We start from the raw sequence: 55,275 nt of genomic DNA on the forward strand, positions 1-55,275 counted from the left end.
AGATCGTCGCGCCGCAACTGTACGTCGCGGTCGGCATCTCGGGTGCGATCCAGCACCTCGCCGGCATGAAGGACTCGAAAGTCATCGTCGCGATCAACAAGGACGAAGAGGCGCCGATCTTCGGCGTCGCAGATTACGGCCTCGTTGGCGATCTGTTCACCATCGTGCCGGAACTCGAGCAGGCGCTCGGCTAACCGTATCCAGCGGTTAGCGTCCGGCACAACGCGCAGTACGCGTCAGAAGAGGGCAAATGCGCGCCCAGCAAACGGAATAATCATGAATGAGCTTAACGGATACGATTTCGAAGACCTGCGACCGGGCATGAGCGCCCGGTTCGCCAAGACCATCACGGAGGCGGACATTCTGCTCTTCGCGGGCGCGTCGGGAGACATCAACGCGGTTCACATCAACGAGCAGTTTGCGCAAACCACACCCTTCAAGGGGCGCATCGCTCACGGCATGTTGACCGCCAGCATCATCTCCGCGGCGATCGCGGGGCGGCTGCCCGGCCCGGGCACGATCTACCTCGGCCAGAACCTGCGCTTCAAGGCGCCGGTTCGACCCGGCGACACCGTGCAGGCCGAAGTGACCGTCAAGGAACTGATTCACGACAAGCGCCGCGTGGTGCTGTCCACCGTTTGCACGGTCGGCGGCAGGGTGGTGATCGAAGGCGACGCCGTGGTCATGCCGACAACCTGCCGCGACCGTGTCGTCGCGGACGCGGCTTGCGCCGTCAGCAAAGCATGATAGCGAGCCCCGCCATGAGAATGCCATTCAGCATGCCACACGAGTTTTCCACGGGCTGGATCAATGCCGGCTTCGATTTATGGTGTTTTTCGCCGCTCAAGGATGAATACGCTACGACGGTGCCTGACACCGACGGCTCGGACTTCGATTTCAACTGGCCGGTCGCGCGAGGCTGCGTGACCCACACGAGCGCCCACTATGTACAACAGCAGGCGCAACTGTGGAGCGACGCCGTCGCCGGATTGATCGGCGGGCGCACGGAGTTGAAGGCGGTCGCCGAGCCCGAGCAGGGAGACCGGCGCTTTCACGCCGACGACTGGTCCAGCAACGGCTGGTACAGCCTTCTTAAACAGAGCTATCTGATCAATGCCCGGGCGCTCGCGGAGTTCGTCGATGCGAGCGCGCTCGACGAAAAGGGCAAGCACAAGCTGCGCTTTTTCATGCGCCAGTTCATCGACTTCGCCAGCCCCGCGAATTTCGTCGTGACGAATCCCGAAGTTATCCGGGAGGCGGTGGAATCGGGCGGATCGAGCCTGCTCGCGGGCGTCACGCATCTGCTCGACGATCTGGGCAGCGGCTCGATTTCGATTACGGATCAAAGCGCGTTCGAAGTGGGCCGCAGCGTCGCCACGTCCAGTGGCGCGGTGGTCTATGAAAACGATCTGTTTCAGCTGATCCAGTACGAGCCGCTGACACCGAAGGTCGCCGCGCGGCCGCTCGTGATCGTTCCTCCGTGCATCAACAAGTTCTACATCCTGGATCTGCAGCCGGAGAATTCCTTCGTGCGCTTCGCCTGCGAGCAGGGCCTGACGGTGTTCGTCGTGTCCTGGCGCAACCCGCAGCAGGACATGGCGCAGACCACGTGGGACGCCTACCTCGAGGACGGCGTGATGCAGGCAATCAGCGTCGCGCGTGCGATTAGCCGGGCCGACCAGGTCAATGCATTGGGCTGGTGCGTGGGCGGCACGATGCTGTCGTCGGCGCTGGCGGTCATGCGTGCGAACGGCGACGACTCCGTGGCCAGCCTGACGCTGCTGACGGCGTTGCTCGACTTCACCGACCCGGGCGATCTCGGCGTGTTCATCGACGAGCAGGGCGTGGCGATGCGCGAGCATACGATCGGTGGCGGGGGGCTCTATCCCGGACGCGAACTCGGCTTCGTATTCCAGTCGCTGCGTGCCAACGATCTGATCTGGCCGTATGTCGTGAACAATTACCTGAAAGGCAAAACCCCGGCCGCGTTCGATCTGCTGTACTGGAACGCGGACACGACCAATCTGCCCGGCCCGATGTACAGCTTCTATCTGCGCAACATGTACCTCGAAAACAGTCTGCGCGTGCCGAACAAACTGAAGTTCTGCGACACGCCGGTGGATCTCGGCAACATCGATATCCCAAGCTATCTGATGGCGGCCGAGGAAGATCACATCGTGCCGTGGCGATCCGCCTATCAGTCGACGCAACTACTGGGCGGTCAAACCGAGTTCGTGCTGGGGGCAAGCGGCCATATCGCGGGTGTGATCAATCCGGCCTCGAAGAACAAGCGCAGCTACCGAACCAACGATACCTGCGACGAGAACGCCGACGAGTGGCTCGCAACGTCGGTTCAGCAGCGCGGCAGTTGGTGGAATCACTGGATCGACTGGGTCAAGCAGCATTCCGGCGAGCAGGTCGAGGCGCGCACGAAGCTCGGCAACAGGAAGTACAAGGCAATCGAGAGCGCACCGGGCCGCTATGTGAAGCTTCGCGCCGAGTGACCGGATGGCGATAGCGGGTGCGGCAACAACGGAGGGTGATGTTCAGTGCATCACCCTCCGTTTTTTTTGTCTTCACTGCCACCAGCCGTCACTTCGCATGACTCGCGCGCCAGTCGCGCGGCGTCATGTGGAAGCGCGACACGAACCAGTTCGTGAACGATCCCTGTTGCGCGTAGCCGAGAAGCGCCGAGACCCGTCCGATCGGATAGGTGGGATTGCTCATGTAGCGCACGGCGAGTTCGCCGCGGACTTCCTCGACCTGATCCGAAAAGCTGGTGCCGGCCGAATTCAACTGCCGTTGCATGGTGCGCACGCTCAGATGCAAATAACGTGCAACCAGCTCGGCGTTCGCCCGCTCGAGCGGCAGCAGCAGGTAGATCGCCTTGCGCACTTCCAGCGCAGCCGATTCCGCGGCGCTCGCGTTCAGCGGAGAGGCGAGGCTCTCCGCGTAGCGCACGAGTTCGGGGTCGGCCAGTGGATTCGGGTAATCGAGATCGGCGCTTGCGCAGACGAACCCGTTGAAGTCGCTGCCGAACACCAGCGGACAGCCGAAGAAGCGTCGATGAAACGTCAGGTCTTTGGGCGCCGGATGCGTGAAGTGGACCTCGCGCGGTTTCCAGAACTTGCCGAGCAGAGCACCGGAGTGGCGCGCGAGCACACCGAGCGCGAGTTCGATCGCCTGCCTTGTCGGGGTACCCCGTTCGACGACGAGTTCCTCCCGAATGGTGACCGTATTGTCCGCGTCCTCGACGTACACCGCCAGCGCTTCGTTGAGCAGATGGCGGTATTCGGCCGCGGCCAGCAACACTTCGCGCAGCGTGCGTTTGTGCGCGAGCAGGACATTGATTACGCCGCTGCCGAAAGTCTGCCGCGTTTCCGCCATTTGCAGCGCGAGGGTCGGGCACGACGCCTTTTCGGCCGTCATTTCCAGTAGCCGGCAACAGGCGGTGGCCGATACGCGATCGTCCGGATTCGCGAGCGCGCCGGCGTCGATGCCGGCCTGTTTCGCGAGCTCGACCGGATTGAGTCCAAGCCGTCGCGTCACTTCGAAATAACCGCTCATGGCTACCGACGCCACCATCGTTTCCATCGTAGTTTCTCCGGACGATTCATACGCTGAGTATTTTTCTTGTCATTAAACACTTGCTTCGCGCAACTATTGGTGTTAACGCGCAGTGGCACGAATCGCTAAAAGGATGGCGTCCAATCACAAAAGTGTAGCGCGTGATTGCCGTATCGTAGGCACATGTCGTTCGAAGTGTTCCAGCAAATTTTCATGCGACCTCGCGATAGCGGAACACCGTCACTTCAAAACTGGATGGAGGCAAACAAATGCAATTTCTCGACGATTCGTTGCACCCTGAGAATCAGGACAAGGTAGTCATCACCACCGCCCCTTACGGCCCGGAATGGATGCCGGCGGACTTCCCGGAAGACATCCCCGTGACGATGGACCAGCAGATCCAGAAGGCTGTCGATTGCTACAACGCCGGCGCCACGGTACTGCACCTGCACGTGCGCGAACTGGACGGCAAGGGATCGAAGCGCCTGTCGAAGTTCAATGAACTGATCGCGGGTGTGCGCGCGGCAGTGCCCGACATGATCATTCAGGTCGGTGGCTCGATTTCGTTTGCGCCGGAAGACGACGGACAAGCCGCGAAGTGGCTGTCCGACGACACGCGCCATATGCTGGCCGATCTCGATCCGAAGCCCGATCAGGTGACGGTCGCGATCAACACCACGCAGATGAACATCATGGAGCTGCTCTATCCGGAGTATCTGGAAGGCACCTCGCTTTCCAACCCCGCGTTCATGTCCGCCTATAGTGAAATGACGGTGCCGGCTGGCCCCGCATGGGTCGAGGAACACCTGCGCCGCCTGCAGGCTTCGGGCATCCAGCCGCACTTCCAGCTCACCGGCATTCACGCGCTCGAAACGCTCGAGCGCCTCGTGCGCAAGGGCGTCTACAAGGGCCCGATGAACCTGACGTGGATCGGTATCGGTGGCGGCTTCGACGGCCCCAATCCATTCAACTTCTTCAACTTCGTGCATCGCGCGCCGGATGGCTGCACGCTGACCGCCGAGTCGCTGCTGAAGAACGTGCTGCCGTTCAACATGATGGCGATGTCGATGGGCCTGCATCCGCGCTGCGGCATCGAGGACACGATCATCGATCAGCACGGCAAGCGCTTCACGTCGGTGCAGCAGATCGAGCAGTGCGTGCGCGTCGCGCGCGAACTGGGACGCGAAATTGCCACTGGTAAAGAAGCGCGCGAGATCTATCGTATTGGTGTGCAGTACGAGACGGTCGAAGAGACGCTGGTCGCCAACGGTATGGCGCCGAACCGCCAGGCCGGTGTCAGGAACCTGCCGCTTCGCGCGGCGTGATCGCCAGGAGCCCGGGCCGGCGCATTGGCCGAGGCCGGGCTTCATGGCCAACGCTCCCGGTGCATAGCGGGGAGCAGATAGCTGAATCCATAACAGGTCGTCGGCCCACGCGGGCAAGGCGGTCGCCAGGGAGTCAGCGTGGAAGGAGACTAAATATGCTCGTTCAGCAGGCAGGGCCCACGACGGGCGAAGTTTCGGCAGCTCAGACGGACGTGCGCGCTTATGCGTGGGTGGTGTTTGCGTTGACGGTCGGATTGCTGCTTTCCGACTATATGTCGCGGCAAGTGTTGAATGCCGTGTTTCCGCCGCTCAAGGCGGCATGGCATCTGTCCGATGCGCAGCTGGGTTCGCTCAGCAGCGTGGTCGCGCTGATGGTCGGTGTGCTCACGTTCCCGCTGTCGGTTCTGGCCGACCGCTGGGGCCGCGTGAAGAGCATCGTGCTGATGGCGGCGATGTGGAGTCTCGCGACGTTGGGCTGCGCGATCTCGGCGAACTATGGGCAGTTGCTGCTGGCGCGTGCTTTTGTCGGAATCGGCGAAGCGGCCTATGGCAGTGTCGGTATCGCAGTAGTTCTGAGCATCTTTCCAGTCCGGCTGCGCTCCACGCTGACCGGCACCTTCATGGCGGGCGGTGCGTTCGGCTCGGTGCTAGGCATGGCGCTCGGCGGCGCGGTGGCGGCTCACCTCGGCTGGCGTTCGGCATTCGGCGCCATGGCGGCGATGGGGGTCGTGCTGGTCGTGATCTACCGCCTCGTCGTCACCGAAAAGCGTCTTGTGCCGCTGCAGCCGGCGAGCGTGACGAGGCAGGCGCAATCGCGCGGCATGCGCATGAGCCTGCGCGCGCTGATGAAGGGGTTGTTTTCAACGAAGTCCGTGGTGTGCGCCTATGTGGGCAGCGGCCTCCATCTGCTGGTTCCCGCCGCTGTGTGGGCATGGATGCCGAGCTTCCTGAATCGCTACTACGGCATGGCCACCGGCAAGGCTGCGATGTGCGCGGCGGTGTTCGTGCTGGTGACAGGGATGGGCATGGTGGTGTGCGGAAACCTCGCCGACCGGCTCAGCAAGAACAAGCGGGAACGCAAGTGGAGCGCCGCGATCGCCTTCTGCCTCGCCTGTTTCGTTCTGCTCGCGATTGGCTTGCGGATGCCCGCGGGGCCGTGGCAGTTGGTCGTGATCGGCGCCGGCATGTTCTTCTGCGCCGGTGCGAGCGGCCCGTCGGGTGCGATGGTGGCGAACCTCACGCCGCCGACGATTCACGCCTCGGCGTTTGCGACCCTGACGCTCGCGAACAATCTGCTGGGCCTCGCGCCGGCGGCTGTTCTCACGGGGATCATCGCCGATCGGATCGGACTGCTGGGCGCGTTGCAACTGGTGCCGTTCGCACCGCTCGTCGCGGCCGCCGCATTCATGATCGGCAAACGGAACTACTCGGGCGATCTGGATCGGCTGGACACGCTGCGCGAGCAGGCCGCACGCTGACATCGCATGGTGCCGCGCGGACGGCGCGGAGCACGGAACCTGTAACTGCGCCGCTGGCGCAACGAATTCTGCAAAGTGCAGAGCAAGTAAAGAATTGGAGAGTCAACATGGCAAAGGCAGTTCGCTTTCATGAAACCGGTGGTCCCGACGTGCTGCGCTACGAGGACGTCGAAGTGGGCAACCCCGGTCCCGGTCAGGTTCGCCTGCGCCATCAGGCAGTGGGCCTCAATTTCGCCGACACCTACTTTCGCAGCGGCCTGTATCCGGTCCCGCTGCCCGCGGGGATGGGCGTGGAGGCCGCGGGCGTGGTCGAGGCCGTTGGCCCGGACGTCACGAACGTCGCGGTGGGTGATCGTGTGACCTACACGGGCTTCATCAACACGCTCGGCGCGTACAGCACCGAACGCCTGATTCCGGCCGCGCCGCTGATCCGGCTGCCCGATGCGATCGACTGCGAAACGGCTGCCGGCATGACCATGCGCGGGTTGACCTCCGCGTATCTGATGCGCCGCATTCACGACTTCAAGGCGGGCGACACGATCCTTCTGCATGCCGCCGCCGGCGGTGTCGGCCTGATCGTTTCGCAATGGGCGAAGCTGTTGGGTCTGACCGTGATCGGCACGGTTTCGAACGAGGCCAAGGGCGAAGTGGCCCGTGCACACGGCTGCGACCACATCATCAACTACAGCCACGAAGACGTCGCCAGGCGGGTGCGCGAACTGACCGATGGCGTCGGCGTGAACGTCGTGTTCGACAGCGTCGGCAAAGACACCTTCGAGGCCTCGCTCGATTCGCTGAAGCGCCGCGGTCTGCTGGTTTGCGTCGGCACGGCCTCCGGCCCGATCCCGCCGTTCAATCCGCAACTGCTGGCTATGAAAGGCTCGCTCTATCTGACCCGCCCGGCTCTGGCTGACTACATCGCCGACCCGGCCGAGAAGGACGCGCTTGCCGGCGAAATCTTCGGGCTCATCGCCTCGGGAAGCATCAAGATCGAGTTGAATCAGCGCTATGCGCTTGAAGATGCGGCGCAAGCCCATCGTGATCTGGAATCGCGCAAGACGACGGGTTCGTCGGTCTTCGTGATCTAAGGAGCCAGCCATGCGAGTCGAACAACTGACGTACTCGATCGGCGCCGAACTGATCGGGGTTAATCTCGCCCACGCCATCTACGACGACGGCCTGTTTGCCCAAATCCGCTCGGCGCTGCTGAAGCACCGGGTGCTGTTCCTGCGCGACCAGGACATCACGCGTGCCGAACACGTGGCGTTCGCGCGCCGCTTCGGCGAACTGGAAGACCATCCGGTCGCGGGCAGCGATCCGGAAAATCCGGGCCTCGTGCGTATCTACAAGACCCCGGATCAGCCCAACGACCGCTACGAAAACGCGTGGCATGCCGACGCCACCTGGCGCGAAGCGCCGCAGTTCGGTGCCGTGCTGCGCTGCGTCGAGTGTCCGCCTGTCGGCGGCGACACGATGTGGGCGAACATGGTCCTCGCCTACGAGAATCTGCCGGCGCACGTGAAGGCTCAGATCGCGGACCTGCGCGCGCGCCACAGCATCGAGGCGAGCTTCGGTGCCGCGATGCCGATCGAAAAGCGTCTCGCGCTGAAGGCGCAATTTCCGGACGCGGAGCACCCGGTCGTGCGCACGCATCCGGAAACAAAGGAGAAGTTGCTGTTCGTGAACGCTTTCACGAGCCATTTCACCAACTTTCACACGCCGGAGCGAGTGCGCTTCGGGCAGGACGCGAATCCGGGCGCGGGCGATCTGCTGCGCTATCTGATCAGCCAGGCGTACATCCCGGAGTACCAGGTGCGCTGGCGCTGGCAGAAGAACAGCATCGCGATCTGGGACAACCGCAGCACGCAGCACTATGCGGTGATGGACTACCCGCCGTGCCACCGCAAGATGGAGCGCGCCGGCATCGTCGGCGACAAGCCGTACTGAACTAGCAGGTAGCTTCCCATGAATTACGAATTGAAACCGACCATTCTGATGGTTCCGGGTCTGCGCGACCACGTCGCGGAGCATTGGCAAACCCTGCTGCAGCAACGGCTGCCGAAAGCGCTGTCGGTGCCGCCGCTCGAGCACGACAAGCTCAGTTGCGCGGCACGCGTCGCGGCGCTCGATGCCACGCTCGCGCGGATCGACGGCCCGGTCATTCTGGTCGCGCATAGCGCTGGCGTGATGATCACCGTGCATTGGGCGGCGCAGCACAAGCGCGAGATACACGCTGCGCTGCTCGCGGCGCCCGCGGACCTCGAGACGCCGATGCCGGCGGGCTATCCGGAGCTGGATACGCTCGAGCAGAACGGCTGGCTGCCGATTCCGCGCAAGCGGCTGCCGTTTCCGAGCATCGTCGGCGCGAGCCGCAACGATCCGCTCGCGCGGTTCGAGCGGGTGCAGGACATGGCGCAGGACTGGGGCAGCCGCCTCGTCGATCTCGGCGAAGTGGGGCACCTCAACCCTGCTTCGGGCTTTGGCGAATGGCCGATGGCGGAGACGTTGATTCGCCGCCTGGTACTGATGTGACGCGGCCCGCGTCGGATCAGAAGGAGTCTGGGATGTCGCGTCGGATCGTGGTGGGTGCTGCCGGCGAGCTCGCGCCGGGCCAGCGCAAGCTGGCCTTCATCGATGGCCGCAGCATCGTGCTGTTCAACATCGCAGGCTCGCTTCACGCCATCGACAACACATGTCCGCACAACGGGGCCGCGCTGTCGAGCGGCCAGCTGGAAGGCTGCATGTTGCGCTGTCCGGCGCACGGTCTGCGCTTCGACGTGCGCACGGGCTGCATGGCGGGAACAGGCGGATTGAGCGTGACGACCTTCCCGGTCGAAATAGTGGATTCAAAGGTGGTGGTCAGTCTCGACGCCGCGAACGCGACGCCCTCGCAAGCGCGAGCCGGCAGCGCGGCAACCTAAGGCCGGTAGGCCAGGCGCGAGACGCCACAACCAATCAGGAGACGGAAAGATGCAAGGCTTGATGATGCAGCAGTCGCTGCTGGTTTCCGCGCTGCTCACGCACGCGGAGCGCCATCACGGCGAACAGGAAATCGTGTCGCGACGCGTGGAAGGAGACATCCATCGTTATTCGTATCGGCACCTCGCGCAGCGCGCGCGCCGTATGGCCAACGCGCTGTCGACGCTCGGCGTCGGCCGGGGCGAGCGCGTCGCGACGCTCGCGTGGAACGGCTATCGCCACATGGAGCTCTATTTCGCGGTGTCGGGCTCCGGGTCCGTGCTGCATACGCTGAACCCACGACTGCACGTCGACCAGCTCGCGTACATCATCGAGCATGCGGAAGATCGTGTCGTCTTCTTCGACCTGACCTTTCTGCCGTTGATCGAGAGCGTCGCGCCCCGGGTGAAGAGCCCGAAAGTATTCGTGGCGATGACCGATCGCGCGCACATGCCGCAAGCGAACGACCTGACCGGCATGCTGATGTGCTACGAGGATCTGCTCGAGCTGCAGGACGACGTTTTCGAATGGCCGCTGCTCGATGAAAACAGCGCGTCGTCGCTGTGCTACACGTCGGGCACCACCGGCAATCCGAAGGGCGTGCTGTATAGCCATCGTTCGACCGTGCTGCACACCTACGCGGCGGCGCTGCCCGATTCGCTGAACTGTTCCGCGCGCGACGTGATCCTGCCGGTCGTGCCGATGTTCCATGTGAACGCGTGGGGACTGCCCTACATCGCCTGCATGGTCGGCGCGAAGCTGGTGTTTCCGGGGCCGGCGCTCGACGGCAAGTCGCTCTATGAACTGATCGAAACGGAACACGTGACGCTGTCGGCCGGCGTGCCGACCGTGTGGCAGGGACTGCTCACGCACGTCGATGCGATGAGCGGGACCTTCTCGTCGATGCGACGCACGGTGATCGGCGGTGCGCAGTGTCCGACCGCGATGACCGAGGCGTTCCAGAAGCGCCACCGGGTGGAGGTACTGCACGCGTGGGGCATGACCGAATTGAGCCCGATCGGCACGGTCTGCAGCTTCAAGGCGCATCAACAGTCGCTGCCGATGGAGGATCAGTACAAGCTTCAGGCGAAGCAGGGGCGCGCGCTGTTCGGCATCGACATGCGGATCGTCGACTCCCACGGTAATGAATTGCCGTGGGACGGCGAGAGCGCTGGCGATCTGCAGGTGCGCGGTCATTGGGTCACGCAGCAGTACTTCGGCGCCGACGTCGAGTCGCCATTGTGCGACGGCTGGTTTCCGACCGGCGACATCGCGACGATCGACCAGCACGGCTTCATGCAGATCACCGATCGCAGCAAGGACGTGATCAAGTCGGGCGGCGAATGGATCAGTTCGGCGGCGATCGAAAACGTCGCTTATCTGCATCCGGAAGTCTCGACGGCAGTGTGTATCGCCGCACGGCATCCGAAGTGGGACGAACGGCCGCTGCTGCTGGTCGTGAGAAAGCCGGGCAGCGAGCTGGCCAGCGACGAACTGCTGTCCTTCTTCAACGGCCGGGTCGCGCGCTGGTGGACCCCCGATGCAGTGGTGTTCGTCGACTCGGTGCCTATCGGCGCAACAGGCAAGGTCCTGAAGAACCAGTTACGCGAACAGTTCGGCAACTACTACCTGCCCTGACGCGCGGCTCCCGCAGCAACGCAGTTCGATTCACGCAACAACGCGACCGGGTACGCCCGGCGCATACAAAACCACTAATCATTTGAAGCGACCGCAGCATCGGCTTTTGCGCCACCGCCGGTACGCGAAGGAGACACAATGAAGTTGAAATCAAGCAGCGCTGTCGTGTTGGCCATTTTCGCCACCGCGGCTCATGCGCAGTCGTCAGTGACGCTTTATGGCGTAGTCGATACGGGGCTGCTGTATCAGAGCACATCGGCGGCTACCTTTCTGCCGCACGCGCCGAACACGGGCAAAATTTATCAGCTGAAGGACGGCGGTATCTATGCGAGCTTCTGGGGTGTGAAGGGAAGCGAAGACATCGGCGGCGGCTACAAGATCAACTTCAAGCTGCAGGGTACGTTCAACACCGCGAACGGCAAGTTCGGTCTGTCCGACACGCCGGGCGTCACGGCGATCTTCAACCAGTTCGCGACGGTCGGCGCATCAGGGCCGTTCGGTACCTTCGACGCCGGCCGGCAGATCATTCCGATGATCTACGCGATGGCGGAAACCGACGTCCGCGGCGCGCAGTATTTCGGCAGTATTCTGACCGCGTGGCTGGGCATCAATCAGGCGGCCGGCTGGCCAGGCACGAGCACGAACGCGCCGATCGGCGCGCTGTACGACAGCAACGCGCTCGTCTACAACTCGCCGAAATTCCATGGCGCGTCGCTCGCGCTCGAGTACGCGCCGGGCGGCGTGGCCGGTCATTTCCAGGGCGGTACGCGCGAGTCGGCCGTGCTCAAGTATTCGAACTACGGTCTGAATCTGTCCGCGTTGTATTACAACGGCCACGATACCAACCCGTACCCGATCACCTACCCGGCGGCGCCCGCTATCCCCGCGACCGGGCTTGCGAACAACCGTTTCTACTATTTCGGTGCGATGTACACGATCGCCGGATTTTCGGTGTCGGCCTCGTACGGCGCCGGCAAGAACCCGGCCCATACCAACACCGCGGACTTCGAAATGATCTCGGGGGGCCTCGGCTACCAGTTCAATCCGCGTTTCAAGATCACGTCCGGGTACTACTACCTGAAAGACAAGAACAACTCGGCGAACCATTCGGGGGAGTTCGCCGTAGGCGCGGAATACAACCTGTCGCAGCGCACCAAGGCTTACGCGCAGGTGGGTTATGTCAACAACAGGGGGACCATGAACCAGACCATCGTCTATGGCGCCCCGGTTGCGCCTGGCGTGTCCACCACCGCGGCCATGGTCGGCATCCGCCATAACTTCTGATTACGTCACCTATAACAACTGGAGTATTCGATGAAAAGCATTCAGGCACGCGCGTTGGCGATTGCCGTATTGATTCTGGCCGCGTCGAGCAACGCATGGTCGCAGTCGGGCAAGACGGCTAGTGCACCTTCGGGCGCACCCGCGATGTCAGCTAGCGCAGCCGCTCCCGTCAGCTCGAGGCAAGCCAATCGCGCGCTGCGTCGGCAGGTGTATGCCGCCATCGGCAAGCACAAGGAGATCAGCGCCGGCAATATAAGCGTCATCGCAAAAGGCGGCGCGGTGACGCTGAGCGGCACAGTCACCGACGCTTCCCAGATCAATCAGGTCGCGGAGATCGCGAAGGGTGTTCCGGGCGTGACTTTGGTGACCAACAAGCTCACGGTGCAAAAGCCGTTTGGCGGGATGTAAAAAAGAGCTCACGCATCGGGGGGATTAAGCGCGAGAGCCCAATATAACAATCCACTAGCTGTCGAACAGCGCCGTGTAACGGCGCTGCATCTCTTCAGGCGTGAGCGCTTCGATCTGCGCGCCGAGCATCCATTCGTGGCCGAATGGATCGCGCACGGTCGCCGAGCGCTCGCCATAAAAATGATCGGTTAGCGGGCGGACCACGGTTGCGCCCGCTTTGAGCGCTTGTGCGAACAACTGGTCGACGTCGTCGCAGTGGATATGCAGCAGCACACTCGGCCGGCTGTCGCCGGTCGGTCCGAGCATGTCGTGCTCGGGATATTCATCGGACAGCATCACGGTCGCGGGACCGATCTTCACTTCGGCATGACCGATGCGGCCGCCTGGCTCGGTCAGGCGAAACTGCTCGACGCCGCCGAATGCCTGCGCGTAGAACTCGATAGCCCGTGCGGCGTTGCGCACGCGCAGATAGGGGTAGACCTCGTGGATCGCGTTCATCGTCACCTCCGGGTGGTGGGCGAATATGGGTTGCCGGACATAATAGTCTGCCCCGATCCGCCAAGCGGTCGCTTGGCTACCCACGGGATTCCAATCGCCTTTTGACCGACGATGAATCGAGGCCGCTAGCGCTGCTCCTTCTGAATCAAGCCGCACCTGAATCGCGTCACATTTGTCACTCCCACCATTCGATGTCCGGCGGCCTAAACTACCCCATCATCAACAGCGAGCGATGCCCGGTGAGCGAACCGCCTCCGACCCGAACGCACAGGACATCGCTCTAACCCGGAGGTTACGATGACGACGATCAAGTCACCTGAGAAGCTTGGGAAAGATGGACAGCCTGCCATGAAGACACCACCGATTGTGTCGCGGCAAGAGTGGGAGGCCGCGCGCGAGCAGCTGCTCGTCAAGGAGAAAGCCTTGACACGTGCCCGCGACGCGCTGGCCGCCGAGCGACGGCGGATGCCATGGCTTGCCGTTGAAAAAACGTATGCGTTCGACGGGCCGGAGGGCAGGGTAAGCCTGCTCGACCTGTTCAACGGCCGCCGCCAGTTGGTCGTCTATCGCGCCTTTTTCGAGCCCGGCGTGCACGGGTGGCCAGAGCATGCGTGCATTGGCTGTTCCCTTGGGGCCGATCAGGTCTCCCACCTTGCCCATTTGAACGCTCGCGACACTACGCTGGTGTACGCGTCCCGCGCGCCGCAAGCCGATATCGCGCGGCTGAAGACCCGGATGGGCTGGGAGATGATCCCCTGGTACACCATCACCGACAGTTTCGACGCCGACTTCGGCGTGGACGAATGGCACGGCCACAACGCGTTCATCCGGGACGGCGAGCGGGTGTTCCGAACGTACTTCATTAACGGGCGTGGGGACGAGGCGATGGGCACGATCTGGAGCTACCTTGACATGACGGCGCTCGGGCGGCAGGAGACGTGGGAGGATTCGCCGGAGGGCTACCCGCAGAGCCGACCGTACAAGTGGTGGAACTGGAACGACACTTACGTCCCCGGCGCGGCTCCCGATCCGAAGTGGGTCGAGGTGTCAGATGCCGGAGAGGCTGCGTTTCGGAAACGCGACGACTAGCGCCTGACGAATCATCGATCGCTGTCGTTTCTCCGTCCGATGCTGCAGCCTGCGGGCAAACTGTGAAGCGATGCCCGGATGCGAATGAGCAGTATCGCGGTACGTTCGATGTTTGAAATCGCGTCGTCGTATTGAGCGCGCTCGTGGATCGGCCGTGCGCCAGCCACGAATCGAGGCGGAGATTACAATGACAGGGACGTTACGGCATCCTATCGGTTCAACCGCTTCGTTTCCCCGCTTACGAGGGCCGCACTCCGATGAACGCATCCGAACGTATCGACGAACTGATCGCGGGACTCACCGACTGGCGCGGCGCGACCTTCGCTCGCATCCGTCAATGCGTGCTCGCGGCGGACCCGGCGATCGTCGAGGAATTCAAGTGGATGGGTAGCCCGGTCTGGTCGCGCGACGGCATGATCGCGGTCGCCAATGCGCACAAGGGTAAGGTCAAGCTGACCTTCGCGCATGGGGCGGGCCTGGCCGACCCGGACGGCTTGTTCAACGCAGGCCTCGAAGGCAACGCGCGGCGCGCTATCGACTTCTTCGAAAGCGACGAGGTCGACGAGCGCGCACTGAAAGCGCTGATTTGCGCCGCGATCGACTATAACCAGAAGCATCTGAAGAAGAACACGCGCGGCGCACTACCGAAAGCCCGCCGTAAGCAGGCGTCCGGCGACGCCTGAGGCCGGCACAGTCTGCTCGCCAGCCCCGCTGCGCCGCCAGCCTCGGCGGATCGATACCAGAACTGATATCGATATGACCCAAAATATGATTGGAAAGATATCAACTCGCTCCGTACACTGCACCATCCCTGGACACTGAGCGGCAACCTTGCGCCGTAGCGCCGGGCCGGCCGCTTCAGTCAAATTGGCCGGTGAGGGTCCCGGCACATGCATCAAGGACCTAGTATGTCGGAAAAAAAGCGGAAATTGCGCTCGGCCGAGTGGTTCGGCACGGCTGACAAGAACGGCTTCATGTATCGAAGCTGGATGAAGAATCAGGGCATTCCCGATCATGAGTTCGACGGGCGTCCCGTGATCGGTATCTGCAACACGTGGTCCGAGCTGACGCCGTGCAACGCGCACTTTCGCAAGCTCGCCGAGCACGTGAAGCGCGGCGTCTATGAAGCGGGCGGCTTCCCGGTCGAGTTCCCGGTGTTTTTCCAACGGCGAATCGAATCTGCGTCCGACCGCGATGCTCACGCGCAATCTCGCGGCGATGGATGTCGAGGAGGCGATCCGCGGCAATCCGATCGACGCGGCCGTGCTGCTGACCGGCTGCGACAAGACGACCCCCGCGCTGCTGATGGGCGCGGCGAGCTGCGACGTGCCGGCGATCGTCGTGACCGGCGGCCCGATGCTGAACGGCAAGCTCGACGGCAAGAACATCGGCTCTGGCACCGCGGTGTGGCAGCTGCACGAATCGCTGAAGGCCGGCGAGATCGATCTGCATCAGTTCCTGTCGGCCGAGGCGGGCATGTCGCGCTCGGCGGGCACCTGCAACACGATGGGCACCGCGTCGACGATGGCCTGCATGGCCGAGGCACTCGGCACGTCGCTGCCGCACAACGCGGCGATTCCCGCGGTCGACTCGCGCCGCTACGTGCTTGCGCATATGTCGGGAATCCGGATCGTCGAAATGGCGCTCGAAGACCTGAAGCTGTCGAAGATCCTCACGCGCGAGGCGTTCGTCAACGCGATTCGCGTCAATGCGGCGATCGGCGGCTCGACCAATGCGGTGATTCATCTGAAGGCGATCGCGGGGCGCATCGGTATCGATCTCGAACTCGACGACTGGGTGCGCATCGGCCGCGACACGCCGACGATCGTCGACCTGATGCCGTCGGGCCGTTTCCTGATGGAAGAGTTTTATTACGCGGGCGGCCTGCCGGCCGTGCTGCGCCGGCTCGGCGAAGCGAACCTGCTGCCGCATCCGGACGCGTTGACGGTCAACGGCAAGTCGCTGTGGGACAACGTGAAGGATGCGCCCAACACCAACGACGAGGTGATCCGTCCGCTCGACAAGCCGCTCGTCGCCGATGGCGGCATCCGCGTGCTGCGCGGCAATCTCGCGCCGCGCGGCGCGGTACTGAAGCCGTCGGCGGCGACGCAAGAGTTGCTCAAGCATCGCGGACGCGCGGTCGTGTTCGAGAACCTGGAGCACTACAAGGCGCGCATCGTCGACGAGACGCTCGACGTCGACGCGAATTCGGTGCTGGTGATGAAGAACTGCGGGCCGAAGGGTTATCCGGGCATGGCCGAAGTCGGCAACATGGGCCTGCCGCCGAAGCTGCTGAGGCAGGGCGTGAAGGACATGGTGCGCATCTCCGATGCGCGCATGAGCGGCACCGCCTACGGCACCGTGGTGCTGCACGTGACGCCGGAAGCGGCGGCCGGCGGCCCGCTCGCCGCGGTGCAGGACGGCGACTGGATCGAGCTCGATTGCGACGCGGGCACGCTGCACCTCGATGTCAGCGACGCGGAACTCGAGCGTCGTCTCGCGCAGCATGTGCCGCCCCAGCCGCCGGAAGGTGGCGGCTACCGGCGCCTGTATATCGATCACGTGCTGCAGGCCGACGAGGGTTGCGACCTCGACTTCCTCGTGGGGTGTCGAGGTTCCGCGGTGCCGCGGCATTCGCACTGACGCGCCGTTGCAACGGCAACGGCTCGGCCCATGACAGTGCGGGCGATGCATTCGTGCATCGCCCGCATTTTTTTGACCTGTCGTTGGCGTTCGCGGCGCAGTTGCCTTGGATGGTGCGCCGCTAATGGCTATTGGCCGAGGTTGTCGACCGCGTCGAGCACGAGCCCGAAGAACTCGTTCGCCGCGGCCGGATTCAGCCAGCGCACGACCACCGTCATGCGCCGCTCCGGTTCGACCCATGTGAACGAACTGCCTGCGCCGACACCGAAATAGCTCGACTCCGGCACGTTCGGGAACACCTTGCGCCCGGTGTTGAGCCACACGAGGTAGCCATAGAATGGCGCGATCGCGCACGGCGTGCGCATGCGCGCGATCCATTCGGACGACAGCACGCGCTGGCCGTTCGCAACGCCGTCGTGGAGCAGCATCTGTGCGACCTTCAACTGATCGTTCGCGCTGACCGACATGCCGCCGCCCCAGTGCGTGCCGCCCGGCACCGACTGCATGCGTCGCCCGTCGATTTCGACCCACGCATTGTCGTAGCCGACCCATTGCCAGTTTTCGCTCGCGCCCGAAGGCCGCATGATCGCTTCGCGAAACACCTCGGGCAGCGGCTGACGGAACAGATGCAGCAGCGCGAGCGAGAACTGGTTGATGCGGACGTCGTTGTATTCCCAGTACGTGCCCGGCCGTTGCGGCGGACGCAGGTCGCCTTTTTTGCCATCGGGCGGCGCGGCGAAATTGACCGCACGGTAGTGATCCGCCTGATCCGACAAACCGAAGTACGTGCCGCGCCATTCGCTCGTTTGCTGCAGTAGATGCGCCCAGCTGATCGGCGCGTTGTGTTCGTCGTCGAAGCCGATGTCGGGTACGCGCGCGCGCACCGGTTCGTCGACGTCGGGCAACAGGCCGCGATCGTGCGCGACGCCGGCCAGCAGCGCGAGGTACATCTTCGCGACACTGAAGGTCAGGTCGGCGCGATCCGGTTCGCCCCAGCTCGTCAGCACGCGGCCGTCGACGGCGATCGTGCCCGACACCGGTCCGCGATCATGCACGGGACCGAGCAGCCTGTTCCATGGCGGCGGGTCGTTCACGTGCACACCCCACGCGCCGCCCACATGGCGGTCCCAAAGCGATTCATGATCCACCGCGAACTGCACGGCTTGCTGCAAACGGTCTTGCATGGATAAGGTCCTTGTCGATTCAACGAAGCCCGCGAGGCAGAGACTCAGCGTGCATGCAGTCGCACGCGTGCCCACATCACGGTGAAAAGGCTGAGCACGGCCGCGAGCATCAGATAAAGTCCGGGCGCGAGATTATTGCCCGTCGCCGCGATCAGCGCGGCGACCGCGAGCGGCGTGAAGCCCCCGAACACGGTGGTGCCGATGTTGTAGCCGAGCGCCATGCCGGTCGTGCGCGTGCGGGTCGGGAACAGCTCGGACATCAAGGCCGGAATCGGCGCGAAGTAGGTCGCCTTCAGCAACGCGACCCACGTGACCGCGGCAAGCAACGAGCCGAGCGACGGGTGCGCGTTCATCAGCACGAAGGCGGGATACACGGTCGCGAAGAACAGCACGCCGGCGCCGAGCATGATGCGCACGCGGCCCACCTTGTCGGACAGATGACCGACGACCGGCGTGAGCACCATCATGATCAGACCGGCCGCGAACGTCGCGATGAAGCCCGACGACGGTGCGAGTCCGAGCTGCCGTGCGGCATAGGTCGGCATGTAGAGCAGCATGTAGTTGGCCGTGGTGGTCAACACGAGCGCGCCGATCGATACGAGCACCTGTTCCTTTTGCGTCGCGAGCACTTCTCGCACCGGCGCGGCGGATTTTTCCGCGCGCTCGAACTCCGGCGTTTCGTCGATGCGGCGGCGAATGTAGAGCCCGACCGGACCGATCAGCATGCCGAACAGGAACGGAATGCGCCAGCCCCAGCCTTCGAGTTGCGCGGTCGTCAGCGTGCTCGTCAACACCGCGCCGAACAGCGACGCCAGCAGGGTGCTCGCGCCCTGGCTCGAGAACTGCCAGCTCGCCATGAAGCCTTTGCGCTCCGGCGCATGTTCGATCAGAAACGCGGTCGAACTGCCGAACTCGCCGCCCGCCGAGAATCCCTGCAACAGCCGCGACGCGAATACGCCGATCGGCGCGAGCACGCCGATCGCCGCATACGACGGCATCAACGCGATCATGCCGGTGCCGACCGTCATCATCGCAATCGATAGCGTCAACGATGCCTTGCGGCCTTTGCGGTCGCTGAACGAGCCGAGCGCGAGCGCGCCGATCGGTCGCGCGAGATACGACAGCGCGAAGGTGCCGAGCGTGAGCAGCAGCGACACGGTGCGGTCGTGCACCGGAAAAAACGTGCGCGACAGCACGGCCGCGAAGTAGCCGTATACGACCAGATCGTAGAACTCCAGTGCGTTGCCGATCGAGGTCGCGAGAATCAGCCGCGATACGCTCGAGCGCGAAGTGTGCCGCGCGAGCGCGTCGGCGGTAGTGACGGAGTCCATGCTCATGACGAAATCCTCTGGCGGCATTGGGAGGCGCGCCGGCAGTGTCGCGTGAGCGGCGCGGGCGCGGGATCGAAGCGTGTGACCCGATGTTGGGGTGGACGATATTTATAGACAATTACAATATTTGGCAGATATCGTTGCCGAAACGGCAAAGCGGAATCGAGCTGACCCAGGTATTCGATATCGCATGCAGTCTCGAAGGCCTCGCGTTCGATGCGGCGTTCGTCGAATTGCTGACGGGCGCGATCGACAATCCGGCCTTGCTCGACTGATTTCGCGCCGCAAAAGAAAAAGCGCCCCGTAGGGCGCTTTCCATCGATTCAATCAGGCAGGGAACACAGGTGTTCCCCACCGCGAACCGTCCGCTTAGAACTTGTGACGCAGACCGACACGGAACGCCAGCTGGTTGTCGGCGCCGACGCCCGACGTGCTGAAGTAGCTCGTGCTCGAACCGATCTGCGCCTGCAGATCCTGCGCGTTGTGGCCCGACGCGATCTGATAGATGCCCAGCACGTACACGTCCGTGCGCTTCGACAGCGCGTAGTCGCCGCTCAGGTTCACCTGGTTCCAGTGACCGACGTTCGCGCCGCTCAGGTGCATGTACGTGTAGCCCGCGCCTGCCGTGATAGCCGGCGTGACCGCGTACTTCGCGCCTGCTTCGTAGGCGGCGAACGTGGTCGATCCACCCGAGATCGGTGCGAGGCGCGTGTTCGTGTACAGGGCCCACAGCGTCGCCGGGCCGAAAGCGTAACGGCCGCCAACGCCGACCGTGCGCAGATCCTGGATCTGGCCGCTGCCGAGCGTCGGGAAGCTGACGTTTGCCAGCGAAGTCGAGAAGGCCGGCGATGCCTGGCCCGGATAACGGATGTCCGTGTACGCCGCGCCGATACCGAACGGGCCGTTCGCGTAGTTCGCGCCGAAGCTGTAAGCGCGCGACGAACCTGCCACCGGGGCAGTGGACGTGCCCGTAGCCGGCGTGCCGGCAAAGCCGCCTGCCGTGTTCGAGAAGCCGTACATCGCGCCGAAGGTCAGGCCGGAGAAGTTCGCGCTGCTGAACTTGACCGAGTTGTTGATACGGCTCGACGTGAGCTGGTCGACGTCGTTGATGTGGTAAGCGTAGTTGCCCGCGACGGTCTGGCCGCCGGTCGCGTAGTTGGAGCCGAGGTAGTCGGTCGAGAACGAGTACTGGCGACCGAACGTCAGCGAGCCGACGTTGTTCTGCGACACACCGACGTACGCCTGGCGGCCGAACATCGCGCCGCCCTGGCCGGCGGTGCCGTTCCCGCTGTTGAAGCCGTTTTCCAACACGAACAGCGCTTTCAGGCCGTTACCGAGGTCTTCCGTGCCACGCAGGCCCCAACGGCTGCCGTTCGCGACGCCGTCGTCGTACTTGGTCAGGCTGCTATGGCCGGTGGCCGTTTTCGAGTTGTTCACGTAGCTGATACCAGCATCGATCAGGCCGTACAGCGTGACGCTGCTTTGTGCGTGAGCGGCGGAGGCGAAGACGGCAAACGTAGCGGCGGTCAGGATTTTCTTGTTCAAAACACTTCTCCGAGTTAGCAAATTTTGGCGATCGCGACGCGCTGCTCTGTGGCAACGTCGTGCGATGGCCGGCAATTTAAGGGAACGCAGAGTAAGGTATGTGACACTGAAAAATTCTTTTCACGGTGTCGTGTCGGCGCGACACTTTGCGTGTGCACCGGAGGCAGGTGTATCGGTGGCGGGGCGGGTCGGTCGACCCTGGAGTGAGGCTGGACGCGTGGCAGCGAATCGCCCGCCTGGCGGCGGGCGATCGGTTATTTCAGCTGGTGCGTGAAAATTCAGTTACATGGCCGGCCGCGACAGCATCGACGGTCGCAGCGTCGTTGGTGTCAGTTGCTCAGCAACGAGCCGCTGCGGAACGGCGTCGCGCCGGCGATGCGCGCGAATTCGAGGCCGGCCGTCGCGAAACGCGCCAGATGCCGCGCGTACAGCACGCCGGCCACGGTGTTTTTGATCGTGACGACGCGGTCCGTCAACGGATCGACGATGTCCGCGATTTCCTGGCCCGCGTCCACCCACGTGCCGACCTCGCAGCGATAGACGAGCACGCCGCTGATCGGCGCGACGAGCGGCTCGGCGCCCGCGAGCGGCGTCGCGGCGAATTCGAGCGGCGGCAGCGGCGCCGGCTCGCCCTCGACCACGCCGCGCAAGGTCAGATACTCGATGATCGCCTGCGCGTCTTTTTCCGCGAGTTCGTACGACACATCGCGCTGGCCGCGCAGCTCGATGGTGACCGAGATGCCGCCGTTCGGGATTGGGAAGCGCTCGCCGAAACGGCCGCGCAGATCCGACCAGCAGAAGCTGTGGATCTCGTCGAACGGATTGCCGACCGAGTTCAGCGCGAGCAGCGACGCCTTCGCGTCCAGGTAGCGCGCGAGCGGCTCGACTTCAGGCCACAGGTCCGGATTGGTGTACAGGTGCATTGCGGCTTCCCAGTCGCAATGCAGATCGAGCACGACGTCGGCGTCGTACGAGAGCTTTTGCAGTGCGAGGCGTTGCGAGCCGAGTTCGGTGGTCGGCTGCTGCGCGTCGAGCGCTTCGCGCATCGCCGCGCGGATGGCGGCGCGGTTCGCGTCGATGTCGGTGGTCAGACGCGATTCGATGAACGGCTGCACGAGTTCCGCGAGGTCGTAGAAGTTGCGGTTGAAGTTCTGCGCGCTGCCGGTTTCGAAGCGGCCGAGCATCTGGCCGAGCAGATGCTGATTAAGGCCGATCGGATTCGGCACCGGCACGACCACGACTTCGCCACGCAGCTTGCCCGCGGCTTCGAGCGCGGCCAGCTTGCGGCGCAGCGACCACGACACCAGCATCCCGGGCAGTTCGTCCGCATGCAGCGACGACTGGATATAGATTTTCTGGCCGCCGCCGGGACCGTAGTGGAAACTCGTCAGTTCACGGGCGGTGCCAAGCGACGGGGCAATCAGCGGATGGGTCTGGGTTTGCATGGTTTTGGCTTCGCGGCCCGTTCGGAGCAGCCGCGCTAGGTGGTTGATTGCAAGGGGAAAGATGCGCGCCGGCAGCGCGCGTGGTCCGCATGCGCGGACCGCGGCAACCTGTCTCGGGGTGGGCCGCGTCTCGCACGATCTTAGCCGATATGCCACACGATGTGACTTGATGTGGCTAGATGGGAGCCGCAAAACAAAACGGGCTCCGCGTCGCGGAGCCCGTTTCGGACAAGCTGCCGGCGCGCCGTGCGGCGCGCGTGGGCGATTTAGCTGCCGTACACGTCGAAGTCGAAGTACTTCTTCTCGATCTTCTTGTAGGTGCCGTCCTTGATCATGTCGGCGATCGCCTTGTCGACCTTCACCTTCAGATCGGTGTCTTCCTTGCGCATGCCGATGCCAGCGCCGTTGCCGAGGATCTTCGGATCGTCGAGGTCCTTGCCGACGAACGTAAAGCCCTTGCCGCGCGGCGTTTTCAGGAAGCCTTGATCAGCCTGCACCGCGTCTTGCAGCGCTGCGTCCAGACGGCCCGAGATCAGGTCGGCGTAGACCTGGTCCTGGTTCTGGTACGGCACGACTTTCGCGCCCGCCGGTTCCCAGTAGGTCTTCGCGTAGGTTTCCTGGATGGTGCCCTGTTCGACGCCCACCGTCTTGCCCTTCAGCGATTCAGCGGTCGGCAGGATGCCCGAGCCCTGTTTCGCGACGAGGCGCGTCGGCGTGTTGAACAGCTTCGACGAGAAAGCGATCTGTTCGGCGCGTTGCGGCGTCATCGACATCGACGACAGCACGCCGTCGAACTTCTTGGCCTTCAGTGCCGGGATCATGCCGTCGAAGTCGTTTTCCACCCACACGCACTTCGCACCGACGCGCTTGCAGATTTCGTTGCCGAGGTCGATATCGAAGCCAACGAGCTTGCCGTCCGCGCCTTTCGACTCGAACGGGGGATAGCTGGCATCAACGCCAAATCGGATCGTCGACCAATCTTTAGCGTGTGCGCCAATCGAGACGGTGGCAAGCAGAGCAACCGTCAAAGCCGCTAGCAGTTTTTTCACTGTTTTAACTCCTCGTGTAGTTCAATTACGCCCTCGGCGGTTGTGCCGCCTTGGGACGCCCGGCGCGTCTCGCAAACGGGCTTCTGGTCAGGATGCAGGCCGGGGTGGCCTGCAACGCGCGCCAAGCTTATCAGTTCAAAAATATTGGGAAGCTAGTAAAACACCGGATGGCGCGGGAGGATGCCCTCTAGGTCAACGCTTGCGCCCCGGCCGGTGTGACCGGATCGTACACCGTTGGTGGGGTTTGCGTAACGCGGATGCAATGCAGAGCGGTAATACGAGGGGCCGGCGAGCGTAATGGACCGGGATTTACGCCGGTTTTCTCGCGAGTTCACCGAAAACCGGTTTGAAACGCGAGTTTGAAACGTGGACGGATCGTTAAAGCTCGCGGCTGAATTTGCCGTTAATTAAGAGCGGCCTCGAGGCTATTGCCCGACACGTTATTACCAGCACCGATATTTTTGCGCCGCCGTTTCGAACCGGTGCAAAAACAAAGGCTTTGGCGCTATCATCGATGCTCCCTGCGTTGGACGCCGGCCGCCCGCATTGGACGGCCGTCAAGATTCAAATGCCGCGCGTTTGCGCTCGCTCAAATGGCCTTTCTGCTCAACGGTGTTATGCATGCACACGATGTTGTTCACGGCGGATCGAACAGGCTGTTGTAAACAGACTTCTAAGCGACGAATCGCTAGCGCCGGCGTGCGGGCTCGCGCGGCATTATTGCAACGCCGGTTTTTTGACAGTTTTTTGTCGAGCGTTACATCCGGATTTTCATCGATTGGCGCATCCGGATTTTCGTGCGACGTTTTTTCCGGGGTTTTACCCCGCGTGTCGCGCGTTCTGATAGGCGCATTGCTGTGCGCGGGTTTCGGCGCGGCGACGCCCGCAGCGGCCGCCGACAAAGTGCTGCACGTTCTCGCATGGCCCGGCTATGCGGACCCGGACGTCGTCAAGGCGTTCGAAGCGCGCTACGGCGCGAAGGTCGAGGTCACGCTCGTCGATTCCGATGAGGCGCTGTGGGCGCAGATGCACAGCAAGGGCGCGCCGCCGTTCGACGTACTCGCCGCCAACACCGCCGAAATCCGCCGCTATACGCGGACGAATCTGCTCGCGCCGCTCGATCTCGCGAGTCTGCCGAATACGAAGAAGCAGTTGCCGCGTTTCCAGGCGCTCGGCTCGATCGACGGCCTGACCTCGGCCGGCAAGGTATACGCGATTCCGTTCACGTATTCGTCGATGGGACTCATCTACGATCGCAAGCAGATTCCGGTTGCGCCGCATTCGATGCTCGAACTGTGGAACCCGCGTTATCGTGGCAAGGTGCTCGACTTCAATAGCGCGCAGCACAACTTCTCGTTCACCGCGCTTGCGCTCGGCTATCCGCATCCGTTTCAACTCGACCCCGCGCAGATGCGCACGATCGCGCACAAGCTCGTCGATCTGCGCCGCAACCTGCTGACCTACTACACGCTGCCCGAGGAGGCGACCGCGTTCTTCATCCAGCACAAGGTCGCGTTGATGTTCGCCAACTACGGCACGCAGCAGGTGCAGTTGCTGCGGCGCGCGGGCGCCGACGTCGGCTACGTGATCCCGGATGAAGGCGCGCTCGCGTGGCTCGATTGCTGGTCGATGACGCGCGCGGCGAGCGACAAGCCGCTCGCGCTCGCGTGGATCAACTACATGCTCGAGCCGAGCGTGAGCGCGTTGCTGACACAGCGCCAGGGGCTCGCGAATACGCTGACCGAGCCGGCCGAAGGCAGCGCCAACGCGCACATCGTCTGGATCAGTCCGGTGGAAGATATCGAGCGCCGCGGGCAACTGTGGACGCGCATCGTGTCGGGCGACCGTTCGGAGCGCTTCTGATGCTGCATCGCGGCCTGACCTTCAAGCTATCCGTGCTGCTCGCGTGTATCGGCGTGCTGGCCTCGGGCGCGACCGGCTATTACGCGTATCGCGCGAATCGCACGATGCTGGTCAACGAAGCGGAGCACAGCCTGCAGACGTCGACGGAGCTGCTCGGCCAGCGCATCGCGGTATCGATCGACGACATCGCGGCGGACGCGCTCGTGCTCGCGACGATGCCGTCGTCGGTGAGCGTCGCGCAGACCGACGACGGTATCGGCCCGAACCTCGGCCGCGAGCGGCTCGCGCAGGTGTATTCGAGCTTCATGCTGCATCACCCGGAGTATCTGCAGGTGCGGCTGATCACGCGGCAGCATCACGGTCTCGAACTGATCCGTTTCGATCGCGACAGCGACGGCCTCGTGCGCGTAGAGGGTGACGATTTGCAGGAAAAAGCCCAGTTTCCCTACGTATTCGAAACGCTCGCGTTTTCGCCGGGCCGCATCTACACGTCGCCGATTTCCGTCAATCACGAATCCGGCACGCATGCGGCGCAAGGCAAGCCGACGCTGCGTCTCGGCACGCCGATCGCGGATGCGCGCGGCACGGTGGTCGGCGTCGTCGTAATCGATGTCGATCTGGCCGGCATGCTGCGGCGTTTGCAGAGCGATCTGCCGAGCGACTATCAGGTCTATCTGGCGAACGAGTGGGGCGACTTCCTGATCCATCCCGACGCGTCGAAAACCTTCGGTTTCGACCGCGGCCGTCGCGTGCTGATGCAGGACAGCTTCCCGGCCACGAAGCAGCTGTTCGAGCAACGCCAGAGCGAGGTGCTCGTCAACGGTCTCGCGAGACCCGGCGAGGCGGCCGGCCGCGTGCTCGCGTTCGTGCGGCGACCGTTCGGCGATTCCGAGGGCAACCGCTTCATCGTGCTCGGTCTCACGAAGCCGCTCGAGGACGTGCTGACCGGCGCCAATCAGCTCGGCACGCGGATCATTCGCATGGTGCTGGTGTTCAGCGCATTGTCGGTACTGCTGGCGATCCTGTTCGCGCGGGCGCTGACCAAGCCGCTGCATCTGCTCGCGTATGCGGCGACGCACCTGTTCGCCGACCACGCGATGCACACCTTGCCGCTCAAACGCACCGACGAAATCGGCGTGCTCGCGCGCTGCTTCGAGCGTTTGCGTTGCGAAATCCGCGCGCAGATGGATACGCTGCACAGCAAGCAGAGCGAGCTCGTGCATCTGGCCTCGCACGACGTGCTGACCGGCTTGCCGAACCGCATGCTGTTCATGCAGAAGCTCGAGAACGCGATCGAGGAGGCAAGGTTCCGCCGCGAAGGCCTCGCCGTGCTGTTCGTCGACCTCGACCGCTTCAAGCAGATCAACGATCAGTTCGGTCACTCTGTTGGCGACAAGGTGCTGGTCGCGGTCGCACGCCGTCTGAAGGACGTGCTGTATGCCGGGGACGTGGTCGCGCGGCTCGGCGGCGACGAATTCATCGTGCTGATCGAAGGGCAGCGCGCGGCCGAGGTCACGCCAGAAATCGCCGAGCGCATCATGGACGCGCTGAACGAAACGCTGACCGTCGACGGCAATAGCATGACGGTCGGCGCGAGCATCGGCATCAGCGAGTTCCCGCACGACAGCGGCAATGCCGAGGAACTGCTGCTGAACGCCGATGCCGCGATGTATGCGGCGAAATCGGGTGGCCGTTGCGCGTATCTGCGCTATCAGGATCTGCTCGCCATGCGGCTCGACCAACAGGCTGAGCAGGCGAGGGCTGCCCAGGCCCAGCTCGCCCAGGCGCACGCCTCGCGCGATGCGACCGAGGGGCGCGAGGCGGAGCCCACCGCCTGACGCGGTCTTACCCGCGCCGCTCGGGACCGCGCGCACGATCCGAGCGCCGCAGAAGACGCGATGCGCCACCATCTGCGCGGAATCCTCATGTCGATCGGCCCCATCGCCGAGCGCAATCCCGCGTGGTTCGAGGCCGACGAGCCGGAGCGTGTGCCGTTGTCGACCTGAGACGCAGGCGCGCTCAACCAGCCCACTCAAACGATCCGCACCCCTGCGCGATAAGTCGCGCGCGGCACCGGCAGCTTGTCGAGCATCGTCACGCGCACGAGATCCGCGCGCAGGCCCGGCTCGATCGCGCCGCGGTCCGTGAGGCCGGCGGTGCGCGCCGGCTCGGCCGAGACCGTTGCCATCGCGCGCGGCAGCGACCAGCCCGCTTTTTCGACGAGATCGAACACCGCGGTCAGCAAGCTCGACGGCACGTAATCCGACGACAGGATGTCGAGCAGGTCCGCGCGCGCGAGTTCGAGCGCCGACACGTTGCCCGAATGCGAGCCGCCGCGCACGATGTTCGGCGCGCCCATGATCGTCGCGATGCCGTGCTCGCGCGCGGCTTGCGCGGCGATGCGCGTGGTCGGGAATTCGGCGAGCACGATGCCCTCGGCCTTCGCCTGTTCGACGTGCTCGATCAGCGTGTCGTCGTGGCTCGCGACCGGAATGCCGAGCCGCCGGCAACGCGCGACGATCTCGCGGCGGTGCTCATCCGCGTACCGCTCCTGTTCGACCGCGAGTTCGGCGAGCGTGCTCGCGACACGCTCGTCGCTCATCTTGCCGTTGCGCTCCTGGAAGCGACGCCATTGCTCGCGGTCGTGCCATTGGCGCTGGCCCGGCGTATGGTCCATCACCGACGCGAGCCGCAGCAGCGGATGCGCGCACAGCGAATCGAATACCTCGAGCACGTCGGCGGTCGCGATCTCGCAGCGCAGATGCAGAAAGTGCTCGGCGCGCAGCAGTCGACGCGTGGACAGCCGCAGCAGCGAATCGGCGCACTGCGTTTGCACATCGCGGTTACGCAGCCCAATGCTCGAGCGCGAGCCGATGGCGAGCGCGTCGAATACCGTCGTGATGCCGGCTGCGGCGACCTGCGCATCGTGAATCACGAAGGCCGCGTCGGTATTCCATTCGACGCCGGGACGCGGCACGAGGTGCTTCTCGAGGTTGTCCGTATGCAGTTCGATCAGACCGGGCAGCAGATAATCGCCGTCCCAGTCTTCGGCGTCGCGCGCCGAACCCGCGCCGCGTTCGACGTCGCGAATCACGCCGTCTTCCACGCGCACGGTGCCAATGAATTCTTCGTCTCGCGTCACGATGCGAGCGTTGCTGATCAACATCGACTTGCTCCGTAGTCAGTCGGGACTGGTGTCAATTCAGTGCCGCAGCGGCGGCCGCAGTTCCAGGCGGCGCGTCGCGACCTTGTTGCGGGTTTCTTCGTCGTGAAAGATACCAACGATCGCCGCGCCGCGCTCGCGCGCCTCGACGATCAGATCGGCCACAACGTCGCGGTTTTCCGCATCGAGTGAAGCGGTCGGTTCGTCGAGCAGCAACAGCGGATGTTCGGCGATCAAACCTCGCGCGATGTTCACGCGTTGCTGCTCGCCGCCCGAAAATGTCGCGGGAGCGAGGGACCACAAACGTTCTGGCACGTTGAGCCGCGCGAGCAATTCAGCGGCGCGCGCGTTTGCTTCAGGTTCGGCGACGCCGTCCAGGACCAGCGGCTCGGCGACGAGCGCAAGCGTCGGCACGCGCGGGATCACGCGCAAAAACTGGCTCACATAGCCGACCACGCGACGGCGCAGCCGCAGCACGTCACGCGGTTCGGCACGGGTGATTGCAATGGGCCGACCCTGATCGCTGGTGTCGCGAATCGCGATTGAGCCGGTGCTCGCCAGATAGTTGCCGTACAGACAGCGCAGCAGCGTGCTCTTGCCTGCGCCCGACGGCCCGACCAGCACCACGCATTCACCGCGCTCGACCTCGAGCGACACGTTCGAGAGCGCGTCGATCCGCACACCGCCCTGGCCGTGCAGCGTGAAAGTCTTGCCGATGCCGATGGCGCGCAGCATCAGCGCCGCGTTGTCCGCGAAAGCGCGCTCGCCGTAACGTGCATCGCTGCCTGCGTCAATGACTACCTCATTGGATTGCATCGTGAGCCTCAAACCGGCAGAACCGAGGAAACCAGCGTTTGCGTATACGGATGCTGCGGATCGTCGAGCACCTGATCGGTCAGGCCGGCTTCGACGACTTCGCCCGCCTGCATCACCATCAGTCGATGCGCCAGCAGACGCGCGACACCGATGTCGTGCGTGACGATCAGCACCGATAGATGCAGCGTCGAGCTCAGCGTGCGCAGCAAATCGAGCAGACGCGCCTGCACGGACACGTCGAGACCGGCGGTCGGTTCGTCCATGAACACCAGACGCGGACCGGTGACGAGATTGCGCGCGATCTGCAGACGTTGCTGCATACCGCCCGAAAACGCGGCGGGGAATTCGTCGATGCGCGTGGGATCGAGTTCGACGCGCTCCATCCATTGCGTGGCTGTGCGGCGAATCTCGCCGTAGTGGCGCGCGCCGACCGCCATCAACGGCTCGCCGATGTTGGCGCCGGCCGATACGCCGCCGCGCAGGCCGTCGCGCGGATTCTGCTGCACGAAGCCCCACTCGGTGCGCATCAGCAGACGGCGGCGCGGCTCGGCCAGCGCGCGCAGATCGAGCGAGTCGCCATGCGACGCGGTGTAGTGCAGCGAGCCGCTATCGGCCTCGGTCTTCAGCGCCAGCGTGTTGAGCAGCGTGGTCTTGCCCGAACCCGATTCACCGACGATGCACAGCACCTCGCCCGGATACAGATCGAAACTCACGTTGCGGCAACCGTTGCGGCCGCCATATTGTTTGGTGAGCGCGCGTGCGCTCAGAAGCGGCGTCATGCGGATTCTCCTTCGCGCGTGGCGTGGGGCAGCGGCGCTTGCGCTTCGATGGCGCCGTCGGCGTCGCCGCGCCGCCCGTGACAGTAGTCGCTGTCCGAGCACACGAACATGCGCGTGCCCGCATCGTCGACGATCATCTCGTCGAGAAAGCTTTCCTTCGATCCGCACAGCGCGCACGCGTGCTGCCACTTCTGCACTTCGAACGGATGATCGTCGAAGTCGAGGCTGCGCACCGGCGTATAAGGCGGAATCGCGTGAATGCGGCGCTCGCGACCCGCGCCGAACAGTTGCAGCGCGGCGTTCATATGCATCTTCGGATTGTCGAACTTCGGGATCGGCGACGGCGAGCTCAGATAGCGATGATTGACGATGACGGGGTAGTCATACGTGGTCGCGATGCTGCCGTGATGCACGATGTCCTCGTACAGTTTCACGCTGATCAGCCCGTAATCGGCGAGCGCATGCAGCTTCCTGCATTCGGCGACGCGCGGCTCGAGCCGGTACAGCGGCTCGGGCATCGGCACTTGATAGACGAGGATCTGCCGCTCGGTCAGCGGCGTTTCGGGAATCCGGTGCCGCGTCTGGATGATCGTCGCTTCGCTCGTGTGCCGCGTGGTCGCCACCCCCGTGGTGCGCGCGAAGAAGCGGCGGATGTTGACGGCGTTGGTGGTTTCGTCGGAACCCTGATCGATGACCTTCAGCGTGTCCGTCCTGCCGATGATCGCGGCCGTCACCTGGATGCCGCCGGTGCCCCAGCCATACGGCAGCGGCATTTCGCGCGACGCGAACGGCACCTGGTAGCCCGGCACGGCGACTGCCTTCAGCAGCGCGCGGCGCAGCATGCGCTTGGTCTGCTCGTCGAGATACGCGAAGTTGTAGCCGTGCGCGGCGGTGTCGTATGAGGTATTGGCAACAGCGGTGTCGGGCGCGTTCATGCTGCCTGCTCCTTGTCGGTGGCGTGGCTTGTTTCATCGTGGCTGTGATGTTGCGCGCGCAGACGCCGCACCAGTTCCAGCTCCGCCTGGAAGTCGACGTAATGCGGCAGTTTCAGGTGCTGCACGAAGCCCGACGCCTCGACGTTATCGCTATGCGACAGCATGAATTCGATGTCCTGCGTCGGTGACGCGAGCGGCTCGCCGAGTTCTTCGGCGCGCAACGCGCGATCGACGAGCGCCATCGCCATCGCCTTGCGCTCCGAGTGGCCGAACGCGAGACCGTAGCCTTGCGTGAAGGTGGGCGGCACCGCGCCGCTGCCCGCGAACTGGTTGATCATCTGGCATTCGGTGATGTCGATATCGCCGATGTCGACCGCTTCGCCGAGTTCGTCGAGGTCCATCTCGACCGCGATCGTGCCGAAACGGATCTCGCCCGCGAACGGATGCGAATGCGCATAGCCGCGTTGCGTCGCATAGCCCATCGCGAGCAGAAAGCCTTCGTCGCCGCGCGCGAGGTTCTGCAGACGCGTCGCGCGGCTTGCCGGAAACGCCAGCGGTTCGCGCGACAGATCGCCGGGTTCCGCGCCGTCGGGTGTCGGGCGCTCCTGTTCGATCAGGCCTTCCTTGTCGAGCAGCGACACGACGCGCGGCATCGATTCAGCCGCTGGCGGTTCTTGCGGAACGGGCGCGTTGCCGCGCGTCACGTCCTGCCGCGCGTCATCGCCATCGGCGAGCAACGCGAAATCGAGCAGACGCTGCGTGTAGTCATAGGTCGCGCCGAGCAACTGGCCGCCGGGCAGGTCCTTGAAGGTCGCCGAGATGCGCCGCTCGACCTGCATCGTTTCGGTATCGATGGTGCGCGTATAGCCGAAGCGCGGCAACGTGGTGCGATACGCGCGCAGCAGGAAGATCGCCTCGACCAGATCGCCGGCCGCCTGCTTGATTGCGAGCGCCGCAAGCTCCTCGTCGTAGACCGAGCCTTCGGTCATCACGCGTGCGACCGCGAGCCGCAACTGCTCGCGAATCTGCTCGACGCTCAATTCGGCGATCTGCGTATCGCCGCGGCGCGCTTTGTCGAGCAGGCGCCACGACGCTTCGATCGCGCGTTCTCCACCTTTGACGGCAACGTACATCAGTTCACCTTCGCTTCGGTTGTGCGCGGCAGGCCGATCAAGCGCGCGCCGCAAACCAGATAACAATCGATGCCGCACGGAAACAGCGGCGCGAGCATCGCGCGTTCTTGCCAGAACCGCGCGGGAAGACCGACCGGCGAAATTGTTTCGGTATCGCGAATGCCGGGGCCGCTGAGCGTGACCGGTGTGCCACCGGTCAGCGCGTCGATGCGGATCAGCAACGTGGCCGATTGTTCCGGTGACTCGGCGCTGCCGGGCGCGAAGCTTTCGAGCGACGGCAACGCGTCGGCATCGTGCGCATACACGAACGCGGCCGCGCCGGGTGCATCGGCGAGCGGCGCGCCGGTATGGAAGCGCAACGCCGACGCGAGCGCGGGATCAGGTTGCGCGAGCCACACCGGCGTCGCGTAGTCGCAGAGCGTCAGCAGTGCGGCAAACGCGGCGGGTTCGACCGGCGTATTGCGCAACTCGGGCAGCACGTCGCGGATCACGCCGATCGTGCCGGGTCGCGACAACGCGTCGAGCAGCGTGCGAAAGACGGCCTGGGTGTCGTGGACCGGGTGCGCGAAACCCGGCGTCAGCGTGGACAACGCAATCGGTGAACGTTCCATCAGTCGCCTCGCACCATCGTGAAGAATTCGACGCGCGTCGCCGCGACGTCCTGTTGCTGTTGCGCGCGCAGGGCCTGCTGTTGCGCGGCGAACGGCTCGATCAATCGACGATGCAGGCTGTCGTGATGCTCGGGCATCTGCAGCAAGGCATCGGCGAGCGCGGCAAGTTCGGCGCGACGGCGGTCGCGTCCCAGATGGCAGGCCACGCCGACGGTGGCTTCGGCGTCGGCGCTGGCATGCAGACGCAGCGTGGCGCGCGTAACCGTGGCTTCGCCGAGATTGAACGGATCGCCGCTGCCGCCGATGCGCCCGCGCACCATCGCGAGGCCGATTTCAGGGGGGCGCAGCCAGTCGTAGGCGGGGGTGGGGCGGCCTTGCAGCGCGCGCTGCAACGCGGCTTCGAGGTCGGCGCGCGGCGTGCGCGCCAGCACGGCCATCCAGGCGCGCCGCGCCGCCGAAGACTCGGCCGGCAACGGTGAAGAGGGTGGACGGGGCGGAACGGAACTCGGGCTCATCGGATTTCCTGTCGATCCAGCGAGTGGACATTGGAGCATCTATTCATCTAAACGTCTAGACGTTTATAAGCATAGTTGTCTGGACTGTCGTGCGCGGCGGACATTCATATTTTCATCACGGCTCGCGCACTACAATGCATGTCATGGCGATCATTTGAACCGAAGGGAATGACAGCACCATGACATCGAACGACAGCGCGGCGCCGGCCACGACGCTCGAACGCGGCGCGGGCGTGGCCGTCTGGAGACAGATCGAACAGATTCTCGCCGCAGAGATCACGGCAAGCGGGTTCGGCGAAGAAGGGCGGCTGCCGAGCGAGGGTGAGCTGGCGAAGCGCTTCGACGTCAACCGTCACACGGTGCGCCGCGCGATGCTCGGCCTCGCCGCGCTCGGCCTCGTCAGCGTCGAGCAGGGGCGTGGCACGTTCGTGCAGCCCGGCGCGATCGACTATTCGATCGGCCGCCGTACGCGTTTCACCGAAAACCTGCGTCAACAACACCATTCGCCCGCGGGCACGATGCTGTCGGCCGCACGCGTGAAGGCCGAGCCCAGTGTCGCGAAGGCGCTGGGTCTGCGCGCGGGCGCGGCGGTCTATCGCATCGAATCGCTGAACGCGTCCGACGGCGTGCCGCTCACGTTCGCGCGCAGCTGGTATCCGGCCGCGCGTTTTCCGGATTTGCCGGAGGTCGTGCAACGCCTCGGCGGCACGACGAAGGCGCTGGCCGAATTCGGCGTGGACGATTATCTGCGCAAGTGGAGCCGCATCGGCAGCGTGCTGCCCGAGCCGGAAGTCGCGCGGCGGCTCAACATCAACCGTCAGCAGCCGGTGCTGTGGGTCGAGAACGTCGACGTCGATCTGCAGGGCACGCCGGTCAAATACGGCTTTACGCATTTCGCGGCCGATCGCGTGCAACTGCTCGTGGAGCATGACCTGTGAGCGGCCCCGCATGGAGTACCGAGGCGCGCTTTGCGCTCTATTACGCGCCGTCGGTTGAATCGGCGTGGTGGCAGGCCGGCTCGACATGGCTCGGCCGCGATGCGCACAGCGGCGAGCGCCGCGCGCAGCCGCAGCCGCCAGGCCTGACGCGCCCGCTCGCCGCGTTGACCGACGCGCCGCGCCGCTATGGCTGGCATGGCACGCTGGTCGCCCCGTTCCAGCTCGGCGCCGGCGTCACGCAGCACGACTTGCTCGCGGCCGCGCGAGCCTGGGCGCTCGCGCAGCGGCCGTTCACGTTGCCGGTAGAAGCGGCCACGCTGGGCGACTTCGTCGCGTTGCGACCGGCCGATGCGGATGGCGAGACGCGCATTCGCGAGCTCGCGTCGAACGCGCTGCAGTCGCTCGACAGGCTGCGCGCGCGGCCGTCGGCGGCCGATCTCGAGCGACGGCTCGCCGCGCCGCTCAGCGAACGCCAACGTGCGTTGCTGTTGCAATGGGGCTATCCGTACGTGTTCGACGAGTTCCGTTTTCATATGACGTTGTCCAGTTCGCTCGCCGATGCCGACGAGCGCGCGACGCTGCTCGCATGGTGGCGGGAGCGCACGCCCGCGCTCGGGCCGCTCGCTGTCGATCAGGCCGCGCTGTTCGTCGAGCCGGCGCCGGGCGAGCCGTTCGTGCTTTGGCAGCCGCTGCCGTTCAGCCACGGCGCGCAACCTGGCGATCGCACCGACGAGCAGCAAGACGAGGTGAGCAGCCAATGACTGGGCGTTTGATCTATGTGATGGGGCCGTCGGGCGCGGGCAAGGATTCGCTCCTGCAGTTCGCGCGCATGCGGCTCGCCGGCGAGCCGCTCGTATTCGCGCATCGTTACATCACGCGGCCGAGCGGCAATGGCGAGGTGCATGTTGCACTAAGCGTCGAGGAGTTCGCCGCGCGCTCGGTGCTTGGCCTGTTCGCGCTCGAATGGTCGAGCCATTCGCTGCGCTATGGCATCGGCATCGAACTCGATGCGTGGCTCGCGCGCGGCTGCACGGTGGTCGTCAACGGCTCGCGGCAGTACCTGCAGCATGCGCTCGCGCGCTATCCACGCGCGGAAGTGGTGCACGTGAGCGCCGCGCCGCATATCCTCGAAGCACGGCTCGGCGCGCGGGCGCGCGAATCGTCGGAGCAGGTCGCGGCGCGGCTCGCGCGGCGCGCGCCGTTTGCGTTGCCGGCCGGCGTGCGCTGCACGACAATCGACAACTCCGGCGCGCTCGAAGAAGCGGGACATGCAATGATCACGGTGCTCAAGGAGCGCGTGAGCGCGTAGCGCAAGCACGCGGCCTTACTGCATGGCCCCAATCCGCTCCCGCGTCACTTGCCGCAAACATGCGACGAACTGCTGCACGGCCGGCGTGGGCAGCAGATCGCGTCGCGAGATGATGCTCAGATCGTAGTTTGGCAGCGCGTCTTCGATCTGTGCGACGCGAATGCCGAGCGGCGCGACCCTCTGCGCAAGCGGCCGCGTGAAGCAACTGATCGCGTCGGTCTGCGACACGAGCCCGAGCGTGACTGCAAACGACGACGGCGCGCGCAGCAAGCGCTTCGGTACCGGCAAGCTGTGCGCGCTGAACATCGCCATCATCACGCTGTGCGGGAAGTGATCGGCACCGACCGTGACGATCCACTCGGCGTCGAGCAGCTCGGACGGACGCGTGACGTTCGCGAGCGGATGGCCGGCGCGCATCGTGACGACGAACTGCGTCGAGTACAGCGGCACCTGCACCAGATCGTTATCCAATGTCAGAACGTGATGGATCGCCGCGAGATCGAGCGCGCCGTTGCGCAGACGCGCGAGCGCGTCGGGCACCGTCACTTCCTCCAGATGCAGACTCACGAGCGGCATCCGCTCGCGAAAGCTCGGCTATAGTGCGAGGCTACTCACTGGAGGCATACAAACTATGAACGGGACCCCGCGTTTGACCGAAGTGTCCGATCTGGAACCCGCCGCCGCGAGCCTGCGCGAGATTCGCCATCACATTCACCACCATCCGGAACTCGCGTACGAGGAAGTGCAGACCGCGGCGCTCGTCGCGGAAAAACTCGAACAGTGGGGCTGGCAGGTCACGCGTGGGGTTGGCAAGACCGGCGTGGTCGGCACGCTGAAAGAGGGGGACGGCAAGCGCAGCATCGGCATTCGCGCGGACATGGACGCGTTGCCGATCATCGAACAGACCGGCCTGCCGTACGCGAGCGGCACCCACGGCAAGATGCACGCGTGCGGCCACGACGGTCACACCACGATCCTGCTTGGCGCCGCGCAACGGCTCGCGGCCACGCGCAATTTCTCGGGCACCGTGCATTTGTATTTCCAGCCGGCCGAGGAAAGCGGCATCGACAGCGGTGCGCTGAAGATGATCAACGACGGCCTGTTCGAGCGCTTCCCGTGCGACGCCGTGTTCGGCCTGCACAACCATCCGGGAGCCGAGCCGGGCGTGTTGCTGTTCCGCAAGGGACCGTTCATGTCGGCGGGCGACAAGGCGATCATCACGATCGAAGGCGTCGGCGGCCATGCGGCGCGTCCGCATCTGACCGTCGATCCGGTCGTGGTCGCCGCGAGCATCGTGATGGCGCTACAAACGATCGTCGCGCGCAACGTCGATCCGTCGCAGCCGGCCGTGGTGACGGTCGGCTCGATGCACGCGGGCACCGCGAACAACGTGATTTCGAGCAACGCGCGGCTCGAACTCAGCGTGCGCTCGTTCAGCCCCGAGGTACGCGCGTTGCTGAAGAAGCGCATCACTGAGTTGGCCGAGTCGCAGGCCGCGAGCTATGGCGGCAAAGCGCACGTCGAGTACATCGAAGGCTATCCGGTCGTCATCAATACGGATGCCGAAACGGATTTCGCGGTGCAGGTCGCGCGCGAACTGGTGGGCGACGACAAGGTGGTCGAGCAGACCGACATCCTGATGGGTAGCGAGGACTTCGCATTCATGCTGCAGAAGCGGCCGGGCACGTTCCTGCGCATCGGCAATGGCGTCGGCGAGGACGGTTGCATGGTGCACAACCCGCACTACGACTTCAACGATCGCAGCCTGCCGATCGGCGCGGCGTTCTGGGCACGGCTGGTGGAGCGCTATCTCGCGCAGTGAGCGCTTGATGCAAACGCCGCGGCGCGCACTAGGCGTGCGCGCTCGGCCGCTCATCACCGCGCGGCCAGAGCCACGAAGCGTTCATTAGCCGCGCCGCGCGACCATCTCCGATACTGTCTGCGCGGCTCGCTGCAGCGGTTCCAGAAACGCCTTCACCATCTGTTTGGCCGAATTGCGCTGCGCGTTGCCGCTGATGTTCATCGCGGCGATCACGCGGCCCTGGCGATTGCGAATCGGCGCGGACAGCGAAATCAAGCCGCCTTCGAGTTCCTGATCGACGATCGCCCACCCCTGGCGACGCACCTGCTCGATCAGCTTCTTCAACTCTTGCTTGTCGGTGACGGTGCGCGGCGTGTGCGCGTAGAGCGGCGTCGAGTTCAGCGTCGCGTCGAGCGTCTCGTCGTCGAGCGAGGCAAGCAGCACGCGGCCCATCGACGTGCAGTACGCGGGCAGGCGGCTGCCGATCGACAGGTTGATCGTCATGATCTTGTGAGTCGGCACGCGCAGCACGTAGACGATCTCGGTGCGATCGAGCACGGCCGCGGAGCAGCTTTCGTGCACCTGCGCCGACAGGCTTTCCATCACCGGTTCGGCGAGATTCCAGAACGGCATCGAGGTCAGATACGCGAAGCCGAGGTCGAGAATCTTCGGCGTCAGACGGAACAGGCGTCCCTCGGCTTCCACATAGCCGAGCGTTTGCAGCGTCAGCAGGATCCGGCGCGCGCCGGCGCGCGTGAGGCCAGTCGCCGCGGCGACGTCGGTGAGCGTCTGTTCGGGCCGCGTCGCGTCGAACGCGCGGATGACCGCGAGGCCGCGCGCGAACGACTGCACGTACGAGTCGCCCGGTTTCTCCGGGGCCGGTTCGGCGTTGGCGGGCGCGACGGAAGACGGCGGCAGGGCTTTGCTCATGGACCTTGATCGTGGGTTCGGAAGAGTGCGCGCGAAGGATACGCGACGCGCGTTCGTTTCGATGCGGCGCCGCGTTTCGCGTTGCGGTGCAAAGGCGAGACGATAGCTTAAGCCTTCTATTTCGCCAAATAACGCCGATTCGTGCAAAAAACCCAGGGTTTGCGTGGATGCGATTCCCCACTCCAAATTTGTATGATGACCCGATAACCTGACTAGTTCGCGACACCCTGTCCAACCGATCCGCCATGTTCGACAAGATTCCCGCGCGCGCTTTGAGCGACACAGTCGCGCAGCAACTGCTGAAGCAGATCGACAAGGGCACCTTTGCGCGCGGCGCCAGGCTGCCGACCGAAGCCGTGCTCGCGCAACAGTTCGGCGTAAGCCGCACGGTGATTCGCGAGGCGCTGTCGCGGCTGAAGAACGAGGGGGTGGTCGAGCCGCGTCAGGGCAGTGGCGTGTTCGTCGCCGGGCACGGCGCGATCCGCCCGCTGCGAATCGACTACGCGGAAGCCGTGGAGCCGGGCTCGGTCGTGCAGATTCTCGCGCTGCGTCGCGCGATCGAGGCGGAGGTCGCGTCGGAAGCCGCGATGCGCCGCAGCGATGCCGACATGGCCGCGATCGACGCCGCGCTCGCGCGCATCGAGCGCGCGGTCGGCAATGGCGAAGACGGCGTCGCCGAAGACGTCGCGTTTCATCGCGCGATCGCGGCGGCTACGGGCAATCCGTATTTCCTGAAGACGCTGACGTTCCTCAATCAGTACCTCGAAGCGGGCACGGTCGTCACGCGCCGCAACGAGGCGCTGCGCGAGGACTTCTCGCGGCAGGTGCGCGAGGAGCACGCGGCGATCGCCGCGGCGATTCGCGCCGGCGATCCGATGGCGGCGCGCAATGCCGCGCAGACGCATCTGTACAACGCGGCGCGGCGGCTTGCCGAGGCGGGCATCGTCTGACGCGCTGAAGGCGCGCGGTGATTCCGACGCGCGCGAACCCACGAATGCAGCACCCATCCATAGAGGTCATGCATGTCGAGAAATGTCGGTGTCATTGGTTTGGGGGCCATGGGGCTCGGCGTCGCGCGCTCGCTGTTGCGTGCGGGCTTCAGGGTTCACGCGTGCGACTTGCGGCGCGACGCGCTGCAGGCGTTCGTCGATGAAGGGGGCATCGGCTGTGCGACGCCCGCGGAGCTCGGCGCGCAGTGCGAGGTCGTGATCACGCTGGTCGTGAATGCCGCGCAAACCGAGGCCGTGCTGTTCGGTGAGCGCGGCGCGCTCGCGGCCATGAAGCCGGGCGGCGTCGTGATCGCGAGTGCCACGGTCGCGCCGGAGTTCGCGAGCGATCTCGGCAAGCGCGTCGAGGCGGCCGGTCTGCAGATGCTCGACGCGCCGGTGTCGGGCGGCGCGGCGCGCGCGGCGTCGGGCGAGATGACAATGATGACGTCCGGTCCCGCGGCCGCTTATGCCGCGTGCGAAGACGTGCTCGCCGCGATCGCCGGCAACGTGTATCGGCTTGGCGCCACGCATGGCGCAGGCTCGAAGGTGAAGATCATCAACCAGCTGCTGGCCGGCGTGCATATCGCGGTGGCCGCGGAGGCAATGGCGCTCGGCCTGCGCGAAGGTGTCGACCCGCAGGCGCTGTACGACGTGATCACGCACAGCGCGGGCAATTCGTGGATGTTCGAGAACCGCGTGCCGCATATTCTCGCGGGCGACTACACGCCGCTGTCGGCGGTCGATATTTTCGTCAAGGACCTCGGCCTCGTGCTCGATACCGCGCGTCGCACGAAGTTTCCGCTGCCGCTGTCGGCGGCCGCGCATCAGATGTTCATGATGGCGTCGACGGCGGGCCACGGTGGCGAAGACGACTCGGCGGTCGTGAAGATATTCCCAGGCATCGAATTGCCGACGAAGCAATAGGCGAGGGACAGGTCATGACGGCTCAAACGAAACCCGCGCTGCTCGGCTGCATCGCCGACGACTTCACCGGCGCCACCGATCTCGCCAACATGCTCGTGCGCGGTGGCATGCGCACGGTGCAGACGATCGGCGTGCCCACCTCCGACGCAGCGCTCGGCGCCGACGCGCTCGTCGTCGCGCTGAAGTCGCGCACGATCCCGGCCGCCGACGCGGTCGCGCAATCGCTGGCCGCGCTCGCCTGGCTGCGCGCGCAAGGGTGCCGGCAATTCTTCTTCAAGTACTGCTCGACCTTCGATTCGACCGATGCGGGCAACATCGGCCCGGTGACCGATGCGTTGCTGAATGCGCTGTCTGCCGAGCTCGGTGAGCGCGCGTCGTTCACGATCGCGTGTCCCGCGTTTCCCGAGAACGGCCGCACGATTTTTCGCGGCCATCTGTTCGTCGGCGATGCGCTGCTGAACGAGTCGGGCATGGAAAACCATCCGCTGACCCCCATGCGCGACGCGAACCTCGTGCGCGTGCTGCGGCGGCAAACTCAATCGAAGGTCGGGCTCGTGCGTTACGACCAGCTCGCGCTAGGCGATGCGGCCCTGCGTGCCGCATTCGCAGCGTTGCGCGCCGACGGCGTGCGCATCGCGATTGCCGATGCGGTGTCCGACGCCGATCTGCACACGCTCGGCGCGGCCTGCGCGGATCTCGCGCTGATCACCGGCGGCTCCGGTGTCGCGCTTGGTTTACCCGCCAACTTCCGGCGCGCGGGTCTGCTCGGCGAGCAAACCCATGCCGCGCAATTGCCGCGCATAGAAGGTTTGTCGGCGGTGCTCGCGGGCAGTGCGTCGACGGCGACCAACGCGCAGGTCGCTGCCTGGTGCGCGACACGGCCGGCATTCCGCATCGATCCGCTCGCGGCGGCGCGCGGCGAGGACGTCGTCGGCGAGGCGCTCGCGTTCGCACAACAGCGCTTCGTGCACGCGGAAGCGGTGCTGGTCTATGCGACTGCATCGCCCGACGAAGTGCAGGCCGTGCAGCGCGAACTCGGCGTCAACGAGGCTGGGCATCTGGTCGAGAAGACGTTGGCGGCGATTGCGCGCGGTCTGCGCGAACGGGGTGTGCGCAAGTTCGTCGTCGCGGGCGGCGAGACTTCGGGCGCCGTCGTGCAGGCGCTCGACGTGCGCATGCTGCGCATCGGCGCGCAGATCGATCCGGGCGTGCCGGCCACGGCGACGACCGAAGCGGAACCGCTCGCACTCGCGCTGAAATCCGGCAATTTCGGCACCACCGACTTCTTCGACAAGGCGCTGCGCCATCTCGACGGAGCCGCGCAATGAGCGATGCACCGGCACTTCACACCTCCACCGAAGCGCGCGTGCGCGAGGAAATCTGCGCGGTCGGCGCGAGCCTGTATCAACGCGGCTATACGGTCGGCAGCGCCGGCAACATCAGCGCGCGGCTCGACGATGGCTGGCTGATCACCCCGACCGACGCGTGCCTCGGCCGCCTCGATCCCGCCGACATCGCGAAGGTCGATGCAAACGGCCACGCGGTGTCGGGCGGCAAACCGTCGAAAACGCTGACGCTGCATCGCGGTATCTATGCGCGCAACGGCGAGGCGCGCGGCATCGTCCATACCCATTCGACGCATCTGGTCGCATTGACGCTCGCGGGCGTATGGAGCGAAGCGGACGTGTTGCCGCCGATCACACCGTACTACGTGATGAAAGTGGGCCACGTACCGCTGATTCGCTACCAACGCCCAGGCGATCCGCAAGTGGCCGCGCAGATCGCCGAGTTGGCCGATCGGGTGCGCGCGGTGTTGCTCGAACGTCTGGGGCCGGTAGTGTGGGAGCGCTCGGTCGCGCACGCGTCGTATGCGCTCGAAGAACTCGAGGAGACCGCGCGCCTGTGGCTGATGACGAATCCGCGGCCCGCGCCGCTCGACGCCGCCGCGATCGAAGAACTCCGTGCCGCGTTCGGCGCGCGCTGGTAGCAGCGCGCATTGCCGATGAACGCCGCGCACCGTATCGCACTGTCTTGAAGGAGTTGCCGCCATGCCTCGCTTCGCCGCCAATCTGTCGATGATGTACAACGAGCACGCGTTCCTCGATCGCTTCGCCGCCGCCGCGCGCGACGGCTTCAACGCGATCGAATTCCTGTTTCCCTACGAGTTCCGCCCGGGCGAGCTGAAGGCGCGGCTCGACGCGCATGGCCTCACGCAGGCGCTGTTCAATGCGCCACCCGGCGACTGGAGCGGCGGCGAGCGCGGCCTTGCGTCGTTGCCGGGCCGTGAGGACGAATTCCGCCGCGGCATCGACACGGCACTCGAGTACGCGCGCGTGCTCGGCAATCGCAAGCTGCATGTGATGGCGGGGTTGATCGCTGGCGATCAAGCGGGCGGAACGCAGCGCAAAACACAACGCGACGTGTATCTGAACAACCTCGCCTATGCCGCGCGGGCCGCGCAAGCCGAACAGATCACGGTCGTCATCGAGCCGATCAATACGCGCGACATGCCCGGCTATTTCCTCAATCGACAGGACGACGCGCAAGCGATCTGCGCCGAAGTCGGCGCGCCGAATCTGAAGGTGCAGTTCGATTGCTATCACTGCCAGATCGTCGAGGGCGATCTGGCGATGAAGCTCAAACGCGATATGGCTGGCATCGGTCACATCCAGGTTGCGGGAGTGCCCGAGCGGCACGAGCCCGACATCGGCGAGCTGAACTACCCGTACCTGTTCGATCTGATCGATGCGCTCGGCTACGACGGCTACATCGGCTGCGAGTACCGGCCGCGCGCGGGGACCTCGGCGGGGCTTGGCTGGCTGAAGCCTTATCTCGATGCGGGGCGTTGACTCTTTCCGACAACCACTGACGCACACGTAACCATGAAAGTACTGATCACCGGCGGTGCCGGTTTTCTCGGCCAGCGTCTCGCGCGCGAGCTGCTTGCGCGCGGCGCACTGAAAGATGCGCACGGCGCACCGCAAGCGATTACCGGGCTCGTGTTGCTCGACGTCGTGCGCGCACACGATTTCGGCGATGCGCGCGTGCGCACCGAAGTCGGCGATATCGCGGAGCGCAGTGTGCTCGAACGCGTGATCGACGATCAAACCTCGGCGATCTTTCACCTCGCTGCGATCGTCAGCGGCCAGGCCGAGGCGGACTTCGATCTCGGCATGCGCATCAATCTCGATGCGTCGCGGCTGCTGCTCGAAATCTGCCGCCAGCGCGGGCACCAACCGCGCGTCGTGTTCACCAGTTCGGTCGCGGTCTACGGTGGCGATCTGCCTGCAGTCGTGCAGGACGACACCGCGCTGAATCCGCAGTCGTCGTACGGCGCGCAGAAGGCGATCGCGGAGCTGCTGCTCAACGATTATTCGCGGCGCGGTTTCGTCGACGGCCGCGTGCTGCGACTGCCGACCATCAGCGTGCGGCCGGGGCGGCCGAATGCGGCGGCGTCGTCGTTCGCGAGCGGCATCGTCCGCGAGCCGCTCAATGGCGAGGAGGCCGTGTGTCCGGTCGCCGGTTCGACGCGGCTGTGGTTGCTGTCGCCGCGCAAGGCGATCGAGAGTCTCATCGCCGGCCTCGAACTCGATGGCGCCGCGCTTGGCAAGCAACGCGCGCTGAACCTGCCGGGCTTGTCGGTCAGCGTCGACGAGATGATCGCGGCACTGCGCGAGGTCGCGGGCGAGGCGGTCGCGAGCCGCATTGTGCGGCAGCCCGACGAGCGCATCGAGAAGATCGTCGGGAGCTGGCCCGGCGCATGGGATACGTCGCGCGCCGAACGGCTCGGGCTCGCGACCGATCGCAGTTTCGCGGACGTGATTCGCGGCTACATCGCCGATGAAGGAATCGAAGTTCGCTGAAGATCACCCCCTCCGCGTATTCCCTGGTGTCGCTTCGCACGGCTGCGGCCGTGCTTGACATGCTTTCGCGCCCCCGCCTATTATCGAGCCTGTTTTGTTCGATATATGACCGTGTGTTCGTATATAGAACACAAGGCAGGACGAGGAAGAGGCGACAACCGTATCGGTCGTCAATCCCAAGCCCATCGTTCACGATCTTGCGCTAAGCTGCTCCGACGTGACGGCCGCCGCGACGCCGCCGTTTTGCAGCCTCCCGCCCGCGGCCGTTGGCCCCCGGGCCGATGCCTCGGCGCATCGACCCGGCGTCATCGGTGCAAGGCCGGCCGAGGCGCAGCGCACGCAGCATCCTAACTGGAGACATCCCATGACCGAAGCATTCCTGTGCGACGCGATTCGCACCCCCATTGGCCGCTATGCGGGTTCGCTATCGTCGGTGCGCGCCGACGACCTGGGCGCGGTGCCGCTCAAGGCGCTGATGGAGCGCAACAAGAACGTCGACTGGACCGCGATCGACGACGTCATCTACGGCTGCGCCAACCAGGCCGGTGACGACAACCGCAACGTCGCGCGCATGTCGCTGCTGCTCGCGGGTCTGCCGAAGGACGTGCCGGGCTCGACGGTCAACCGTCTGTGCGGCTCGGGCATGGATGCGGTCGGCATCGCCGCGCGCGCGATCAAGTCGGGCGAGGCCGCGCTGATGATTGCCGGCGGCGTCGAAAGCATGAGCCGCGCGCCGTTCGTGATGCCCAAGGCGACCAGCGCGTTCTCGCGTCAGAACGAGGTCTACGACACGACGATCGGCTGGCGTTTCGTGAACCCGCTGATGAAGAAGCTGTACGGCGTCGACTCGATGCCGGAAACCGGCGAAAACGTCGCGACCGACTACAACATCAGCCGCGCCGACCAGGACGCATTCGCGCTGCGCAGCCAGCAGAAGGCGGCGCGAGCGCAACGCGACGGCACGCTCGCGCAGGAGATCGTCGGCGTGACGATCGCGCAGAAGAAGGGCGATCCGATCACGGTCATGCAGGACGAGCATCCGCGCGAAACGAGCCTCGAAACGCTCGCGAAGCTGAAGGGCGTCGTGCGTCCGGACGGCACGGTTACGGCCGGTAACGCATCCGGCGTGAACGACGGCGCGGCGGCGTTATTGCTTGCCAATGAAGAGACCGCGAAGCGTTTCGGCCTTACGCCGCGCGCCCGCGTGCTCGGTGTGGCCACCGCCGGCGTCGAGCCGCGCGTGATGGGCATCGGCCCGGCACCCGCCACGCAGAAGCTGCTCGCGCGTCTGGGCATGAAGATCGACCAGTTCGACGTGATCGAACTGAACGAAGCGTTCGCCTCGCAAGGTATCGCGGTGCTGCGCGCCCTCGGCGTCGCCGACGACGATCCCCGCGTGAACCCGAACGGCGGCGCGATTGCGCTCGGCCACCCGCTCGGCATGAGCGGCGCGCGTCTGGTGACGACCGCGACGTATCAGCTGCAACGCACGCAGGGCCGCTTCGCGCTGTGCACGATGTGTATCGGCGTCGGCCAAGGCATCGCGATCGCGATCGAGCGCGTGTGATGCGTGAGCTGGTTTAGCGCGAGCTTCGGTCTCCGCGCAAGCTGAATAGTGAGAAGCAGAAGGGCCGGCGTCGAGACACGCCGGCCCTTTGTTTTGATCGCGCCTTGTTGCGTCGGGCGCAGGCGTTATGACGCCGCTTCGACGGTCAGATGCATGACCTCATGCACCGGCGCGAGCCGCGCGCGGATCGTCTCGGCCGTAACGCCGCCATGCGTGCGTACACTGACGATCGCCGCTCGCGCCTCCGGGCCGATCTGCCAGACGTGCAGGTCGGCGATCTCGGCGTCGCCGTGCGAATCCAGGATTTCGCGGATTTCGCCGGCCACGTGCTCGTCGGTTTTGTCGAGCAGCACGCCGGCCGTGTCGCGCATCAGCGTCCATGCCCAGCGCGCGATGACGATCGATCCGACGATGCCCATCAGCGGGTCCAGCCAGACCCACCCGAGATAGCGGCCGGCCAGCAGGGCCACGATCGCCAGCACCGAGGTCAGCGCATCGGCGAGCACGTGCACGTAGGCGGAGCGCAGGTTGTTGTCGGACCCATGCGCATGGCCGTGATGATGGTGATGATGGTCGTGATCGTGATGCCCATGGTGCGCATGGCCGCCCGACAACAGCAGCGCGCTGACGATGTTCACGACCAGCCCGATCGCCGCAATCGCCGCGGCCTGCCCGAACGCGACACCGGTGGGATGAACGAGCCGGACCGCCGATTCGATGCCGATGCCAAGCGCCACCAGCGCGAGAATCAACGCCGAAGCGAAGCCTGCAAGCTCGCCCACTTTTCCCGTTCCGAAACTGAACGCGCGGTTTGCCGAGTTGCGTCTCGCGAACGAATACGCGAGCGCGGCAATCCCGAGCGCGCCGGCATGCGTCGCCATGTGGAAGCCATCGGCGAGCAGCGCCATCGAGCCGGTCACGTAACCGGCCGCGATTTCGCCGATCATCATGACAACGGTGAGCGCGACGACGGAGCGGGTCCGGCGCGCTTTTTCGTCGTGCGAGCTGCCGAGAAACGAGTGCTCGTGTTTGCGGATCTGATTTTCAGTCATACGGAACTTACTTCGAATAGCGGCGGATTGCGCCGATCAATGCATCAACTCCTTTCTTGCGCTGGCTGGCCGTCAGGTCCGGATGCGCGACATGCTCGCGCGCGTGCGCCTCGACGATCTCGTCGAGCAGGCCGTTCATTGCGCCGCGGGTCGCGGCCACCAGGTGCAAGACTTTCTCGCAATCGGCGTCCGACTCCAGTGAACGCTCGATAGCCTGAACCTGGCCCGCGATGCGACGAACGCGCTTCAATAAGCCGTCTTTGTGTGTGCTCAGATGTGCCATACATATACCCCCTATAGGTATATAGGATAGCACGGTACTGAGATGGCGTTTCTGATGGCTGTCGGCGGCCATGCCGATGCGTACGTCGGCAAATCGTTCGCGTCATACTGTTGGCCGTGTTGTCCTGTAGGCGCAGAGTTCATGACGCCGGGCACGAATGCTGCGTAGCACGAAGCGATTGCGCTCGACGCGCATGACCGACCGTCAAGCCGTATCGATACCTTGCACGAGGAGAACGCGGATGAAAACAGCGACGATTGCTGCAGCATTGGTCATCGCGGTGGTGGCCGCGGCCCCGCCGGCGCGAGCGCAGGACGACATGGCGAGCACCGCGAAAGCGATGCTCGGCGCGACGCAGCCGGTGCATATGACGGCGGAGATCGTCGCCATCGATGCGGGCAACCGCTCGCTGACATTGAAGGGCCCGCATGGCGACGTCGCGATCGTGCTCGTCAGCCAGCAGGTCGCCGGTTTCGATCAGCTGAAGATCGGCGATCGCGTCGACGTGCTGTACAAGAATGCGTTGCTCACCAAGGTCGACAAGGCAAGCAGCGCGGGCAAGGGGATTCGCGAGCGGGTCGACCGGCGGAGCTATGCGCCGGCGTCGGGTGGGTACGAGTCGGCGCGGCAGACCGAGGTGCTCGCGACCGTGCTGAAGATCGATCGCAAGCAGCGCCTCGTGACGCTGCGCGGCGCGTATCAGACCCAGACCTTCGAAGCCGCGCCCGATGTCGATCTGAGCGACGTGAAGGTCGGCGACACCGTGCATGCGGCGTTCGTGTCGGCCGCCGCGGTGCAGGTGACGCCGGTCGGGCAGTGAGCGGCTGGGGCCGCAGTCCATTCCGGCGGCCGCATCTGTTTCGCAATCTATGTCGAAATATGTCGCGGCTCCCGCCGAATGCCCGCAAAGCCTTGCCTGGCGAGCCCGCGTCGCGGCGAAACAGCGCGACATATCTTCCGTGATGATTTCCGCGGTGTGTCCTTCTATAGTCCGTTCGTCGCCACGCGGCAGTGACGCAAGTGGCCTGAATCCAGCAAGGACATACCGTGAAAAATCGTTCATTCGCAGGTTCCGACAGGGTCTGCGCCAGCATGGCGCGAGGCGCGCTGCGCAAGGTGGTGCTCGGCGCGGCCGCCGCCGTGCTCACGCTCGGCAGCGCATCGGCGTTCGCGTGGTCGGGTCACGGCACCGCGTACACGTCGCGCGGCGTCTATAACGGTGCGCACTACGGCTCGTGCGGCGGCGGTAGCTGCTCGCATGCGGGCAGCGTGGCCGGTCCCTATGGCGGCGTCGCGAGCAACACTGGCACGGTCACGCGCACGGCGCCTGGCCAGTTCTCGAACTCGGGTACCGCGACGGGCCGCTACGGCAACTCGGTGCAGCACTCGGGCGACACCAACTGCGCGGGCGGCTCCTGCTCGCATAGCGGCACGCTGACCGGTCCCGACGGCAAAACGGCGACAACGTCCGGCGACGTGACGCGCACCGCGCCGGGCCAGTATTCGTCGTCGGGCTCGATCACCGGATCGAACGGCAATACGGTCAATCATTCTGCGTCGACGAATTGCGCGGGTTCGACCTGCGCGCGCTCGGGCACGGTGACGGGTCCGGACAACAACAACGTCTATCACTCAGGCACTGCGACGCGGGTCGCGCCCGGCGTCGTGACGACTTCGACGAGCGTGACCGGCACGCAAGGCCACACGGTGACGTCGAGCGGTACGGTGGTAACAGGCGGCGTGGTGGTCGCGGGCGGGACCACGACGGCGACGGGTACGACCGTGGTCGTTGCGCCGAAGCCGGTGGTGGTCGCGCCGCCTCCGCCGGTCGTCGTGCCGGCTCCGGTCGTGTACGTGCCGCCGCCGGTCGTGGTGACGCCTCCGCCGGCCTATGTTCCGCCGCCGGTGGTGGTCGTGGCGCCGCCCTCGCCGCCGGCCGTCTACGTCGCGCCGCGTCCCGTGTATGTCGCGCCGCGGGCTGCGGTCTGGGTGCCGGGCCATTGGGTCGGGCGGGTGTGGGTGCCAGCGCATTGGGCGTGACGATGAGCGCGGCGATGAGAGTCAGAACCTGCGTAGAATCGTGGCGCTCACGTCGCGCCGCGCGGTGCGACGCGATGTGCGAAATGGCGGGCTCGTGTCCACCATCTACTGAGGCGGAGCGTCACTCGCGAGCGCAAAGGGCTGCGCGGGGCGCGCTCCGCAAAACGGTCGTGCTCGCGACGATCGTCGTGGCGACGTTGCTGGCGGTCAACGCAGTCATCGACGCCAGCGACGCCAACGACGACCTTCGCGCGAACCCCGCCGCCGGCGCGGCGAGCGACTGTTCCGCGCGCTACGCCGCGTTGCTCGATCTGGCCGAACTCGCGCGGCGTGACGGCAAATCGTCCGAGGTGGTCGTGCGTGGCTTGAGCCAGCAGAACGGGGCAATGAGCGAGTGCATAACTGCAGGTCGGGTCAGGCCTTGATGGCACTCTTACTCACAAACGACGCATCGGCCACAGGTAACGCAAAATCCAGTTCATCGACGACCTCGCTGATTGACTGGTTGACTGGTGTGGGTACAGCGCGAGCGGGATCACCAGCCATACGACCTGTTGCGCGGGAAGTCGAGGCCGACGCACGCTGGCACTTCCACTAGCCTGCACTGCAGACTCGATCCATTCGTACGGCACTCGCGGAAGATGGTCCGTACAGCCTCGATCTGCTCGGGGAAGCAGGCAGTGTGCAGATGGATCATGCGACGGGTCGGGTCATTGAACGCGCAGCGGAAACCGGATCTCGAACGTGGTCCCCACGCCCTCGCGCGACGCAAACTCGATCTGCCCATCGAGCACGCGGCATACCTCCCTGACGATCGCGAGCCCGAGCCCCGTGCCCGGAATCTCGTCGCAAGCCGCGCGCTCGAACTCATCGAATACGCGCTCCGCGTCGGCGGGCGCAATGCCGACGCCGGTGTCGGAGACGCGAATCGCCCAGTGTTCGGCGCCATGCATGGCGAACCGGATTTCGACTTGCCCCGACTTCGTGTACTTGATCGCGTTGGTCAACAGATTGACCGCGATCTGCTTGAGCTTCAGCCGGTTCGACGTGACGACCGGCAGCGCCGCGTCGAACGCGCTGCGCAACGCAAGCCCTTTCGCCTCGATCGACGGTCGCGTCGACGCGACGAGTTCGTCGAAGAGTTCGCGCAAATCGACGTCTTCGAGCACGAGCGGCGCAGAGTCTCCGAGCACGACCGAGTACTCGACCATCTGGTCGACCAGTTGCTTCATGTCGGCGGTCTGACGGTTCGCGAGTGTCAATGCGGTATCGGCTTTCGACGGCGCTCGCTCGATCAGTTGCAGCGCGACCGAAAACGCGTTGAGGAAATTGCGCAGATCGTGCACGACGCTGCGCGTGATCTGCATCCGCGATTCATTTAGGTCGCCGACCAGCCGTTGCTCGAGCGTCAATTCGTGATTCGCGCGTTCGAGCCGTCCCGTGTATTCGTCGATCTTGCAATCGCGCTCGGCGACCACTTCCTTGATCGACTCATACCTGACCACGCTGAATGCTTCGGCGATCAGGCGGCGCGCGCGGCTCTCGTGACGGCGCGTGCACGTCCGGTCGCGTTCGACGAACTCTTCGAGCGCTTCGAAGAGCACCTGCTCAAAGAGGTCCAGTTCGCGCACCAGTTCTTCGCTCCGGTAGCCCTGCTGCCAACGCACCTTGCCGTGCTTCTTCGCGTCGCGTTCGATCGACGTTTCGACGCGCTCGAGATCTTCTGCATCGAGCGCCCGGCACAGCTCGTCGAGAATATCCGGCAGATGGTCGGCCAGTTGCCGATAAGTGAGCTTGCCCGCTTCGACGAGATCGGCGTCGGCGGAGACGGCATGCATCCATTGCCGCGTCAGCCCGCCCCGTTCCGCGCGGATGAAGTTGGCGAAGTTGCGCAGCGGGCTCACGCGTCTGTCGGTCATGATGGATACCGGAATGGAGTTTCTACAACATACAACGCGCGAACGGTTCGAACGCCTCGATTTGCGCGGGAACCGCAAACCTGTTTCGCTGCCGATCGGCCAGTCCACCCGATGTGCGCCGGCAACCCGCGTCATTATCCGCGCAATTGCCGTTCGTGGAACACCTCTTGCGAGACTTTGATCAGACGAGAAGGCAAATTTTGTCCGCAGAACATGATGTATTCGATATTGCTGGTCGACGACGAACCGGAAATTCTAGCCGCATGGCGGCTGATTCTGGAGAGCGAAGGGTATGAGGTGAGGTGTGCGAGCAACGGCGCCGAAGCACTCGCTTGTGTCGTCGCTCACGTTCCCGACCTGATTGTTACGGACTGGATGATGCCGGTCATGGACGGCGCGGAGTTGTGCCGCCGTTTGAAATCGATGCCGCGATCTGTCAACGTACCGATTTTGCTCCATACCGCGGTGCCGCCTTCGAACAGCGATGCGAAGTACTGCAGCGCATGTCTGCTGAAGCCGATCGGCGCGGATCTCTTTCTGACCACGATCGCGCAGCTCTGCGCGCCACGGTGCTGATATGGCACGCATTGCCGCGTTCACCGTCGTGTGATGACGTCAACGCCGTGCCACGTCATCGACCCGGACGCTTGCTGAGTCGGCTTTCAGAAAATCGACGAAGGCTCGCAGCGGCGCGGGCACATGACGATGGCCCGGATAGTAAAGAAAAGGCCCTGAAAAGCGCTGCCACCACGGTTCGAGAATCGCTTCGAGCGCGCCGCTGTCGAGATGCGGGCGCAGCATGTCTTCGAACAGGTGAATGATGCCGAGGCCCGCGACCGCGCCGCTGACCGCGAGGTCGATCGCGGCGCCGGGCCGCACCAGCAGCGGTCCTGTCGGATTCAATTGCAGCAGCTCGCCGTCGCGCTCGAAGTACCAGGTCGGCATCGCGCCGCTGGCGAATTGCCCGCGCAGGCAGGCATGCGCGAGCAATTCGCCGGGATGGTGCGGACGGCCGTGCGCGTCGAGATACGCGGGCGACGCGGCGGTCGCGAAGCGCTGCACGCGCGCGCCGATCGGCACCGCGATCATGTCCTGCTCGAGGCGTTCATCGTAGCGAATGCCCGCATCGCAACCGATCGACAGCACATCGACGAAACCATCCTCGACCACCACTTCGACGCGAATATCCGGGTACTGCTTCAGAAAGCGCGCAAGCACGTCGGGCAGCACGATGCGCGCGACGCTCGACGGCACGTTGAGCTTCAATGTGCCGGTCGGCTTGTCGCGAAAGCCGTTCAGCACGTCGAGCGCCGCTTCCATTTCGCCGAACAGCGGCGTCAGCTTCTCGATCAGACGCAGCCCGGCTTCGGTCGGCGCGACGCTGCGCGTGGTGCGGTTCAGGAGCCGCAGCCCGAGTTTCGTTTCGAGGCGCCGCACCGCGACGCTCAGACTCGACGCCGACACGCCGCTCACGCGCGCCGCGTCGCGAAAGCCGCCGGCGCGGGCGACGGAAACGAAGGCGGCCAGATCGTTCAGTTCCATGACGATTGATTGTGCAGAATTTTGAACAACCCGTACACGTTAGACGGCTTTATTCAACAACGCAATTCCGGCGATACTGCCCCTCACCACTTCACAAGGAGATCGTCATGCCGAACTTCAGCTCCATCGACACTTTCGCAGTAGCCGGCCGCCCGGTGCGGCGCATGGGCTATGGCGCGATGCAGCTGGCCGGCCCCGGCGTGTTCGGGCCACCGAAAGACCGCGACGCGGCGCTCGCGGTACTGCGTGAGGCGGTCGCGTCGGGCGTCGACCACATCGATACCAGCGATTTTTACGGGCCGCACGTGACCAATCAGTTGATCCGCGAGGCGCTCCACCCGTATCCACGCGATCTGACGATCGTGACGAAGGTGGGCGCGGTGCGCGACGGCACCGGCGCCTGGCTGCCGGCGCAGGAGCCCGCCGACCTCGAGCGCGCGGTGCATGACAATCTGCGCAACCTCGGGCTCGACACGCTCGACGTGGTCAACATGCGCGTGATGGGCAACGTGCACGAGCCGAGCGCGGGCTCAATCGAAAAGCAGGTCACGGCGCTTGCCGAGCTGCAGCAGCGCGGGCTCGTGCGTCATGTCGGCCTGAGCAACGTGACGGCCGCGCAGATTGCCGAGGCGCAGCGCATCACGAAGGTCGTGTGTGTGCAGAACCACTACAACCTCGTGCATCGCGACGACGATGCATTGATCGATGCGCTCGCGGAGCAGGGCATCGCCTACGTGCCGTTTTTCCCGCTGGGTGGCTTCACGCCGATTCAATCGTCCGGGCTGTCGGAGCTTGCGCGCAAGCTCGAGGCGATGCCGATGCAGGTCGCGCTTGCCTGGCTATTGCATCGGGCACCTAACATTCTGCTGATTCCGGGCACGTCTTCGGTGACTCATCTGCGTGAAAACTTGGAGTCGGCGCAGTTGAAGCTCAACGACGAGGCGCTCGATCGACTGGATGCGCTCGGCGCTGAAAAGGGCTGATTACACCGATGCCGCGATGAATTCCCGCAACCATTGATGCGCGGGATCGCGATGCACCCGCTCGTGCCATAGCATCGCCATCTCGTAGCCCGGCACCTCGACGGGCGGTTCGACCATCCGCAGCGCGTCCGTGCCGCGCACGAGACGCGCGGGCAGCATCCCCACGAGATCCGTGCTCGCGAGCACCGACTGCATGAACAGAAAGTGCGGCACCGACAGCACGACCTTGCGCGCGAGTCCCACCTTCGCGAGCGTCTCGTCGGTGACGCCGAAAAAGCCGCCGCCATCGGGCGACACGATCACGTGTTCGAGCTTGCAGAACTGCGCGAGGGTGGGCCGGCGCTTCAGCTTCGGATGACCCGCGCGGCCGACCAGCACGTAGCGCTCGGCAAACAGCACGCGACGGCGCAAGCCTTCGGGCGCGCCTTCGCTCGTATGAAAGCCGATATCGATATCGCCCTGTTCGGCCTGGCGAGCGAGCCGCGGCGGCACCGCCTCGACGATCGCGAGACGCGTGCCGGGCGCCACCGCGCGCAAGCCCGCGAGCATCGGCAGGATGATCGTCGACTCCGCGTAGTCGGTTGCGGCGATGCGCCAGGTTTGCGTCGCCGCGGCCGGATCGAATGGACTGGTTGGCGCGACCGCGCGCTGCAGTGCGTCGAGCGCTTCGCGCAACGGCTCGCGCAGTGCCTGCGCTTTCGCGGTGGGCCGCATGCCGCGCGGTCCCGGCAACAGCAGCGGATCGCCGAATACGTCGCGCAGTTTCGCCAGATGCACGCTGACCGACGGCTGAGAGAAGTTCAGCCGTTCAGCGGCGCGGGTCACGTTGTGCTCTTCGAGCAGCACATCGAGCGTGACCAGCAGGTTCAGGTCGAGTCTTCTGAGATTAGCCACGGCAATACCTGACATATTGGGAATTCATTTCCAATATACCTCGGCGATGCCTATCGTGACTGTTTTCAGCCACGAAAGTCCCATCATGAACGTTCTCATCATCTATGCGCACCCCGAACCGAAATCGTTGAACGGTTCGCTGAAGGACTTCACTGTCCGCCATCTCGAACGCGCCGGCCATACGGTGCAGGTGTCCGATCTGTACGCGATGAACTGGAAAGCGTCGCTAGACGCGCACGACACCAGCAAGCGTCACAGCGGCGAGCGTTTCTTCGCGTCGCTAGAATCGAAGCATGCGTTCGAGAACGGCTTGCAGAGCGAGGATATCGCGCGTGAGCAGGACAAGCTGAAGTGGGCCGATGCGGTGATCCTGCAGTTTCCGCTGTGGTGGTTCTCGATGCCGGCGATCATGAAGGGCTGGGTGGAACGTGTCTATGCGTACGGTCTCGCGTATGGCGTCGGCGAGCATTCCGATGCGCGCTGGGGCGAGCGTTATGGCGAGGGCCGTTTCGCGGGCAAGCGCGCGATGCTGATCGTCACGGCGGGCGGCTGGGAGTCGCACTACAGCGCACGCGGCATCAACGGTCCGATCGACGACGTGCTGTTCCCGATCCAGCACGGTGTGCTGTATTACCCCGGCTTCGAGGTATTGCCGCCGTTCGTCGTCTATCGCACGAGCCGCGTCGACGAGGCGAAGTATGCCGCGGTCAGCGAGGCGCTCGGGCGACGGCTCGACACGCTGTGGACGGCCGCGCCGATCGCGTTCCTGCCGCAGAACGGCGGCGCGTATGAGATTCCGGCGCTCACATTGCGGGACGATCTGGCGCCGGGGCGGGTGGGGTTTGCCGCGCACGTCGAAGATGCGGGCGCAGAGACGGCAACTGAAGCCGATGAGGCGACCGAAGCCTGACTGGATCGTATGTTTCGCTGAAATTTGGTTGTAAGTCGCCATTGCTACAGTCGTCGACGGACATAGGCCGAGGC

The 55,275-nt window shown here is 64.8% G+C and carries 54 protein-coding genes and 3 pseudogenes (1 of these 57 running past the window's edge); 35 read left to right on the forward strand and 22 right to left on the reverse strand.

Translation table 11 applies throughout. The features are described 5' to 3' along the window. The 3 genes from OKW45_RS03485 to phaC all read left to right on the forward strand — a co-directional run. Positions 1–194: the end of an electron transfer flavoprotein subunit alpha/FixB family protein gene (locus tag OKW45_RS03485; RefSeq protein ID WP_429465975.1), read on the forward strand. It extends 754 nt beyond the left edge of the window; only the last 194 of its 948 coding nucleotides appear in the window; its start codon lies off the left edge, out of view; the stop codon is at positions 192–194. Positions 195–276: 82 nt separating this feature from the next. After that, positions 277–747, forward strand: coding sequence for a MaoC family dehydratase (locus OKW45_RS03490; RefSeq protein WP_429465977.1), 471 nt, complete (start codon positions 277–279; stop codon positions 745–747). 14 nt (positions 748–761) lie between these two features. After that, positions 762–2,504, forward strand: coding sequence for a class I poly(R)-hydroxyalkanoic acid synthase (gene phaC / locus OKW45_RS03495; protein ID WP_429465979.1), 1,743 nt, complete (start codon positions 762–764; stop codon positions 2,502–2,504). An 88-nt stretch (positions 2,505–2,592) separates the two neighbouring features. On the opposite strand, the gene OKW45_RS03500 is transcribed toward phaC, so the two are convergent. Beyond that, positions 2,593–3,594 (reverse strand): AraC family transcriptional regulator, encoded by a 1,002-nt coding sequence (locus tag OKW45_RS03500; protein WP_018424776.1) that lies wholly within the window; start codon positions 3,592–3,594, stop codon positions 2,593–2,595. 242 nt (positions 3,595–3,836) lie between these two features. On the opposite strand from OKW45_RS03500, the gene OKW45_RS03505 reads away from it, so the two are divergent. The 9 genes from OKW45_RS03505 (at position 3,837) to OKW45_RS03545 (ending at position 12,658) form a co-directional block, all read left to right on the forward strand. After that, positions 3,837–4,892, forward strand: coding sequence for a beta-keto acid cleavage family enzyme (locus OKW45_RS03505; RefSeq protein ID WP_429465981.1), 1,056 nt, complete (start codon positions 3,837–3,839; stop codon positions 4,890–4,892). Positions 4,893–5,047: 155 nt separating this feature from the next. Next, positions 5,048–6,370, forward strand: coding sequence for an MFS transporter (locus OKW45_RS03510; protein WP_429465983.1), 1,323 nt, complete (start codon positions 5,048–5,050; stop codon positions 6,368–6,370). Between the two features lie 107 nt (positions 6,371–6,477). Beyond that, positions 6,478–7,458, forward strand: coding sequence for a quinone oxidoreductase family protein (locus OKW45_RS03515; RefSeq protein ID WP_018424779.1), 981 nt, complete (start codon positions 6,478–6,480; stop codon positions 7,456–7,458). A 10-nt stretch (positions 7,459–7,468) separates the two neighbouring features. Continuing rightward, positions 7,469–8,317: a TauD/TfdA dioxygenase family protein gene (locus OKW45_RS03520; RefSeq protein ID WP_018424780.1), complete on the forward strand. Its 849-nt coding sequence runs from the start codon at positions 7,469–7,471 to the stop codon at positions 8,315–8,317. 18 nt (positions 8,318–8,335) lie between these two features. Next, positions 8,336–8,902, forward strand: coding sequence for an RBBP9/YdeN family alpha/beta hydrolase (locus OKW45_RS03525; RefSeq protein ID WP_429465985.1), 567 nt, complete (start codon positions 8,336–8,338; stop codon positions 8,900–8,902). 32 nt (positions 8,903–8,934) lie between these two features. Beyond that, positions 8,935–9,291: a Rieske (2Fe-2S) protein gene (locus OKW45_RS03530; protein WP_429465987.1), complete on the forward strand. Its 357-nt coding sequence runs from the start codon at positions 8,935–8,937 to the stop codon at positions 9,289–9,291. Between the two features lie 49 nt (positions 9,292–9,340). Further along, positions 9,341–10,966: a 3-(methylthio)propionyl-CoA ligase gene (locus OKW45_RS03535; protein ID WP_429465989.1), complete on the forward strand. Its 1,626-nt coding sequence runs from the start codon at positions 9,341–9,343 to the stop codon at positions 10,964–10,966. A gap of 138 nt (positions 10,967–11,104) precedes the next feature. Then, on the forward strand, positions 11,105–12,250 hold the full coding sequence (locus OKW45_RS03540) for a porin (RefSeq protein ID WP_018424784.1): 1,146 nt from the start codon (positions 11,105–11,107) through the stop codon (positions 12,248–12,250). A 30-nt stretch (positions 12,251–12,280) separates the two neighbouring features. Next, on the forward strand, positions 12,281–12,658 hold the full coding sequence (locus OKW45_RS03545) for a BON domain-containing protein (RefSeq protein WP_429465991.1): 378 nt from the start codon (positions 12,281–12,283) through the stop codon (positions 12,656–12,658). A gap of 54 nt (positions 12,659–12,712) precedes the next feature. On the opposite strand, the gene OKW45_RS03550 is transcribed toward OKW45_RS03545, so the two are convergent. Further along, positions 12,713–13,156: a VOC family protein gene (locus OKW45_RS03550; RefSeq protein ID WP_018424786.1), complete on the reverse strand. Its 444-nt coding sequence runs from the start codon at positions 13,154–13,156 to the stop codon at positions 12,713–12,715. A gap of 297 nt (positions 13,157–13,453) precedes the next feature. Between OKW45_RS03550 and OKW45_RS03555 the strand changes: the two genes are divergently transcribed. From OKW45_RS03555 to OKW45_RS03565, 3 genes and pseudogenes are all read left to right on the forward strand, one after another. Continuing rightward, positions 13,454–14,245, forward strand: coding sequence for a DUF899 domain-containing protein (locus OKW45_RS03555; RefSeq protein ID WP_429465993.1), 792 nt, complete (start codon positions 13,454–13,456; stop codon positions 14,243–14,245). Between the two features lie 257 nt (positions 14,246–14,502). Beyond that, entirely contained in the window at positions 14,503–14,928 is a 426-nt protein-coding gene (locus tag OKW45_RS03560) for a DUF1801 domain-containing protein (protein WP_429465995.1), read from the forward strand. Positions 14,929–15,153: 225 nt separating this feature from the next. Next, positions 15,154–16,888: pseudogene (locus tag OKW45_RS03565) on the forward strand (IlvD/Edd family dehydratase). A 128-nt stretch (positions 16,889–17,016) separates the two neighbouring features. On the opposite strand, the gene OKW45_RS03570 reads toward OKW45_RS03565, so the two are convergent. Together OKW45_RS03570 and OKW45_RS03575 are read right to left on the reverse strand one after the other, a co-directional pair. Beyond that, on the reverse strand, positions 17,017–18,072 hold the full coding sequence (locus OKW45_RS03570; RefSeq protein WP_018424790.1) for a serine hydrolase domain-containing protein: 1,056 nt from the start codon (positions 18,070–18,072) through the stop codon (positions 17,017–17,019). 44 nt (positions 18,073–18,116) lie between these two features. Then, on the reverse strand, positions 18,117–19,409 hold the full coding sequence (locus OKW45_RS03575) for an MFS transporter (RefSeq protein WP_429465997.1): 1,293 nt from the start codon (positions 19,407–19,409) through the stop codon (positions 18,117–18,119). Positions 19,410–19,543: 134 nt separating this feature from the next. Between OKW45_RS03575 and OKW45_RS03580 the strand changes: the two genes are divergently transcribed. Then, a complete protein-coding gene (locus OKW45_RS03580) occupies positions 19,544–19,678 on the forward strand; it encodes a hypothetical protein (protein ID WP_429465999.1) in 135 nt (44 codons plus the stop codon). A 94-nt stretch (positions 19,679–19,772) separates the two neighbouring features. Here the strand turns inward: OKW45_RS03580 and OKW45_RS03585 are convergent, their stop codons facing one another. The 3 genes from OKW45_RS03585 to OKW45_RS03595 form a co-directional block, all read right to left on the reverse strand. Continuing rightward, positions 19,773–20,948 (reverse strand): porin, encoded by a 1,176-nt coding sequence (locus tag OKW45_RS03585; RefSeq protein ID WP_429466001.1) that lies wholly within the window; start codon positions 20,946–20,948, stop codon positions 19,773–19,775. Positions 20,949–21,277: 329 nt separating this feature from the next. Beyond that, positions 21,278–22,393 (reverse strand): succinylglutamate desuccinylase/aspartoacylase family protein, encoded by a 1,116-nt coding sequence (locus tag OKW45_RS03590; RefSeq protein WP_429466003.1) that lies wholly within the window; start codon positions 22,391–22,393, stop codon positions 21,278–21,280. 266 nt (positions 22,394–22,659) lie between these two features. Then, positions 22,660–23,442 carry an ABC transporter substrate-binding protein gene (locus OKW45_RS03595; protein ID WP_184008007.1) on the reverse strand — a complete coding sequence of 261 codons (783 nt, stop codon included), beginning with the start codon at positions 23,440–23,442 and terminating at the stop codon, positions 22,660–22,662. Between the two features lie 621 nt (positions 23,443–24,063). Between OKW45_RS03595 and OKW45_RS03600 the strand changes: the two genes are divergently transcribed. Together OKW45_RS03600 and OKW45_RS03605 are read left to right on the forward strand one after the other, a co-directional pair. Further along, on the forward strand, positions 24,064–25,305 hold the full coding sequence (locus OKW45_RS03600; RefSeq protein ID WP_429466006.1) for an extracellular solute-binding protein: 1,242 nt from the start codon (positions 24,064–24,066) through the stop codon (positions 25,303–25,305). After that, positions 25,305–27,143: a diguanylate cyclase domain-containing protein gene (locus tag OKW45_RS03605; protein ID WP_429466008.1), complete on the forward strand. Its 1,839-nt coding sequence runs from the start codon at positions 25,305–25,307 to the stop codon at positions 27,141–27,143. Before OKW45_RS03600 ends, OKW45_RS03605 begins: the two co-directional genes overlap by 1 nt. Positions 27,144–27,337: 194 nt before the next feature. On the opposite strand, the gene OKW45_RS03610 is transcribed toward OKW45_RS03605, so the two are convergent. From OKW45_RS03610 to phnG, 7 genes are read right to left on the reverse strand one after another with little or no spacing between them, the layout of a single operon-like run. Continuing rightward, the gene (locus tag OKW45_RS03610) at positions 27,338–28,471 is read right to left on the reverse strand and encodes an alpha-D-ribose 1-methylphosphonate 5-triphosphate diphosphatase (RefSeq protein WP_429466010.1); all 1,134 of its coding nucleotides are present in this window, start codon (positions 28,469–28,471) and stop codon (positions 27,338–27,340) included. 36 nt (positions 28,472–28,507) lie between these two features. Then, a complete protein-coding gene (gene phnL / locus OKW45_RS03615; protein WP_429466012.1) occupies positions 28,508–29,284 on the reverse strand; it encodes a phosphonate C-P lyase system protein PhnL in 777 nt (258 codons plus the stop codon). Between the two features lie 8 nt (positions 29,285–29,292). Continuing rightward, positions 29,293–30,063: a phosphonate C-P lyase system protein PhnK gene (gene phnK / locus OKW45_RS03620; RefSeq protein ID WP_429466014.1), complete on the reverse strand. Its 771-nt coding sequence runs from the start codon at positions 30,061–30,063 to the stop codon at positions 29,293–29,295. Beyond that, positions 30,060–30,998, reverse strand: coding sequence for an alpha-D-ribose 1-methylphosphonate 5-phosphate C-P-lyase PhnJ (locus OKW45_RS03625; protein WP_429466016.1), 939 nt, complete (start codon positions 30,996–30,998; stop codon positions 30,060–30,062). The genes phnK and OKW45_RS03625 overlap by 4 nt, the downstream gene beginning before the upstream one ends. Next, positions 30,995–32,131 carry a carbon-phosphorus lyase complex subunit gene (locus tag OKW45_RS03630; RefSeq protein ID WP_429466018.1) on the reverse strand — a complete coding sequence of 379 codons (1,137 nt, stop codon included), beginning with the start codon at positions 32,129–32,131 and terminating at the stop codon, positions 30,995–30,997. Before OKW45_RS03630 ends, OKW45_RS03625 begins: the two co-directional genes overlap by 4 nt. Then, positions 32,131–32,742 (reverse strand): phosphonate C-P lyase system protein PhnH, encoded by a 612-nt coding sequence (gene phnH, locus OKW45_RS03635; RefSeq protein ID WP_429466020.1) that lies wholly within the window; start codon positions 32,740–32,742, stop codon positions 32,131–32,133. Before phnH ends, OKW45_RS03630 begins: the two co-directional genes overlap by 1 nt. Continuing rightward, positions 32,742–33,257 (reverse strand): phosphonate C-P lyase system protein PhnG, encoded by a 516-nt coding sequence (phnG, locus tag OKW45_RS03640; protein ID WP_429466022.1) that lies wholly within the window; start codon positions 33,255–33,257, stop codon positions 32,742–32,744. Before phnG ends, phnH begins: the two co-directional genes overlap by 1 nt. A 179-nt stretch (positions 33,258–33,436) precedes the next feature. Here phnG and phnF point away from each other — a divergent pair, with 179 nt between their 5' ends. The 3 genes from phnF to phnN are packed head-to-tail and all read left to right on the forward strand — an operon-like array spanning position 33,437 to position 35,504. Then, positions 33,437–34,195, forward strand: a complete 759-nt coding sequence (phnF, locus tag OKW45_RS03645; protein ID WP_018424806.1) for a phosphonate metabolism transcriptional regulator PhnF — start codon at positions 33,437–33,439, stop codon at positions 34,193–34,195. Next, on the forward strand, positions 34,192–34,956 hold the full coding sequence (locus tag OKW45_RS03650) for a DUF1045 domain-containing protein (RefSeq protein ID WP_429466024.1): 765 nt from the start codon (positions 34,192–34,194) through the stop codon (positions 34,954–34,956). The genes phnF and OKW45_RS03650 overlap by 4 nt, the downstream gene beginning before the upstream one ends. Continuing rightward, the gene (phnN, locus tag OKW45_RS03655) at positions 34,953–35,504 is read left to right on the forward strand and encodes a phosphonate metabolism protein/1,5-bisphosphokinase (PRPP-forming) PhnN (RefSeq protein WP_018424808.1); all 552 of its coding nucleotides are present in this window, start codon (positions 34,953–34,955) and stop codon (positions 35,502–35,504) included. The genes OKW45_RS03650 and phnN overlap by 4 nt, the downstream gene beginning before the upstream one ends. Before the next feature lie 15 nt (positions 35,505–35,519). Here the strand turns inward: phnN and OKW45_RS03660 are convergent. After that, positions 35,520–36,092, reverse strand: a pseudogene (locus OKW45_RS03660) (LysR substrate-binding domain-containing protein); the annotation flags it as partial. A gap of 43 nt (positions 36,093–36,135) precedes the next feature. On the opposite strand from OKW45_RS03660, the gene OKW45_RS03665 reads away from it, so the two are divergent. Then, positions 36,136–37,326: a M20 aminoacylase family protein gene (locus OKW45_RS03665; protein WP_429466026.1), complete on the forward strand. Its 1,191-nt coding sequence runs from the start codon at positions 36,136–36,138 to the stop codon at positions 37,324–37,326. A gap of 84 nt (positions 37,327–37,410) precedes the next feature. On the opposite strand, the gene OKW45_RS03670 is transcribed toward OKW45_RS03665, so the two are convergent. Then, positions 37,411–38,235, reverse strand: coding sequence for an IclR family transcriptional regulator (locus OKW45_RS03670; protein WP_018424811.1), 825 nt, complete (start codon positions 38,233–38,235; stop codon positions 37,411–37,413). A 245-nt stretch (positions 38,236–38,480) separates the two neighbouring features. Between OKW45_RS03670 and OKW45_RS03675 the strand changes: the two genes are divergently transcribed. The 7 genes from OKW45_RS03675 (at position 38,481) to pcaF (ending at position 45,578) form a co-directional block, all read left to right on the forward strand. Beyond that, positions 38,481–39,185, forward strand: a complete 705-nt coding sequence (locus tag OKW45_RS03675) for a FadR/GntR family transcriptional regulator (RefSeq protein WP_184073348.1) — start codon at positions 38,481–38,483, stop codon at positions 39,183–39,185. 72 nt (positions 39,186–39,257) lie between these two features. After that, positions 39,258–40,148: an L-threonate dehydrogenase gene (ltnD, locus tag OKW45_RS03680; RefSeq protein ID WP_429466029.1), complete on the forward strand. Its 891-nt coding sequence runs from the start codon at positions 39,258–39,260 to the stop codon at positions 40,146–40,148. Positions 40,149–40,162: 14 nt separating this feature from the next. Continuing rightward, positions 40,163–41,476 carry a 3-oxo-tetronate kinase gene (gene otnK, locus OKW45_RS03685; RefSeq protein WP_429466031.1) on the forward strand — a complete coding sequence of 438 codons (1,314 nt, stop codon included), beginning with the start codon at positions 40,163–40,165 and terminating at the stop codon, positions 41,474–41,476. Continuing rightward, on the forward strand, positions 41,473–42,135 hold the full coding sequence (otnC, locus tag OKW45_RS03690; RefSeq protein ID WP_429466033.1) for a 3-oxo-tetronate 4-phosphate decarboxylase: 663 nt from the start codon (positions 41,473–41,475) through the stop codon (positions 42,133–42,135). Before otnK ends, otnC begins: the two co-directional genes overlap by 4 nt. Positions 42,136–42,196: 61 nt before the next feature. Then, positions 42,197–42,997 (forward strand): 2-oxo-tetronate isomerase, encoded by an 801-nt coding sequence (gene otnI, locus OKW45_RS03695; protein WP_429466035.1) that lies wholly within the window; start codon positions 42,197–42,199, stop codon positions 42,995–42,997. Positions 42,998–43,030: 33 nt separating this feature from the next. After that, the gene (gene denD / locus OKW45_RS03700) at positions 43,031–44,011 is read left to right on the forward strand and encodes a D-erythronate dehydrogenase (protein ID WP_018424817.1); all 981 of its coding nucleotides are present in this window, start codon (positions 43,031–43,033) and stop codon (positions 44,009–44,011) included. 364 nt (positions 44,012–44,375) lie between these two features. Then, entirely contained in the window at positions 44,376–45,578 is a 1,203-nt protein-coding gene (gene pcaF / locus OKW45_RS03705; RefSeq protein WP_184008040.1) for a 3-oxoadipyl-CoA thiolase, read from the forward strand. Between the two features lie 125 nt (positions 45,579–45,703). Here pcaF and dmeF read toward each other — a convergent pair whose 3' ends face one another. Both dmeF and OKW45_RS03715 read right to left on the reverse strand, forming a co-directional pair. Then, complete coding sequence (dmeF, locus tag OKW45_RS03710) at positions 45,704–46,630, reverse strand: CDF family Co(II)/Ni(II) efflux transporter DmeF (RefSeq protein ID WP_018424819.1); 927 nt, start codon at positions 46,628–46,630, stop codon at positions 45,704–45,706. Positions 46,631–46,637: 7 nt separating this feature from the next. Next, the gene (locus OKW45_RS03715; protein WP_429466037.1) at positions 46,638–46,985 is read right to left on the reverse strand and encodes a metal/formaldehyde-sensitive transcriptional repressor; all 348 of its coding nucleotides are present in this window, start codon (positions 46,983–46,985) and stop codon (positions 46,638–46,640) included. 169 nt (positions 46,986–47,154) lie between these two features. On the opposite strand from OKW45_RS03715, the gene OKW45_RS03720 reads away from it, so the two are divergent. From OKW45_RS03720 to OKW45_RS03730, 3 genes are all read left to right on the forward strand, one after another. Further along, positions 47,155–47,733 carry a hypothetical protein gene (locus tag OKW45_RS03720; RefSeq protein ID WP_429466039.1) on the forward strand — a complete coding sequence of 193 codons (579 nt, stop codon included), beginning with the start codon at positions 47,155–47,157 and terminating at the stop codon, positions 47,731–47,733. A 272-nt stretch (positions 47,734–48,005) separates the two neighbouring features. After that, positions 48,006–48,953 (forward strand): hypothetical protein, encoded by a 948-nt coding sequence (locus OKW45_RS03725; protein WP_429469232.1) that lies wholly within the window; start codon positions 48,006–48,008, stop codon positions 48,951–48,953. A 170-nt stretch (positions 48,954–49,123) separates the two neighbouring features. Then, positions 49,124–49,378 carry a hypothetical protein gene (locus OKW45_RS03730; RefSeq protein ID WP_429466041.1) on the forward strand — a complete coding sequence of 85 codons (255 nt, stop codon included), beginning with the start codon at positions 49,124–49,126 and terminating at the stop codon, positions 49,376–49,378. Here the strand turns inward: OKW45_RS03730 and OKW45_RS03735 are convergent. Together OKW45_RS03735 and OKW45_RS03740 are read right to left on the reverse strand one after the other, a co-directional pair. Continuing rightward, positions 49,377–49,630, reverse strand: a pseudogene (locus OKW45_RS03735) (transposase domain-containing protein); the annotation flags it as partial. The gene OKW45_RS03730 and the pseudogene OKW45_RS03735 sit on opposite strands and share 2 nt — an antisense overlap. Positions 49,631–49,663: 33 nt before the next feature. Next, entirely contained in the window at positions 49,664–50,872 is a 1,209-nt protein-coding gene (locus tag OKW45_RS03740) for a sensor histidine kinase (protein ID WP_429466043.1), read from the reverse strand. A gap of 111 nt (positions 50,873–50,983) precedes the next feature. On the opposite strand from OKW45_RS03740, the gene OKW45_RS03745 reads away from it, so the two are divergent. Further along, entirely contained in the window at positions 50,984–51,448 is a 465-nt protein-coding gene (locus OKW45_RS03745) for a response regulator (protein WP_429466045.1), read from the forward strand. Between the two features lie 39 nt (positions 51,449–51,487). On the opposite strand, the gene OKW45_RS03750 is transcribed toward OKW45_RS03745, so the two are convergent. Then, positions 51,488–52,414 (reverse strand): LysR family transcriptional regulator, encoded by a 927-nt coding sequence (locus OKW45_RS03750; RefSeq protein WP_018424827.1) that lies wholly within the window; start codon positions 52,412–52,414, stop codon positions 51,488–51,490. A 107-nt stretch (positions 52,415–52,521) separates the two neighbouring features. Between OKW45_RS03750 and OKW45_RS03755 the strand changes: the two genes are divergently transcribed. Next, complete coding sequence (locus OKW45_RS03755) at positions 52,522–53,397, forward strand: aldo/keto reductase family oxidoreductase (RefSeq protein WP_429466047.1); 876 nt, start codon at positions 52,522–52,524, stop codon at positions 53,395–53,397. Here the strand turns inward: OKW45_RS03755 and OKW45_RS03760 are convergent, their stop codons facing one another. After that, positions 53,398–54,306 carry a LysR family transcriptional regulator gene (locus OKW45_RS03760; protein ID WP_429466049.1) on the reverse strand — a complete coding sequence of 303 codons (909 nt, stop codon included), beginning with the start codon at positions 54,304–54,306 and terminating at the stop codon, positions 53,398–53,400. 70 nt (positions 54,307–54,376) lie between these two features. On the opposite strand from OKW45_RS03760, the gene OKW45_RS03765 reads away from it, so the two are divergent. Further along, positions 54,377–55,201, forward strand: a complete 825-nt coding sequence (locus OKW45_RS03765) for an NAD(P)H-dependent oxidoreductase (protein ID WP_018424830.1) — start codon at positions 54,377–54,379, stop codon at positions 55,199–55,201. Positions 55,202–55,275: the final 74 nt, after the last annotated feature.

The organism is Paraburkholderia lebeckiae (genome assembly GCF_050436225.1).
Taxonomy (GTDB): domain Bacteria; phylum Pseudomonadota; class Gammaproteobacteria; order Burkholderiales; family Burkholderiaceae; genus Paraburkholderia; species Paraburkholderia tuberum.

Excerpts from the sequence above, each read along its gene's own strand:
- phnG (WP_429466022.1), bottom strand. The coding sequence starts at position 33,257 with ATGAGCCCGAGTTCCGTTCCGCCCCGTCCACCCTCTTCACCGTTGCCG.
- phnL (WP_429466012.1), bottom strand. The coding sequence starts at position 29,284 with ATGCAATCCAATGAGGTAGTCATTGACGCAGGCAGCGATGCACGTTAC.
- dmeF (WP_018424819.1), bottom strand. The coding sequence starts at position 46,630 with ATGACTGAAAATCAGATCCGCAAACACGAGCACTCGTTTCTCGGCAGC.
- OKW45_RS03515 (WP_018424779.1), top strand. The coding sequence starts at position 6,478 with ATGGCAAAGGCAGTTCGCTTTCATGAAACCGGTGGTCCCGACGTGCTG.
- OKW45_RS03720 (WP_429466039.1), top strand. The coding sequence starts at position 47,155 with ATGAAAACAGCGACGATTGCTGCAGCATTGGTCATCGCGGTGGTGGCC.
- OKW45_RS03715 (WP_429466037.1), bottom strand. The coding sequence starts at position 46,985 with ATGGCCGCCGACAGCCATCAGAAACGCCATCTCAGTACCGTGCTATCC.
- OKW45_RS03535 (WP_429465989.1), top strand. The coding sequence starts at position 9,341 with ATGCAAGGCTTGATGATGCAGCAGTCGCTGCTGGTTTCCGCGCTGCTC.
- OKW45_RS03675 (WP_184073348.1), top strand. The coding sequence starts at position 38,481 with ATGTTCGACAAGATTCCCGCGCGCGCTTTGAGCGACACAGTCGCGCAG.
- OKW45_RS03750 (WP_018424827.1), bottom strand. The coding sequence starts at position 52,414 with ATGGAACTGAACGATCTGGCCGCCTTCGTTTCCGTCGCCCGCGCCGGC.
- phnF (WP_018424806.1), top strand. The coding sequence starts at position 33,437 with ATGACATCGAACGACAGCGCGGCGCCGGCCACGACGCTCGAACGCGGC.
- OKW45_RS03670 (WP_018424811.1), bottom strand. The coding sequence starts at position 38,235 with ATGAGCAAAGCCCTGCCGCCGTCTTCCGTCGCGCCCGCCAACGCCGAA.
- OKW45_RS03605 (WP_429466008.1), top strand. The coding sequence starts at position 25,305 with ATGCTGCATCGCGGCCTGACCTTCAAGCTATCCGTGCTGCTCGCGTGT.
- OKW45_RS03560 (WP_429465995.1), top strand. The coding sequence starts at position 14,503 with ATGAACGCATCCGAACGTATCGACGAACTGATCGCGGGACTCACCGAC.
- OKW45_RS03500 (WP_018424776.1), bottom strand. The coding sequence starts at position 3,594 with ATGGAAACGATGGTGGCGTCGGTAGCCATGAGCGGTTATTTCGAAGTG.
- OKW45_RS03760 (WP_429466049.1), bottom strand. The coding sequence starts at position 54,306 with ATGTCAGGTATTGCCGTGGCTAATCTCAGAAGACTCGACCTGAACCTG.
- OKW45_RS03765 (WP_018424830.1), top strand. The coding sequence starts at position 54,377 with ATGAACGTTCTCATCATCTATGCGCACCCCGAACCGAAATCGTTGAAC.
- otnI (WP_429466035.1), top strand. The coding sequence starts at position 42,197 with ATGCCTCGCTTCGCCGCCAATCTGTCGATGATGTACAACGAGCACGCG.
- phnK (WP_429466014.1), bottom strand. The coding sequence starts at position 30,063 with ATGACGCCGCTTCTGAGCGCACGCGCGCTCACCAAACAATATGGCGGC.
- OKW45_RS03555 (WP_429465993.1), top strand. The coding sequence starts at position 13,454 with ATGACGACGATCAAGTCACCTGAGAAGCTTGGGAAAGATGGACAGCCT.
- OKW45_RS03510 (WP_429465983.1), top strand. The coding sequence starts at position 5,048 with ATGCTCGTTCAGCAGGCAGGGCCCACGACGGGCGAAGTTTCGGCAGCT.
- pcaF (WP_184008040.1), top strand. The coding sequence starts at position 44,376 with ATGACCGAAGCATTCCTGTGCGACGCGATTCGCACCCCCATTGGCCGC.
- phaC (WP_429465979.1), top strand. The coding sequence starts at position 762 with ATGAGAATGCCATTCAGCATGCCACACGAGTTTTCCACGGGCTGGATC.
- OKW45_RS03505 (WP_429465981.1), top strand. The coding sequence starts at position 3,837 with ATGCAATTTCTCGACGATTCGTTGCACCCTGAGAATCAGGACAAGGTA.
- OKW45_RS03525 (WP_429465985.1), top strand. The coding sequence starts at position 8,336 with ATGAATTACGAATTGAAACCGACCATTCTGATGGTTCCGGGTCTGCGC.
- ltnD (WP_429466029.1), top strand. The coding sequence starts at position 39,258 with ATGTCGAGAAATGTCGGTGTCATTGGTTTGGGGGCCATGGGGCTCGGC.
- OKW45_RS03490 (WP_429465977.1), top strand. The coding sequence starts at position 277 with ATGAATGAGCTTAACGGATACGATTTCGAAGACCTGCGACCGGGCATG.
- OKW45_RS03740 (WP_429466043.1), bottom strand. The coding sequence starts at position 50,872 with ATGACCGACAGACGCGTGAGCCCGCTGCGCAACTTCGCCAACTTCATC.
- OKW45_RS03530 (WP_429465987.1), top strand. The coding sequence starts at position 8,935 with ATGTCGCGTCGGATCGTGGTGGGTGCTGCCGGCGAGCTCGCGCCGGGC.
- OKW45_RS03590 (WP_429466003.1), bottom strand. The coding sequence starts at position 22,393 with ATGCAAACCCAGACCCATCCGCTGATTGCCCCGTCGCTTGGCACCGCC.
- otnK (WP_429466031.1), top strand. The coding sequence starts at position 40,163 with ATGACGGCTCAAACGAAACCCGCGCTGCTCGGCTGCATCGCCGACGAC.
- OKW45_RS03570 (WP_018424790.1), bottom strand. The coding sequence starts at position 18,072 with ATGCAAGACCGTTTGCAGCAAGCCGTGCAGTTCGCGGTGGATCATGAA.
- OKW45_RS03725 (WP_429469232.1), top strand. The coding sequence starts at position 48,006 with ATGGCGCGAGGCGCGCTGCGCAAGGTGGTGCTCGGCGCGGCCGCCGCC.
- OKW45_RS03755 (WP_429466047.1), top strand. The coding sequence starts at position 52,522 with ATGCCGAACTTCAGCTCCATCGACACTTTCGCAGTAGCCGGCCGCCCG.
- OKW45_RS03540 (WP_018424784.1), top strand. The coding sequence starts at position 11,105 with ATGAAGTTGAAATCAAGCAGCGCTGTCGTGTTGGCCATTTTCGCCACC.
- phnH (WP_429466020.1), bottom strand. The coding sequence starts at position 32,742 with ATGGAACGTTCACCGATTGCGTTGTCCACGCTGACGCCGGGTTTCGCG.
- OKW45_RS03600 (WP_429466006.1), top strand. The coding sequence starts at position 24,064 with ATGCACACGATGTTGTTCACGGCGGATCGAACAGGCTGTTGTAAACAG.
- OKW45_RS03575 (WP_429465997.1), bottom strand. The coding sequence starts at position 19,409 with ATGAGCATGGACTCCGTCACTACCGCCGACGCGCTCGCGCGGCACACT.
- otnC (WP_429466033.1), top strand. The coding sequence starts at position 41,473 with ATGAGCGATGCACCGGCACTTCACACCTCCACCGAAGCGCGCGTGCGC.
- OKW45_RS03665 (WP_429466026.1), top strand. The coding sequence starts at position 36,136 with ATGAACGGGACCCCGCGTTTGACCGAAGTGTCCGATCTGGAACCCGCC.
- OKW45_RS03545 (WP_429465991.1), top strand. The coding sequence starts at position 12,281 with ATGAAAAGCATTCAGGCACGCGCGTTGGCGATTGCCGTATTGATTCTG.
- OKW45_RS03520 (WP_018424780.1), top strand. The coding sequence starts at position 7,469 with ATGCGAGTCGAACAACTGACGTACTCGATCGGCGCCGAACTGATCGGG.
- phnN (WP_018424808.1), top strand. The coding sequence starts at position 34,953 with ATGACTGGGCGTTTGATCTATGTGATGGGGCCGTCGGGCGCGGGCAAG.
- OKW45_RS03550 (WP_018424786.1), bottom strand. The coding sequence starts at position 13,156 with ATGAACGCGATCCACGAGGTCTACCCCTATCTGCGCGTGCGCAACGCC.
- denD (WP_018424817.1), top strand. The coding sequence starts at position 43,031 with ATGAAAGTACTGATCACCGGCGGTGCCGGTTTTCTCGGCCAGCGTCTC.
- OKW45_RS03610 (WP_429466010.1), bottom strand. The coding sequence starts at position 28,471 with ATGTTGATCAGCAACGCTCGCATCGTGACGCGAGACGAAGAATTCATT.
- OKW45_RS03625 (WP_429466016.1), bottom strand. The coding sequence starts at position 30,998 with ATGAACGCGCCCGACACCGCTGTTGCCAATACCTCATACGACACCGCC.
- OKW45_RS03630 (WP_429466018.1), bottom strand. The coding sequence starts at position 32,131 with ATGTACGTTGCCGTCAAAGGTGGAGAACGCGCGATCGAAGCGTCGTGG.
- OKW45_RS03745 (WP_429466045.1), top strand. The coding sequence starts at position 50,984 with ATGTGCGCCGGCAACCCGCGTCATTATCCGCGCAATTGCCGTTCGTGG.